Origin of the sequence: Pseudomonas sp. PvP089 (genome assembly GCF_017875165.1) — a bacterium.
GTDB classification, from domain to species: Bacteria; Pseudomonadota; Gammaproteobacteria; order Pseudomonadales; family Pseudomonadaceae; genus Aquipseudomonas; species Aquipseudomonas fortuita.
The window spans coordinates 1,249,588-1,306,630 of record NZ_JAGGME010000001.1; the positions used below are offsets into that span (position 1 = coordinate 1,249,588).

Annotated in this window: 48 protein-coding genes (2 of these 48 running past the window's edge); 23 read left to right on the top strand and 25 right to left on the bottom strand. The window is 62.1% G+C overall.

The genetic code is table 11. The features are described 5' to 3' along the window. Positions 1-180, top strand: partial view of a GNAT family N-acetyltransferase gene (locus tag J3A71_RS05760; protein ID WP_016488903.1) — the 3' end only. The gene continues 411 nt to the left of window position 1, outside the view; the window shows 180 of its 591 coding nt (coding positions 412-591); its start codon lies beyond the left edge, outside the window; it ends in the stop codon at positions 178-180. Between the two features lie 8 nt (positions 181-188). Here J3A71_RS05760 and J3A71_RS05765 read toward each other — a convergent pair whose 3' ends face one another. Together J3A71_RS05765 and J3A71_RS05770 are read right to left on the bottom strand one after the other, a co-directional pair. Continuing rightward, entirely contained in the window at positions 189-1,169 is a 981-nt protein-coding gene (locus tag J3A71_RS05765; RefSeq protein WP_096426714.1) for a hypothetical protein, read from the bottom strand. Positions 1,170-1,407: 238 nt separating this feature from the next. Then, positions 1,408-2,931, bottom strand: a complete 1,524-nt coding sequence (locus tag J3A71_RS05770; protein ID WP_016488901.1) for a fumarate hydratase — start codon at positions 2,929-2,931, stop codon at positions 1,408-1,410. 276 nt (positions 2,932-3,207) lie between these two features. On the opposite strand from J3A71_RS05770, the gene J3A71_RS05775 reads away from it, so the two are divergent. Further along, the gene (locus tag J3A71_RS05775; RefSeq protein WP_016488900.1) at positions 3,208-4,146 is read left to right on the top strand and encodes an iron-sulfur-binding ferredoxin reductase; all 939 of its coding nucleotides are present in this window, start codon (positions 3,208-3,210) and stop codon (positions 4,144-4,146) included. A 33-nt stretch (positions 4,147-4,179) separates the two neighbouring features. On the opposite strand, the gene J3A71_RS05780 is transcribed toward J3A71_RS05775, so the two are convergent. After that, a complete protein-coding gene (locus tag J3A71_RS05780) occupies positions 4,180-9,186 on the bottom strand; it encodes an RHS repeat-associated core domain-containing protein (RefSeq protein ID WP_096426713.1) in 5,007 nt (1,668 codons plus the stop codon). 161 nt (positions 9,187-9,347) lie between these two features. Then, on the bottom strand, positions 9,348-10,802 hold the full coding sequence (pyk, locus tag J3A71_RS05785; RefSeq protein WP_016488898.1) for a pyruvate kinase: 1,455 nt from the start codon (positions 10,800-10,802) through the stop codon (positions 9,348-9,350). Positions 10,803-10,981: 179 nt separating this feature from the next. Here pyk and J3A71_RS05790 point away from each other — a divergent pair, with 179 nt between their 5' ends. The 3 genes from J3A71_RS05790 (at position 10,982) to sbcB (ending at position 13,327) form a co-directional block, all read left to right on the top strand. Then, positions 10,982-11,368: a hypothetical protein gene (locus J3A71_RS05790; protein ID WP_016488897.1), complete on the top strand. Its 387-nt coding sequence runs from the start codon at positions 10,982-10,984 to the stop codon at positions 11,366-11,368. Between the two features lie 123 nt (positions 11,369-11,491). Continuing rightward, a complete protein-coding gene (locus J3A71_RS05795) occupies positions 11,492-11,851 on the top strand; it encodes a PilZ domain-containing protein (RefSeq protein WP_016488896.1) in 360 nt (119 codons plus the stop codon). A gap of 42 nt (positions 11,852-11,893) precedes the next feature. Then, positions 11,894-13,327: an exodeoxyribonuclease I gene (gene sbcB, locus J3A71_RS05800; RefSeq protein ID WP_096426712.1), complete on the top strand. Its 1,434-nt coding sequence runs from the start codon at positions 11,894-11,896 to the stop codon at positions 13,325-13,327. Positions 13,328-13,399: 72 nt separating this feature from the next. Here the strand turns inward: sbcB and mvaT are convergent, their stop codons facing one another. Next, complete coding sequence (gene mvaT, locus J3A71_RS05805) at positions 13,400-13,777, bottom strand: histone-like nucleoid-structuring protein MvaT (RefSeq protein ID WP_012273998.1); 378 nt, start codon at positions 13,775-13,777, stop codon at positions 13,400-13,402. A gap of 284 nt (positions 13,778-14,061) precedes the next feature. On the opposite strand from mvaT, the gene purU reads away from it, so the two are divergent. Together purU and J3A71_RS31295 are read left to right on the top strand one after the other, a co-directional pair. Further along, complete coding sequence (gene purU, locus J3A71_RS05810) at positions 14,062-14,913, top strand: formyltetrahydrofolate deformylase (RefSeq protein WP_016488894.1); 852 nt, start codon at positions 14,062-14,064, stop codon at positions 14,911-14,913. Between the two features lie 48 nt (positions 14,914-14,961). Further along, complete coding sequence (locus tag J3A71_RS31295; RefSeq protein ID WP_080641085.1) at positions 14,962-15,195, top strand: hypothetical protein; 234 nt, start codon at positions 14,962-14,964, stop codon at positions 15,193-15,195. On the opposite strand, the gene J3A71_RS05815 is transcribed toward J3A71_RS31295, so the two are convergent. From J3A71_RS05815 to J3A71_RS05830, 4 genes are all read right to left on the bottom strand, one after another. Continuing rightward, complete coding sequence (locus J3A71_RS05815; protein WP_096426711.1) at positions 15,101-16,093, bottom strand: lysylphosphatidylglycerol synthase transmembrane domain-containing protein; 993 nt, start codon at positions 16,091-16,093, stop codon at positions 15,101-15,103. The genes J3A71_RS31295 and J3A71_RS05815 overlap by 95 nt on opposite strands. After that, positions 16,090-16,854, bottom strand: a complete 765-nt coding sequence (locus tag J3A71_RS05820; RefSeq protein WP_096426710.1) for a DUF2334 domain-containing protein — start codon at positions 16,852-16,854, stop codon at positions 16,090-16,092. Before J3A71_RS05820 ends, J3A71_RS05815 begins: the two co-directional genes overlap by 4 nt. Next, positions 16,847-17,968, bottom strand: a complete 1,122-nt coding sequence (locus J3A71_RS05825) for a glycosyltransferase family 1 protein (protein WP_016488891.1) — start codon at positions 17,966-17,968, stop codon at positions 16,847-16,849. Before J3A71_RS05825 ends, J3A71_RS05820 begins: the two co-directional genes overlap by 8 nt. Before the next feature lie 213 nt (positions 17,969-18,181). Then, a complete protein-coding gene (locus tag J3A71_RS05830) occupies positions 18,182-20,056 on the bottom strand; it encodes a methyl-accepting chemotaxis protein (RefSeq protein ID WP_096426709.1) in 1,875 nt (624 codons plus the stop codon). Positions 20,057-20,226: 170 nt separating this feature from the next. Here J3A71_RS05830 and J3A71_RS05835 point away from each other — a divergent pair, with 170 nt between their 5' ends. Beyond that, on the top strand, positions 20,227-21,702 hold the full coding sequence (locus tag J3A71_RS05835; protein ID WP_096426708.1) for a helicase HerA-like domain-containing protein: 1,476 nt from the start codon (positions 20,227-20,229) through the stop codon (positions 21,700-21,702). An 87-nt stretch (positions 21,703-21,789) separates the two neighbouring features. Here the strand turns inward: J3A71_RS05835 and J3A71_RS05840 are convergent, their stop codons facing one another. After that, the gene (locus J3A71_RS05840; RefSeq protein WP_024717454.1) at positions 21,790-23,262 is read right to left on the bottom strand and encodes an inorganic phosphate transporter; all 1,473 of its coding nucleotides are present in this window, start codon (positions 23,260-23,262) and stop codon (positions 21,790-21,792) included. 311 nt (positions 23,263-23,573) lie between these two features. Then, a complete protein-coding gene (locus J3A71_RS05845; protein WP_016488886.1) occupies positions 23,574-23,774 on the bottom strand; it encodes a hypothetical protein in 201 nt (66 codons plus the stop codon). A gap of 475 nt (positions 23,775-24,249) precedes the next feature. Here J3A71_RS05845 and pcaR point away from each other — a divergent pair, with 475 nt between their 5' ends. The 7 genes from pcaR (at position 24,250) to pcaC (ending at position 32,246) form a co-directional block, all read left to right on the top strand. Next, the gene (gene pcaR, locus J3A71_RS05850) at positions 24,250-25,125 is read left to right on the top strand and encodes a pca regulon transcriptional regulator PcaR (RefSeq protein WP_016488885.1); all 876 of its coding nucleotides are present in this window, start codon (positions 24,250-24,252) and stop codon (positions 25,123-25,125) included. 327 nt (positions 25,126-25,452) lie between these two features. Further along, positions 25,453-26,799, top strand: a complete 1,347-nt coding sequence (locus tag J3A71_RS05855) for an MFS transporter (RefSeq protein ID WP_016488884.1) — start codon at positions 25,453-25,455, stop codon at positions 26,797-26,799. Between the two features lie 198 nt (positions 26,800-26,997). Then, positions 26,998-28,200: a 3-oxoadipyl-CoA thiolase gene (gene pcaF / locus J3A71_RS05860; protein WP_016488883.1), complete on the top strand. Its 1,203-nt coding sequence runs from the start codon at positions 26,998-27,000 to the stop codon at positions 28,198-28,200. Positions 28,201-28,385: 185 nt separating this feature from the next. Further along, positions 28,386-29,675, top strand: coding sequence for an MFS family transporter (locus J3A71_RS05865; RefSeq protein ID WP_016488882.1), 1,290 nt, complete (start codon positions 28,386-28,388; stop codon positions 29,673-29,675). A gap of 9 nt (positions 29,676-29,684) precedes the next feature. Further along, positions 29,685-31,037 carry a 3-carboxy-cis,cis-muconate cycloisomerase gene (locus J3A71_RS05870; RefSeq protein ID WP_060517513.1) on the top strand — a complete coding sequence of 451 codons (1,353 nt, stop codon included), beginning with the start codon at positions 29,685-29,687 and terminating at the stop codon, positions 31,035-31,037. 11 nt (positions 31,038-31,048) lie between these two features. Next, on the top strand, positions 31,049-31,840 hold the full coding sequence (gene pcaD, locus J3A71_RS05875; protein ID WP_095116010.1) for a 3-oxoadipate enol-lactonase: 792 nt from the start codon (positions 31,049-31,051) through the stop codon (positions 31,838-31,840). Positions 31,841-31,850: 10 nt separating this feature from the next. Continuing rightward, positions 31,851-32,246, top strand: coding sequence for a 4-carboxymuconolactone decarboxylase (gene pcaC, locus J3A71_RS05880; RefSeq protein WP_016488879.1), 396 nt, complete (start codon positions 31,851-31,853; stop codon positions 32,244-32,246). A gap of 131 nt (positions 32,247-32,377) precedes the next feature. Here the strand turns inward: pcaC and J3A71_RS05885 are convergent, their stop codons facing one another. The 6 genes from J3A71_RS05885 to ttgA all read right to left on the bottom strand — a co-directional run bounded on the left by J3A71_RS05885 (position 32,378) and on the right by ttgA (position 41,488). Then, positions 32,378-32,884, bottom strand: a complete 507-nt coding sequence (locus J3A71_RS05885; protein WP_016488878.1) for an Mpo1-like protein — start codon at positions 32,882-32,884, stop codon at positions 32,378-32,380. A 176-nt stretch (positions 32,885-33,060) separates the two neighbouring features. Continuing rightward, positions 33,061-33,984 (bottom strand): LysR family transcriptional regulator, encoded by a 924-nt coding sequence (locus tag J3A71_RS05890; protein ID WP_016488877.1) that lies wholly within the window; start codon positions 33,982-33,984, stop codon positions 33,061-33,063. A 202-nt stretch (positions 33,985-34,186) separates the two neighbouring features. Further along, positions 34,187-35,443, bottom strand: coding sequence for an OprD family porin (locus tag J3A71_RS05895; RefSeq protein WP_016488876.1), 1,257 nt, complete (start codon positions 35,441-35,443; stop codon positions 34,187-34,189). A gap of 283 nt (positions 35,444-35,726) precedes the next feature. Beyond that, positions 35,727-37,181, bottom strand: coding sequence for an AdeC/AdeK/OprM family multidrug efflux complex outer membrane factor (locus J3A71_RS05900; RefSeq protein ID WP_096426707.1), 1,455 nt, complete (start codon positions 37,179-37,181; stop codon positions 35,727-35,729). Beyond that, on the bottom strand, positions 37,178-40,330 hold the full coding sequence (ttgB, locus tag J3A71_RS05905) for a multidrug efflux RND transporter permease subunit TtgB (RefSeq protein WP_016488874.1): 3,153 nt from the start codon (positions 40,328-40,330) through the stop codon (positions 37,178-37,180). Before ttgB ends, J3A71_RS05900 begins: the two co-directional genes overlap by 4 nt. A gap of 3 nt (positions 40,331-40,333) precedes the next feature. Next, the gene (gene ttgA / locus J3A71_RS05910) at positions 40,334-41,488 is read right to left on the bottom strand and encodes a toluene efflux RND transporter periplasmic adaptor subunit TtgA (RefSeq protein WP_016488873.1); all 1,155 of its coding nucleotides are present in this window, start codon (positions 41,486-41,488) and stop codon (positions 40,334-40,336) included. Between the two features lie 258 nt (positions 41,489-41,746). Here ttgA and ttgR point away from each other — a divergent pair, with 258 nt between their 5' ends. Next, the gene (gene ttgR, locus J3A71_RS05915) at positions 41,747-42,379 is read left to right on the top strand and encodes an efflux transport transcriptional regulator TtgR (RefSeq protein WP_016488872.1); all 633 of its coding nucleotides are present in this window, start codon (positions 41,747-41,749) and stop codon (positions 42,377-42,379) included. 77 nt (positions 42,380-42,456) lie between these two features. Here the strand turns inward: ttgR and J3A71_RS05920 are convergent, their stop codons facing one another. After that, a complete protein-coding gene (locus tag J3A71_RS05920) occupies positions 42,457-43,908 on the bottom strand; it encodes an MDR family MFS transporter (protein ID WP_096426706.1) in 1,452 nt (483 codons plus the stop codon). 362 nt (positions 43,909-44,270) lie between these two features. On the opposite strand from J3A71_RS05920, the gene J3A71_RS05925 reads away from it, so the two are divergent. Next, the gene (locus J3A71_RS05925; RefSeq protein WP_016488870.1) at positions 44,271-45,140 is read left to right on the top strand and encodes an oxaloacetate decarboxylase; all 870 of its coding nucleotides are present in this window, start codon (positions 44,271-44,273) and stop codon (positions 45,138-45,140) included. Between the two features lie 252 nt (positions 45,141-45,392). Here J3A71_RS05925 and J3A71_RS05930 read toward each other — a convergent pair whose 3' ends face one another. Continuing rightward, positions 45,393-46,298: a LysR family transcriptional regulator gene (locus tag J3A71_RS05930; protein WP_060517521.1), complete on the bottom strand. Its 906-nt coding sequence runs from the start codon at positions 46,296-46,298 to the stop codon at positions 45,393-45,395. Between the two features lie 102 nt (positions 46,299-46,400). Here J3A71_RS05930 and J3A71_RS05935 point away from each other — a divergent pair, with 102 nt between their 5' ends. Beyond that, entirely contained in the window at positions 46,401-47,276 is an 876-nt protein-coding gene (locus J3A71_RS05935) for an MBL fold metallo-hydrolase (protein ID WP_016488868.1), read from the top strand. 28 nt (positions 47,277-47,304) lie between these two features. Next, positions 47,305-47,919, top strand: a complete 615-nt coding sequence (locus J3A71_RS05940; protein WP_016488867.1) for an NAD(P)-dependent oxidoreductase — start codon at positions 47,305-47,307, stop codon at positions 47,917-47,919. 98 nt (positions 47,920-48,017) lie between these two features. Here the strand turns inward: J3A71_RS05940 and J3A71_RS05945 are convergent, their stop codons facing one another. Beyond that, positions 48,018-48,893 (bottom strand): LysR substrate-binding domain-containing protein, encoded by an 876-nt coding sequence (locus tag J3A71_RS05945; RefSeq protein WP_096426705.1) that lies wholly within the window; start codon positions 48,891-48,893, stop codon positions 48,018-48,020. A gap of 114 nt (positions 48,894-49,007) precedes the next feature. Here J3A71_RS05945 and J3A71_RS05950 point away from each other — a divergent pair, with 114 nt between their 5' ends. Beyond that, positions 49,008-50,645 carry a 5-guanidino-2-oxopentanoate decarboxylase gene (locus J3A71_RS05950; RefSeq protein WP_096426704.1) on the top strand — a complete coding sequence of 546 codons (1,638 nt, stop codon included), beginning with the start codon at positions 49,008-49,010 and terminating at the stop codon, positions 50,643-50,645. A 133-nt stretch (positions 50,646-50,778) separates the two neighbouring features. Here J3A71_RS05950 and J3A71_RS05955 read toward each other — a convergent pair whose 3' ends face one another. After that, positions 50,779-51,699, bottom strand: a complete 921-nt coding sequence (locus J3A71_RS05955) for an AraC family transcriptional regulator (RefSeq protein WP_016488864.1) — start codon at positions 51,697-51,699, stop codon at positions 50,779-50,781. Positions 51,700-51,901: 202 nt separating this feature from the next. On the opposite strand from J3A71_RS05955, the gene J3A71_RS05960 reads away from it, so the two are divergent. Further along, positions 51,902-52,195 (top strand): antibiotic biosynthesis monooxygenase family protein, encoded by a 294-nt coding sequence (locus tag J3A71_RS05960; protein WP_016488863.1) that lies wholly within the window; start codon positions 51,902-51,904, stop codon positions 52,193-52,195. A 16-nt stretch (positions 52,196-52,211) separates the two neighbouring features. Then, positions 52,212-52,478, top strand: a complete 267-nt coding sequence (locus tag J3A71_RS05965) for a hypothetical protein (RefSeq protein ID WP_016488862.1) — start codon at positions 52,212-52,214, stop codon at positions 52,476-52,478. On the opposite strand, the gene J3A71_RS05970 is transcribed toward J3A71_RS05965, so the two are convergent. Together J3A71_RS05970 and J3A71_RS05975 are read right to left on the bottom strand one after the other, a co-directional pair. Then, positions 52,479-53,084, bottom strand: coding sequence for a flavin reductase family protein (locus J3A71_RS05970; RefSeq protein ID WP_016488861.1), 606 nt, complete (start codon positions 53,082-53,084; stop codon positions 52,479-52,481). Between the two features lie 118 nt (positions 53,085-53,202). After that, positions 53,203-53,529 (bottom strand): hypothetical protein, encoded by a 327-nt coding sequence (locus tag J3A71_RS05975; protein ID WP_023047320.1) that lies wholly within the window; start codon positions 53,527-53,529, stop codon positions 53,203-53,205. A gap of 341 nt (positions 53,530-53,870) precedes the next feature. Between J3A71_RS05975 and J3A71_RS05980 the strand changes: the two genes are divergently transcribed. Beyond that, positions 53,871-54,623 carry a membrane protein gene (locus tag J3A71_RS05980; RefSeq protein ID WP_023047319.1) on the top strand — a complete coding sequence of 251 codons (753 nt, stop codon included), beginning with the start codon at positions 53,871-53,873 and terminating at the stop codon, positions 54,621-54,623. Between the two features lie 163 nt (positions 54,624-54,786). Here J3A71_RS05980 and J3A71_RS05985 read toward each other — a convergent pair whose 3' ends face one another. Continuing rightward, positions 54,787-56,106: an MFS transporter gene (locus J3A71_RS05985; RefSeq protein ID WP_024717451.1), complete on the bottom strand. Its 1,320-nt coding sequence runs from the start codon at positions 56,104-56,106 to the stop codon at positions 54,787-54,789. Between the two features lie 230 nt (positions 56,107-56,336). Beyond that, positions 56,337-57,043, bottom strand: partial view of a sigma-54 dependent transcriptional regulator gene (locus J3A71_RS05990; protein ID WP_023047318.1) — the 3' portion only. Its footprint extends 628 nt past the window's final position; only the last 707 of its 1,335 coding nucleotides appear in the window; its start codon lies off the right edge, out of view; its stop codon occupies positions 56,337-56,339.

Here is a 57,043-nt window from a genome sequence, read left to right on the forward strand (position 1 = left end):
GAGCGCCCGGGCGTGCATCCAAGGCGCCCCGCCGGTTACAAACCCTTGCAGGGTTTCTGGCGCAACCGGGGTTTTTTGCACGAGCCGTCGTTACGCACCACATGTGCCTGGCGCGACCTGGGTGAGCAGGCCACTTCCGAGAAAATCATGTCGTTCTGGATGAAGGCACTGATGGCATGAACCTGTCGTCAGGGGCCAAGGTTCAGCTTGTTTTCGCTGACATGGTATTTCAGTGCGTGGCCGCCATTGCTGACGAGGAATTCGACGTGGTACGGGTTGCCGTGTTGGTCGCGTAGCAGCCACACACTGGGCGCTTCATTGAGCGAGTTGTAATGCTTTGCGTAAAAGCGTCTGTAGTAATGATGAAGTGTCATGTGGTTAGGGCGCTGTACATAGGCTTCGCCTGAATCAGGGGAGACTGCCTCGAACGCTTCTCCCACCCCCAGGGCTGTTACTGTTGACGCTTGGCTGTAGTCGTTAGTCAGCTGGAATGAGATAAGCGCGTGGTCATGATTGTGCCGCTCATAAAATGGCGTGTTCGAGGGCGTCACCAGTGCGGTGCTCTCTACCATGACGAGTTTGGGATCGGCAAAACCAAAATAGCTGACTGTCTCTTCGACTTCGTCGTCCCAATGGCTATTGGCATTGTTCGACTTGTATTTGAAGGGCGTGCCCGGCTCAAGGTGGAACACCTTGTCGTGCGGTGGCGGTGGCGTGATGGACTCAATGACCACCGATGACACGAAGGGGCTGGTGTTGGTTATGGCGTAGGTATTCTCATCTTTCAACATTAATGCGTAGATCTGGGTGAGCGTGCCGCCAGGGCGTTGGGACGTGACGTAGAAGATGCGGCGAATGCTGTTTGCGGTTTTTTCGGTGAGCGCGCTGGGGGCGCCTCCGTAGGCGGCATGATAAACAAACCGTTTATCGCGCGCCTTGGACGCAAACAGGTCGGGGTGATCCAGCAGGCGTGGTTCGCCGTCTTCATCAATTAACACCAGCGACAGGCTATTGAGGCTCTCTTCGCTAAGGGTTTCCCCTTTACGTGGCTCCAGGGTGACAGTCACTTCCACTTGCTGCCGACCATTGGCATAAAGGCGATTGGAGCTTGAGGTGATATCCAGGCGAAAGCGGGTGAGCCATTGGTTGTCGAGCTTGAACCCTTTCATTTTGAGACACTCGTTGAGGGGGGAGTGCCCAGTTAAAGCCATTCCAATCGCTACCGGATGGTACATAAATGAATCAGTTCAGCGTTTGCCCCCTGTTGCAGCAACACTGAAACGGCGATTTTTTGCCTATGCCCTGCACAAAAAAAACACCCTGCGAAAGCGTAGCCATCGCAGGGTGTTGGTTTCAATCGCGAGCAACCGACCTTCGAGAAACGGTTACTCAAGCCTCAAGGCTGCCTCACTTAACTTCTACTGCCAGGCTTTCGGCGATCTTGCTCTGCCACAGGGCAGGGCCTGTGATGTGCACCGATTCACCATTGCTGTCTACCGCGACGGTAACCGGCATGTCCTTGACCTCGAACTCGTAGATCGCTTCCATGCCCAGCTCGGCGAAGGCCAGGACCTTGGACTTGCGGATGGCCTGGGCCACCAGGTAGGCAGCGCCGCCAACGGCCATCAGGTACACGGCCTTGTTGTCCTTGATCGCTTCGATGGCGGTCGGGCCACGCTCGGACTTGCCGATCATGCCCAGCAGGCCGGTTTGCTCGAGGATCTGGCGGGTGAACTTGTCCATGCGGGTGGCGGTGGTCGGGCCTGCAGGGCCCACCACTTCGTCACCGACCGGGTCAACCGGGCCTACGTAGTAGATGAAGCGGCCTTTCAGGTCCACCGGCAGCGCTTCGCCACGGTTGAGCATTTCGACCATGCGCTTGTGTGCGGCGTCGCGGCCGGTGAGCATTTTGCCGTTGAGCAGAATGGTCTCGCCCGGTTTCCAGCTGGCGACTTCTTCAGGGGTGATGTCGTCGAGGTTGACGCGGCGGGCACTTGGGCCGGCTTCCCAGACGATTTCCGGGTAGGCGTCCAGCGACGGCGCTTCCAGCTCGGCCGGGCCGGAGCCATCGAGCACGAAGTGGGCGTGACGGGTGGCGGCGCAGTTGGGGATCATGCACACCGGCAGCGACGCGGCGTGGGTCGGGTAGTCCATGATCTTGACGTCGAGCACGGTGGTAAGGCCACCCAGGCCCTGGGCGCCGATGCCCAGTTGGTTGACCTTCTCGAACAGCTCCAGGCGGATTTCTTCCAGGCGGTTCTGCGGGCCACGCGCTTTCAGTTCGTGGATGTCGATGGATTCCATCAACACTTCCTTGGCCATGACGGCGGCCTTCTCGGCGGTACCGCCGATGCCGATGCCGAGCATGCCAGGCGGGCACCAGCCAGCGCCCATGGTCGGGACGGTCTTCAGCACCCAGTCGACGATCGAGTCGGACGGGTTGAGCATGGCCATCTTCGACTTGTTTTCCGAACCGCCACCTTTGGCTGCCACATCGACTTCGACTTTGTCGCCAGGGACGATCGAGTAGTGGATGACTGCCGGGGTGTTGTCCTTGGTGTTCTTGCGAGCACCGGCCGGGTCGGCCAGGATAGAGGCGCGCAAGACGTTTTCGGGCAGATTGTAGGCGCGGCGCACACCTTCGTTGATCATGTCGTCGACGCTCAGGGTGGCGCCATCCCAGCGAACGTCCATACCGACGCGCACGAACACGGTGACGATCCCGGTGTCCTGGCAGATCGGGCGGTGGCCGGTGGCGCACATGCGCGAGTTGATCAGGATCTGGGCGATGGAATCGCGCGCAGCAGGCGATTCTTCACGCAGATAGGCCTCGTGCATCGCCTGGATGAAATCGACGGGGTGGTAGTACGAGATGAATTGCAGGGCGTCGGCGACGCTCTGAATCAGGTCGTCTTGCTTGATCACGGTCATGCAGCGCGCTCCTCTTAAAGACGGGAACATTCATAAAGACGCTCGACGGTGCCGACCAGCATGTCGAAACGCCTTGCAAGGCGCCGGCAGGTCAGGCCGACGGAAAAAGGCGCGGCAGTATAGCGCGCATCCGTCCCGGGCACACCTTCGGCCGGTCTGGACGATGGTCGGCAGCGGGCAGGCACTGTTCTTGCTGTCTCGGTCGAGAGATAGGATGCTTGACGGGGGCCGCAAAGCGGGCCCGGCAAAATAAAGCGCCAGGAGAGAGAGCTGACAATGCCCGAAATTTGCGTGGGCGAGCGCCGCTGGGCGGTGCCCACTGGCAGCAACTTGCTCGATGCCTTGAACGAGGCCGGCCTGAATGTGCCCTACAGCTGCCGGGCCGGCAGTTGCCATGCTTGCCTGGTGCATTGCCTGGAGGGGCAACCGGCGGATGCCTTGCCTGAGGCACTGGCGCTGGATAAGCATGCACAAGGCTGGCGCCTGGCGTGCCAGTGCCGTGTAGTGGGGGACCTGCGCGTAGCGGTATTCGACCCTCTGCAGGACGGCATCCCCGCTCGGGTGAGTGCGCTGGACTGGTACGGTGATGTGTTGCGCCTACGCGTGCGTCCAGAGCGAGCGCTGCGTTATCAAGCCGGGCAGCATGTGCTTCTGTGGAACGGTTCGATCGCCCGGCCGTATTCACTGGCAAGCCTGCCGGGCGAAGACGACTTTCTCGAATTTCATATCGACTGCCAGCGGCCTGGTTTATTTTGCGACAAGGCTCGCAGCCTTGATGTTGGCGACGTACTGCGGTTGGGTGAGCTGCGGGGTGGGGCGCTGCATTATGAGCAGGACTGGCACGCGCGGCCGCTATGGTTGCTGGCGGCGGGTACCGGCCTCGCACCGTTATTGGGCATCCTGCGCGAGGCGCTGCGCCAAGGGCATCAGGGGGATATCCGGGTCATGCACGTGGCGGCGACGGCGCAGCAGCATTACCTGACTGCGCCCCTAGCCGCGTTGGCTGTGGAACACCCGAATGTGAGCGTAGAGTTTATCGTTGCCGAGCAGCTGCAAGCTTGGCTGCAAGGCTTGCGCCTGTCGTCGCGGCACACCGTGGCCTTGGCATGCGGTGCACCGGGGAGGATCGAGGAGTTTGCGCGGCGCTTGTTCATTGCCGGGTTGCCGCGAAACCAGTTGTTTGCCGATGCTTTCGTTGACCGCGCGCCACCGTGACGCCCGCCCGTGGGCGAAGCATGCTGCCGTAAGCTATTGAGGAAAATACAGCCTGCCGGTCGCCAGCTCTCTGTCGGGAGTCGCGGAAAACGGCCCGGTCTGGCCCATCAGTTGGCGCCATCTTGATATTTGCTGCCTGGGTAGATTGCTGGTCTGAGCTGTCACTTCAAGGGACTGCATGAAACCGGCACGATGTACCCAGATGGGTCTGTCATAGCCATGTACCGGCCGCTGCAGCACATTGGCGATGCGTTGTGCTGCTCCACTCTTGCCGCCATAACAGGCCAGCAAGACGATAGGTTGGTTGTCGGCCATGCCGGCGAGGCGCGGTGCGATTTCCCGCAGTGCAACACGTACGGCATCTTCCATCTGGCCTGCGCCGTTCATCAACTGGCCAGCCTTGCTGCCGTGGGTTTCGAAGGCACGGATACCTTGCCCCACGAAGTTGTAATGCATGGCAACGTCGTTGGCCATGCCGTCAGCCGAGTAGATCACGGCGGTGTTTTGTACCTGCCGGGGGGCGGGCGTCATCGGGTTGGCGAACGCACGCTTGGCATTAGCCCTGCCAGGTGAGCGGAGCGCTTTGCTGGCGACTTTGGTCGAGCCAGGCGCCATCCCGATTACGGCACTGGCCAAGCCAGTACCCAGTGATATCCAGCCCAGTACGTTGGCGGCTTTTTCGTCCGCGCCACTGGCTTGCATCGTCATGCTGGCGATACCGGTGCTCAGGGAGATAGCGTTCAGTGCGGCATTGCCGATTGCCAGCGCCGCACTGCCGGTCAGCGCACTGCCGCCATACAGGGCGACAATGGCGGGCACGGCGGCGCCCAACGTGCTGATTGCGGCCGCTGCGCCTATCGCCAGGCCTACGCCTGCGATCGTCCAGCCGACCCAGCTGTGGCCATCGGGGTCGATGCGGTTGACCGGATCACCGGCGCAGTACGCGTAGGCATTGAGCCCACCACGGTCGAACGGGCTGTCACTGTCGGGGCTGAGGAAGGTCATCAGGACAGGATCGTATGGCCGGTAGCCGGCAGGGATGTACCAGCCCGTCAGCGGTTCGCGGCGCAGCCCGGCAAAACCGAACGGAGCTTGCTGGTCGTTTTCGGGTTCGGCGCCATGCGGGCTGTAATGGCACTGGCGCAGTCGCTCGTCGACTTGCAACCGTACGGTGCCTTGGCCATCGCAGCCAAGCAGGCGGATGGTGGACTCCCCGCCATCCTTGCAGCTCACGGCAAACACTTCGGCGCCGTCACCAATCAGCCCCAGGCGCAGCTCACCGTGCTGTTCGTGGGTCAGTTGCCCGGCGCTGTAAAAACTGCGTACCCGGCCATGGTCCAGTTCACGTTCGCAGAGGTTACCGCTGGCGTCGTAGTGGTAATGGCAGCTAGAGCCACTGTGCTCGACCTGTACCAAACGGTCGGAGCTGTTCCAGGTCAAGGTGCGGCCCAAACTGTCGGCGATGAGCCGGCCACAGGCGTCGTACGTCAGTTCGATGCGGGCTGGCCAGCTTGGGTGGGAGTGGGTAACCGCGCTGAGCTGGGTCGGATCGTTCGCCGCGTAGCTGAACTCAGCCGCGTCCTGGCTACCGTCGGCAAAGGTGCTGACCACTCGCTGATAACCATCCAGCGGGTTGAAGGTATAGCGTTGTTCGACGATGGGATTGCCGAACGGGTCGAGTGGCGCGCCGTCGGCGCTGGAGCGGTAGCGTACCAAGCGGCCCCGCCGGTCGTAGTCGAAATACTCTTCGGCGCCGTTGATGCTGCGCTGGATCACTTGGTCGAGGGCTGAATAGGCCAGCGTCAGGGTGATGCTACGCTCCCCCTCGGTATCGCTCACGGTGTAGACGCTGCGCTGTTCTCGGCCCATGGTGTCGTAGCTGATCCGCCGGGTCAGGCTCCGCGCACGGGCAGGGTCGTGGGTGGTAATGCTCAGCGGGCGGGAGAGGGCGTCGTAGCTGAACTCGGTTTGTACGCCGTCTACCTCAAGGCGCTGCAGGCGCCCGAACCTGTCGAGATGGCGATGGTGTTCGGCTCCCGCAGCGTCGGTGAATCCCACTGGCAACCCGTTGAGCGAATGGCGCCAATGGGTGGTGTGCTCGACCTCGTCGAGGTTCCAGCTGTCGCGCAAGGGCAGCCCGGAAGGCGTGAGTTGCCAGCTGAGGCTGCCGAGCCCGCCGCGGGCGTTGGTCGGAATGCCGAGCGTGGCATGATAGGTCAGCTGCTGCTCGGCTTCGCCGTCGGCTGCGGTGCCTAGCAGGGCATTGCCCAACTGAGGCTCGTAGCGGTAGGTCACGTGCTTGCCATCGGCCAAGGTGTTGGCGACGGGCGGCAGCTGGCCTGGGCGGTAGTGATAGTGGGTGGTACGCCCGGCGACCTGCACCGAGCGCTGCCGGCCGAGCCCATCGAAGGTCTGGCGGCCGAGTATCCAGGCGGTTTCGCTCATTGCCTGCGCCTCACCGACGCTCGAGCTGACAGCAATGCTTTGCGGGTGATGGCCATCACTGTGCTCGGCGAAGGTCCAGGTCACCACTGTATTGTCCGGCAGGTGCTTTTCGATGATGCGTGAGTAGGCGTCATGGCGCAGGCGGGTGACGATGTCGGGTGAGCCTTCTACCTGGATGCGCTGCTCGATGACCCGGTCGAGGCCGTCGCGCAGCAGTAGCAGGGTGCGGGTGTGTCGCCCGCGGGTATCGTAATCCTGCTGTTCCACCGGGCTGCCGGCAGCGTTGTGCGAGATGACCTGGCGCGGCCCCTGTAACTTGCCTGCCGCTTGCCACTGTTCGCTGCGGCGGGTGATGGGGTCGTGGTGGAGGTGCTGTTCGATGCCTTCCAGGCTGGTCACCTGGCAGGCGTGGCCCCAGTCGTCGTAGCGGATTGTGCGGGTCAAGGTGAGCAGGTTGTCGGCCTTGAGCCAGTCCAGTGAGGTCTGGCTGACCAGGCGGCCGAGGGCATCGTACTGGTTGCGGCCTGTTTCGCGGAACACGCCCGGGCTGTTATCGAGGTCTTCAAGGTGAATGCTCACGACCCGGCCTTCGCCGTCGAGCCATTGGCGCTGTCGGCGGCCGGTGATATCGACCTGCTCGATCAATACCGGATTGTACTGGCCGTTCGGCCTGGCTTGCCTGGCGAACTCGTCGTTGAGGTGATAACGGGCCAGGCGCTGGGTCTGGTAAGGGCTGCCTGCTGCGGACCTGGTGCATACCACACGGCCTAATCGGTCATATTCATAACGGGTAATGGCACCGCTGTCGTGCCGCTCCCAGAGAGTCTGGCCGGTGAGCATCGATTGTGCATGAGCGGTGCTGGAGCGGTTTTCTTCATCGTTCTCAAAGCCCTGCAGGGTGACTTCGGTCACCAGTGCATCCGCGGTGGCACTGTAGCTGTAAAAGGTAGTTGTGCATTTGCCGTCGAGGGTGACGACGCTCTTTTCTTCCCGGCCATACGTGGTACCTGCAGTGGTCAGGTAGAACTGCCGGGTATGCTCGATCACCCGGTTCTCGGGGCCTTCGAGCTGCTCGCTGGCCACCAGTACGTGGGGCAACGCGCCTTCGATCAGCGAAGGTAGCGTCTGGTAGGTATAAGTAGTGGCCAGAACAGGGGCTGCGCCTTTGGCGATGACGGGGATAACGGTCTTTTTTTTCAGGAAACGTACCCGGCCGAGTGCGTCTGCGGGGCAGCCTTCGGCACCTTCTGCCGGGTAGTATTCGTAACATTCCTCGACGCCGCTGGGGAATAGCACGCGCAGAGGGTTGCCGAAGTCGTCATAGACATAGCGGGTGCTCTCGCTGCGGCTTTGGCCGGGCCGGGAATGATCCAGATAGGTGACCGATACTTCGTGGGGCAACTGGCACCAGGCCGGTTGCTCCTCCCAACTGAGTGCCGGATCGACGCCGTAGAGCGTTTGCTCGCGCGTTTCGCAGTGCCCCCGGCGGGTCACTTCACTTACCTGCAAGTGGAAACGGTCCCAGGTGCGTTCGACTGTAGCCAGAAGCCTGCCCTGGCCATCGGTCTGTTCTTCCACCATCTGGTATTGATAGTCGCTGTTGACCTGGTAGAGGTTGTCCCGCCCGCTATGCCATTCGAACGCCTGGTCGCTGCCATAGCCCAGGTGGTTGTGATCGCCGATCCACTGGTAGCTGCGTTGGAGCTCACTGCCCGGGCCAGCACTGGTATGGGTCCATCCCATGACGCGGGGCAGGAATGCCAGGGGGCCGCCTTCGGGCATGCGCAGGCCTTCACTGTCCTGGGACCAGTGGACGATGTCGCGGGCACCGAGAGGGCCGATAAAGCGACGTGGCAAGAGGAGCTGCGCCTGCCCCGGCACGTTCAGGGCGTCGTACTCGATTTCGAATGGCTGGTCGATGTCGGGGAGGTACAGCTGGCTCAAGCGCTCATTGCTCAGCAGCGCCCTCAGAGTAGCGGCGTGGGCCGTTTGTGGATTGAGCACGAAACGCAGTTCACTGGCTTCGGTTTCCAGGGCCAGCAATGTACGGGTTTCATCGCGGATCCTGGCCAGCGTCGATATACCGTCGGCGAAGGGCATCCAGTCGAAATACAGGCGGCGCCCTTCGGGTGAGCGCATCTCCTCAAGCAAGTAGCGGGTGCTGTCGTCCTGTTGGCGAAGAATCTCGCTTTCGCCGGTTTGCTTGTCGACCCGGAAATTGCCATCGGCTTGACGCGTGACTGTGAAGGTTGGCAGTTTCTGATCGAAAAATGCCAGCCGGCCATCACTGCACGGGTCGGAGTTGATCAGATCAATGGCGAACTGCTCGCCTGAAGACAGGCTCAGACGCGGGTTATCCTGATCAAGGTTGATTTCCGATAGCCCCAGGCTCCAGCCCAGGCCATAGCCACGGTTACAGGAAGAGGCCAGGGTGCTGAAAGCCAGTGTCACGCTCAGCGTTGGCCCGCACAGCTGGTTGGCGGGAGGCACGGGCAGGGCAATGGCCAAGCAGAACTGGCCTGTTCGGTTGTCGACAGCGGTCTTGAAGCAATCAAGAAAGTTGCCGGCTTGGGAGTGTAGTGGAGCGTCACGCATGATCAGGCTCTCGTCATCGAAGTGAAGAGGCCCAATTCAAGGACACGTGGCGAGCTGGCTGGCGCTAGATAAGTCTTTGAGAGGCGAGATGCGTGACGTTGAAAAAAGCCCCGACAGAAGCTGTACGGGGCTCTTGTAGCACGCGACCTGCGAGCAGCTGATCAGCCGACCAGAGGATCACCGACATGCAGGATCTTCATGCCGTTGGTGCCGCCGATGGTGTGGTAGCTGTCACCTTTGGTCAGGATCACCCAGTCACCCTGTTGCACCAGGCCACGCTTGAGCAGCTCGTCGACTGCCGCCTGGCTTACCTTGTCGGCCGGCAGCGAGGCCGGGTCGAAGGCGATCGGGTACACGCCGCGGAACATCGAGACGCGAGCCTGGGTCGCGCGGTGCGGCGACAGGGCGAAAATCGGCACGTGCGAACGCAGGCGCGACATGATCAGCGGGGTGTAGCCGCTTTCAGTCAGGGCGATGATCGCCTTCACGCCCGGGAAGTGGTTGGCGGTGTACATGGCCGCCAGGGCGATGCTTTCGTCGCAACGTTCGAAGGTGGTGTGCAGGCGGTGGCTGGACTTCTGGTTGGTCGGGTGCTTTTCGGCACCTTGGCAAATCCGCGCCATGGCCTGTACGGCTTCGATCGGGTAGGAACCGGCAGCACTTTCGGCCGACAGCATCACCGCATCGGTGTTGTCCAGCACGGCGTTGGCCACGTCGGACACTTCAGCGCGGGTCGGCATCGGGTTCTGGATCATCGACTCCATCATCTGGGTCGCCACGATCACCGCCTTGTTGTTGCGGCGGGCGTGCTGGATGATCTTTTTCTGGATGCCGATCAGCTCGGCGTCGCCGATTTCCACACCCAGGTCGCCACGGGCAACCATCACCGCGTCGGAGGCGGCGATCAGCTTGTCGAGGGTCTCGTCGTCGGCAACTGCTTCGGCCCGTTCGATCTTGGCCACCAGCCAGGCGCTGCCGCCGGCCTCGTCACGTAGCTTGCGTGCGTATTCCATGTCGCTGGCATCACGCGGGAAGGAAACGGCCAGGTAGTCCAGGTCCATTTCCGCGGCCAGCTTGATGTCGGCCTTGTCTTTTTCGGTCAGGGCCGGCGCGGTCAGGCCGCCACCTTTGCGGTTGATGCCTTTGTGGTCCGACAGCGGGCCACCGATGATCACCACGCAGTGCAGGGCGTCTGCAGTGGCGGTTTCGACGCGCATGACCACACGGCCATCGTCGAGCAGCAGTTCGTCACCGACGCCGCAGTCCTTGACCAGGTCGGGGTAGTCGATACCGACGATGTCCTGGTTGCCTTCGGTCAGCGGGTGGGCGGTGGAGAAGGTGAACTTGTCACCGATCTTCAATTCGATGCGCTTGTTGGCGAACTTGGCGATGCGGATCTTTGGACCCTGCAGGTCGCCCAGCAGCGCGACATGGCGGCCGTTCTTGGCGGCGATGTCACGGATCAGGCGAGCGCGGGCCTTGTGCTCGTCCGGGGTGCCGTGGGAGAAGTTCAGGCGTGCCACGTCCAGGCCGGCAAGGATCAATTGCTCGATCACTTCCGGCGAGTTGCTGGCGGGGCCAAGGGTGGCGACGATTTTGGTACGGCGGATGGTCATGCACAGACTCCTATAGTGAAGCGCAGCGAAAGGCTACTCCTGAATCTCGCTGTAGTCATTGTTCCGTTGCACTACCTGCGACCAAGACAGGGTGGCATTTGAACGGTCGGGGTATGCTTGCAAAAGCCTGTGAAGATTTGTTGGCGATGGCCGATACACAGGCATCAAAGGAGATCCCCATGCGAGCCCTGATCGTTTTAGCCCTGGCGGCCAGCGCCGTCGGCTGCACCCGCTGGTCCATGGACCACCACCTGAACAATGCCTACCGCGCCTACGACCGTGGCGACTGCGCACGGGTCATGCTGGAGCTGTCGCAGGTCGATCGCACCAGCCGTTCGCGGCCGTTCATCCACCCCGAGGTGTCGCTGCTGCGTGGCCAGTGCCTGGAGCGCCAGGCGCTGTACGTGGATGCCGCGCAGACTTATCAGTACCTGATCCAGAAATACCCGGGCAACGAGTACGCCTATCGTGCCCGGGCACGCCTGCAGACCCTTGAAAAACTCGGGCATGCCCGTAGCGGCGAAGCGGCTGTGGCCAACCCGGTGACCACCGCACCTTGGCGATAACACCAAGGTGTGGTTTATTTCACGGGATTTGCTGCGCGCCCTGCGCTAATCTGTAACTCAGCTGTTACAACAACCGCCAGTACCTTGTATTCCTGGCACCAGGTACGGAATACACACGCGATCATGTTCAACAAGCGCCACATCGAGCGTCATCAGCTGCCTTGTATCCTCAAGGTATTCAACCGTTTTACCGGTCAGGAGATCGGCCAGCTGGGTAATGCCTCCGAGGATGGGCTGATGGTCATCAGCCAGCTGCCTGTGCTGGTAGGGCCCGATTACGAACTGCAATTGCGCTTGCCGCTGGTTGGCGGCGGGCATCAGTTCGTCAACCTGACCGCCAGTTGCCTGTGGTGCCGCGAAGACCAGACGCCAGGCCACTACGATTCCGGCTTCATGCTGTTGCAGGCGCCTCGCGAATTCGACGAGTTCGTGCGCTCACTGCGTGATTATTTCAGTTTCCTGCCTGCCAACGCTTCTGTCTGAGGCTGCGCTAGAATCGGGTCGACCTTGATACAGGACGACCCCGTGACCTCAAGCATTTTCTGGCACGACTACGAAACCACCGGCATCAACCCGCGTTGCGACCGGCCGCTGCAGGTGGCCGGCGTGCGCACCGATTTCGACCTTAACGAAATCGATGAGCCGATCAGCCTTTATTGCCGGCCTTCCGATGACATCCTGCCACACCCGGCGGCTTGCCTGGTGACTGGCATTACCCCGCAGTTGCTGGCCGAGCAAGGCCTGTGCGAGGCCGAGTTCATGACCCGGGTGCATGCGCAACTGGCACACCCGGGCACCTGTGGTGCTGGCTACAACACCCTGCGTTTTGACGATGAAGTGACCCGCTACAGTTTGTACCGAAACTTTTTCGACCCCTATGCCCGGGAGTGGCAGGGCGGCAACAGCCGCTGGGACCTGATCGATATCGTGCGAACCGCCTACGCGTTGCGCCCTGACGGTATTCAATGGCCGCAACAGGATGGGCGCACCAGCCTGCGCCTGGAACTGTTGAGCAAAGCCAATGGCATTGACCATGGGCATGCCCACGAAGCGCTTTCCGACGTGCGGGCAACCATTGCGCTGGCCCGTCTGATTCGGCAGAAACAACCCAAGTTGTATGAGTGGCTCTTCCAGTTGCGCAGCAAGCATAAAGTGATGGAGCAGATCCGTTTGTTGCAGCCACTGGTGCACATATCCGGGCGCTTTTCGGCGGCGCGTAATTACCTGGGTGTCGTACTGCCATTAGCGTGGCACCCACGTAATCGCAATGCGCTGATCGTCTGCGACTTGCATCAGGAACCCCTACCGTTACTAAGGGAAAGTGCCGAGGTTCTACGCCAGCGCTTGTATACCCGTCATGAAGCACTGGCCGAGGGTGAATTACCGGTGCCGCTCAAACTGGTACAGATCAATCGCTGCCCGGTACTGGCGCCACTGTCGGTATTGCGCCCGGCCGACCAACAACGATTAGGCCTGGACTTGACGTTGTTACAATTGCGCGGCGAACAGTTGGCTAATCAACAGGCGCAATGGCAAGACAAGCTGGAGCACATCTACGGCAAGGAAGACTTCACCCCGACAGAAGACCCGGAACAACAGTTGTATGACGGATTTGTAGGGGACCGAGACCGCCGCTTATGTGAGCAAGTGCGTATGCTGGAACCCGCGCAGTTGGGCCGTGGGCAGTGGATGTTCGATGACCCGCGTTTACCGGAATTGCTGTTCCGCTATCGGGCGCGCAACTTCCCCGAAACCTTGACCAGCGAAGAGCGTCAGCGCTGGTATGGCTTTTGTCAGCAGCGCCTGAGCGACCCGCAGTGGGGGGCGCCCAATACGCTGGGCGACTTCGAACAGGCGCGTCAAAAAGCCTGGGAAGGCGCTAACGAGGCTGGGCGGCGTGTGCTGGAAGCTTGGCAACTGCACGCCCGGCAACTGCAGGAACAATTTGCAATTGGCTGACAGCGGGGCAACAAAAACGCCGGCAATGTGCCGGCGTTTTTGTTGCGACAAGCAAACGGCAAATGCGGACAATCAGTCCAGCAGGGTTGCCCAGCTCTCAACCACATCACCACCCCAAGTGGCTTTCCACTCTTTCAGGGTTTTGTGGTTGCCGCCTTTGGTTTCGATGACTTCACCGTTGTGCGGGTTTTTGTATTGCTTGACCTTGCGCGCACGTTTGGTGGCAGTAGTCTTGACCGCACCGCGAGGTGCCTTGCTCAGTTTCGACTCTGGGTCGAGCAGGGCAATCACGTCGCGCAGCGACTTGGAGTACTCGCCCATCAGAGTGCGCAGTTTGCCTTCGAACTCCAGTTCTTTTTTGAGCTTGTCATCCTGCGACAGGTTGGCCAGGCGGGCCTGAAGTTCCTTGATGGCTTCTTCGGTAGCGCGGTACTCGTTGATCAGGGACATGGAGTGTTCCTTAATGCGTGTTCAGAAATGTGTGGAGCAATAATAGACAGGCGATAGTCGCAAGTAAACATGATATTGGGCGATTAACTGTTAATTAAGCTGTGACAATATTTCTCTACGTGAACAAAAATTTACTTAAAAACCCTGTTTTTCCACGTGTCTGTCAGGCAATGCCTGCGCTGTGTATGGCGACCGGCATACGCCATCGTGGCTGCGATCAATACTGCGTTTTTTCTGGCGTGCCGCTAGAATAGGCGCCTTTGCGAAGTTCTGGAGTCTCATTCATGCGCACCTATCGTCTGGTGATCGCCTGCCCCGACCGTGTCGGCATCGTGGCGAAAGTCAGTAATTTCCTGGCCTTGTACAATGGCTGGATCAACGAAGCCAGTCACCACTCTGACGAGCAGAGCGGTTGGTTCTTCATGCGCCATGAAATCCGCGCTGAATCCCTGCCGTTCGGTATCGAAGCCTTCCGCGAGGCGTTTGCGCCGATCGCCGAAGAGTTCTCCATGACCTGGCGCATTACCGACTCGGCGCAGAAAAAGCGTGTGGTTCTGATGGCCAGCCGAGAGTCGCATTGCCTGGCCGACCTGCTGCACCGCTGGCACACTGATGAACTGGACTGCGAGATCCCTTGCGTGATTTCCAACCACGACGACCTGCGCAGCATGGTCGAGTGGCACGGCATTCCTTTCTTCCATGTGCCGGTTGACCCCAAGGACAAGGCCCCGGCCTTTGCCGAAGTGTCGCGCCTGGTTCAGGAGCACGCCGCCGATGTGGTGGTGCTGGCCCGTTACATGCAGATCCTGCCGCCGCAACTGTGCCGGGACTTTGCTGAAAAAGTGATCAACATCCACCACAGCTTCCTGCCGTCGTTCGTCGGTGCCAAGCCTTATCACCAAGCCGCCCTGCGTGGCGTGAAACTGATCGGCGCGACCTGCCACTACGTCACCGAAGAACTGGACGCCGGCCCGATCATCGAGCAGGACGTGGTGCGTGTCAGCCATGCCGACAGCATCGAGGACATGGTCCGCTTTGGCCGTGATGTAGAGAAGATGGTGCTGGCCCGCGGCCTGCGTTATCACCTGGAAGACCGGGTGCTGGTGCATGGCAACAAGACTGTCGTTTTCGATTGATGATGCAGGGGCTGCAAAGCAGCCCCTGCAATCTTGAAAGGAACACTGATGGCCACACAACGCAACACCCCCAATGCCTCACCACCTCCCACTCTTGGCGAAGGTTGCCTGGCCCGCTACGACCCCGAAGCCCTGGATGACACTGACGGCACCGACTTCCCCGGCGCTGCCGAACTCTGGCAACAGCTCAACCCGCCTGACGCCGCCAGCGCTCCAGCAACGGACGCGCCAGCAGGCACACGAACACCGGCCCACCCGCCAGCAGATAAAAGTAGTAGGTAACCGCCCGCCATATCAGGATGGCCGCGGCGGCGGTAGAGCCGCCCACCCATGGCGTCAGCAGGCTGGCCGAGGTCAGCTCGGCGGCACCGGCGCCGCCTGGCAGCAGGCTGAGCTGGCCGGCGCTGAGCGACAGCATCTGCACCAGAAAACTGGGGATCCAGGCCAGGTCCACCCCCAATCCCCTCAAGACAAGGTACAACACGCTGTAGCGCAGACCCCAGTGTGCACAGGTCAAGGTGAACACCAGGCTCAGTGTGCGCTTGGGCAGCTGCCAGGTTTGCGTCAGCGCTTGCACGAAGTGCACCAGCTTGCGCGCCCAGCGGCGTTTGCGCTGCTGGCTCATGCCCAGGCGCCGCAGCAGCCTGCCGTTCAAGCGCATGACCTGACGGCGATAGCGTAGCAGCCCGACCACCCCGGCCAGTGCTGTGCACAGTAGCAGCGCACTGCCCAGCAACATGCTTTCCTGGCTGCGGCCCAGGCTGTGGAACAGCGCGTAGCCAGCTATTGCCAGCATGGCGCAGAAGAAGAACACCAGATCGTTCAACTGGTCCATGGCGAATGCAGCGCCGCTGCGTGCCGCGCTGATGCGGTCACGTGCCAGGAGGGCCATCAGGGTCAAGGGCCCGCCGCTGCCACCGGGGGTGGTGCAGATGGCAAATTCGGTGGCCATTATCACGCCCAGGCTACGCAGGGGCCCAAGCCTGGCTCCCTGCTGGCCGAGCAACAGGCGCAAGCGAATGGCGTTGATGGCCCAGCACAGCAGAATCATGCCCAGCAGGGTGAGCATCAGCACAGGATCGAAGCGTTGTAGCCTCGGCAGCAGCTCGCTGCCACCGAGCAGGATCGGCACGAGCACCGCCGCCAGCAGTGTCAGGCCCAGCCAGGCCAGGCGGTTCATGCGCTGGCCTTGCGGTCCAGCCAGGCCGTCTTGGTCAGGGGCTCGCGGCCTTGAGCCAGCAAGCTGCGCAAGGTGTTCAGCCAGTAGTCCCGGGATGAACGGTGGCGCATGTCCACCGGGTGCAGGCCCAGGCGCAGGGTCTCGGCATTGCGCCACCGGTGGCATTGCCAGTCGCACAGCACCCTGGAAAGCCCTCGGCGCCACGCGCTGCGGGCACTCCACACCAGCCCCGGGGCTTCGATCGCGGTGAAGTCCGGCAAGCGGTACAGGTGCTGCGGCGTGCTGGTGTAGCGCAGGGGAAGGCGGCGCAGGGCCTGGCGGGTGCCTTCGCTCATCAGCCAGGCCGGCGCTACAAAGCCTGCTACAGGCCAGCCTTGCTGGTGGAACAGTGCCAGGCCGCGCTCCAGCCGTTGCAGGGCCTGCTGCTGGTCCAGGCCGTAGAATTCACCTTCGTGGGTGTAGATACGGCGCATGAAGTAGTCGCCGGGTGTGCGGGGCGGTGGGCTGTTGTCGGCATGGTAGTAGCCGTGCAAGGCCAGTTCATCGCCCTGGGCCAGGCGCCGGTCAAGGAGGCGGCAGAAGGTGGGCGAACGCAGCAGCAGGTTGCGCTGGTGAAAGTCTGGCACCACAAGCCAGGTCATGGGGACGCCGCCGAGGGTGTCGACGGCTTCGACGAAGGGTTGATAGTCTGGCCAGGTCTCGGGCGCGACGTCATGCAGCACCAGCATCAGGCTGCGCGACGCCGGCCATGCCTCAGCCATGGGCGCGCACCTGCAGTGGGTGGCCGAGCACCGCGTGGTAGTGCTGCAGGAGGCCGCACACCACGTTGTCCCATGAATAATGCTGCTCCACATGGCGGCGCGCCTGCGCCCCGAGTATACGTACGCCGGCCTCGAACGCCTCGCGCACGGCTGCCGCCATGGCGTGGCCATCATTGGGGCGGCACAGGCGGCCGCACTGTTCGTTGACGATTTCACTGAAGGCACCGGCGCGTACAGCCACCACCGGGATGGCGCTGGCCATCGCTTCAAGAATGACCAGGCCAAAGGTTTCCTGGTCCCCGGCGTGCACCAGCAAGTCGGCGCTGGCCAGCAGCCGGGCAACTTCCGGCGCGGGGCAGAAGTGGTCGATCACGCTGACGTTGCGCGGCACATTGGCCGGCATGTTCGAACCCACCAGCAGCAGGTGGTAGGGGCTACCCAGCTGCTGCATGCAGTCGAGCAGCACTGGCAGGTTCTTTTCCCGCGAGCCGCGGCCGGCATAGATCAGCAGGCGGCTGGTGTCAGCGATGCCCAGTTGCGCGCGCAGGTGCGGGTCGCGCTGGTCTGGGTTGAAGGTGGCCAGGTCCACCCCCAGGCGCTGCACATGCACATCGCGTACACCCAGGCGGCGCAGTTTGTCGGCCATGACCTGGCTGGGCGCCAGCACCCGGTCGAAATTGCCGTACAGCTTGCTGACGTAGGCCTCGACATTGGGCGTGAACCAGTTGCCCATGCGGTTGCTGACCAACAACGGCAGGTCTGAATGATAGAAGCCGATCACTGGCACATCGAGTTGACGCCGGGCCTCCAGCGCAGCCCAGGCGGTCAGATAGGGGTCGCCGACCTCGATCAGGTCGGGCTTGAGCCGTCGCAGTTCATTGCACCAGGGGGCCAGGCGCACCGGGAAGCGGTAACCCTTGCCGAATGGCAGAGGCGGGGCGGGCACCTGATAGATGCCATCGGCGTGCTGTGCACTGGCACCGGGTATCAGCAGGCTGTGGCGTACGCCGTGAATGGCGTCGAGGCGGCGGTGTTTGGCATCAAGATAGGTTCGTACGCCGCCGCTGGCCGGGGCATAGAACATGGTGATGTCGGCGATGTGCACGATCAGCATCCCTCCAGGATCATCTTCGGGCTTGTCATCCGGCGATGACGCGCCTACAGGTTGACCTGTGTGAAGGATAGTTTGTTCGATCGGGGTTTGGCGGCCCAGGGCTGAGGGGGGTGTTGGTTTCTTTGTGGGCACGCCCGCTGCCGCAGAGACTGCACAGACCTTGAGGTTTGTGTCAGCCGTTGCGGGAGCGGGCGTGCCCGCGAAATAGTGTCTTTAGATGCGGAAACTGCCCACCAGGTGCTTCAGGCGGCCGGCCTGCTGCTCAAGGTCCGAGCAGGCGCGCAAGGTGGCTTGCAGGTTCTCCACGCCTTCCTGGTTGAGCATGTTGATCTCGTTGATGTCCATGTTGATCGCCTCGACCACGGCGGTCTGCTCTTCGGTGGCGGTGGCCACCGACTGGTTCATGCCGTCGATCTCGCTGATGCGTACGGTAACGCTGTCCAGCCGCTCACCGGCCTGGTTGGCGATCTGCACACTGTCCTGGCTGTGGCGCTGGCTTTGGTCCATGGTCTCGACCGACGCGCGGGCGCCCACCTGCAGCTCTTCGATCATGGTCTGCACTTGCTGCGCCGATTCCTGGGTACGGTGCGCCAGGTTGCGCACTTCATCGGCCACCACGGCAAAACCACGGCCGGCTTCACCGGCGCGGGCCGCTTCGATGGCGGCGTTCAGCGCCAGCAGGTTGGTTTGCTGGGAAATGCTGGTGATCACTTCGAGGATCTGGCCAATGTTGACGGTCTTGTTGTTCAGCGTCTCGATGTGACCGCTGGAGCAGACGATCAGGTCGGACAGGCGGTTCATTGCCGCAATGTTGCGCTCGACCACCTGTTGACCCTCTTCAGCCAGCAAGCGAGCCGAGCTGGCGTGCTGCGACGCCTGAGCAGCGTTGCCGGCGATTTCCTGGGCGGCGGCGCCCAGTTCGTTGATGGCGGCGGCCACGCTGTTGGTACGGTTGGACTGTTCGTCAGAATTGGTCATCGACGAGTTCGAGGCGCTGATGACACGCAGGGCCACTTCGTTGACCTGCTCGGTGGCCGAGGACACTTCGGCGATGGAGCTGTGAATACGCTCGACGAAACGGTTGAAGGCGGTGCCCAGGATGCCGAACTCGTCGTGGTTGTGAATGCGCAGGCGTTTGGTCAGGTCGCCTTCACCCTCGGCGATGTCTTCCATGGCGCGGGTCATGGTATGCAGCGGCTGCATCAGCACGCTGATCAGCAGGCCAAGCAGGCCGATGATGATCACCACCGCCACCACCGTGGCGATCACCGCCGAGGTGCGGAAAGTGCTCAGCATCGAGAAGGCCTTGTCCTTGTCCACCGACAGGCCGATGTACCAGTTGGCCGAAGGCAGGCCGGTGATCGGGGTGAAGGTCAGCAGGCGGGTCTGGCCTTCGCTCTGCACTTCGGTCAGCTCACCGGTCAGCTTTGGCGTGTGCTGCGGGAACAGGTCCGACAGCGACTTCATCACCAGGTTTTGGTCAGGGTGCACCAGGATCTTGCCCTGGTCGTTCACCAGGAAGGCGTAGCCCATGCCGCCGAAGTTCAGCGAGTTGATGATCTGCACCAGGCCGTCCAGGGCCAGGTCGCCCCCGACCACGCCGACACTGCTGGAAACCTTGCTGAGGATGCCAATGACCATCTTGTTGGTGGTCATGTCGATGTACGGTTCGGTCAGTGTCGCGCCGGTGGCGTTCATGCCGTCCTTGTACCAGGGGCGGGTGCGCGGGTCGTAGCCATCGGGCATTTTTGCGTCCGGGCGCACGCTGAAGCCGCCGTCCACCTTGCCCAGGTAAACGGTGAGGAAGCTGGAAATCAACGCATTCTGGCCCATCAGGGTTTCGGCGTTGGTTGGGTTTTGGGCAATGTTCTGTGCCAGGTTTTCCACCAGCTTGATACGGCCATCGAACAGGTTGCGGATGTTGGTCGAAGTGGAGGCGCCCATTTCAGCGAGATAGTTTTCCAGGTCCGCGCGGATCGCATTACGCTGGAGGTAATCGTTGTAGAGCGTGAACAGGCTGAAGGCGAGTATCACGATCAATGATGCTGCCAAAAGAATCTTGTGGCTGAAACGAAGGCTTTTGTTCATGGCGTAATCGGTTCCGCTAAGGTGTTATATCAGGCGTTCGCACGGGTGGAGCCGCAAAGCAGTGCAACATCCCGAAAAGTCCCTTTTCGGTTGTTCCTCTCTAATTAAGGCGAATATCACCCAAAGGTATCGGCCGAATTAAGGCAAAGCTTGAGCAGAGGATTGCAGAGATGTCGGAAACTTCGACCATAGTTGTGGGTGCTGGCCCAGATGGCCAGCCAGTCGGGCAAGCGATGCGGCTGGCCAACCGCCATGGCCTGGTGGCGGGCGCGACGGGTACTGGCAAGACCGTGACCTTGCAGCACCTGGCAGAAGCGTTCAGTGACGCAGGGGTGGCCGTATTCGCGGCCGATGTCAAAGGTGACCTGTGTGGGCTGGGGGCTGCCGGCGCGCCGCAGGGCAAGGTGGCCGAACGCATCGCCGGCATGCCGTGGCTGGGGCACACGCCCCAGGCCTACCCGGTCAGCCTCTGGGACATCGCCGGGCAGTCCGGCCACCCGCTGCGCACTACCCTCAGTGAAATGGGGCCGTTGCTGCTGGGCAACCTGCTGGAACTGACCGACAGTCAGCAGGCGGCGCTGTATGCAGCCTTCAAGGTGGCCGACCGTGAGGGCCTGTTGCTGCTGGACCTCAAGGACCTCAAGGCGCTGCTCGCGCACCTGAAGGACAACCCACAATTGCTGGGGGAAGACAGTGCGCTGATGACCACGGCCTCGACCCAGGCGCTGTTGCGGCGCCTGGCGACCTTGGAGCAGCAGGGCGCCGAGGCGCTGTTCGGCGAGCCGGCATTGCAGCTCGAGGACCTGCTGCGGCCAGATTTGGATGGCCGTGGGCGCATCCACCTGCTCGACGCCAGCCGGCTGGTGCATGAGGCGCCCAAGGTGTACGCGACTTTCCTGCTGTGGCTGCTGGCCGAGCTGTTCGAGCAGTTGCCCGAGCGTGGAGATGCCGACAAGCCGGTGCTGGCCTTGTTCTTCGATGAAGCGCACTTGCTGTTCAACGGTACGCCAAAAGCGTTGCAGGACCGCCTGGAGCAGGTGGTGCGGCTGATCCGCTCCAAGGGTGTGGGGGTGTATTTCGTCACCCAGTCACCGGGTGACTTGCCGGATGCGGTGCTGGCCCAGTTGGGTTTGCGCATACAGCATGGCTTGCGGGCGTTTACCGCCAAGGAGCAGAAGTCGCTGAGGGCGGTGGCCGATGGCTTTCGCCCGAACCCGGCATTCGACACCCTGGCGGTGCTGACCGAGCTGGGGATTGGCGAGGCGTTGGTGGGTACCTTGGAGGAAAAGGGCACGCCTGCCATGGTGCAGCGGGTGCTGATTGCGCCGCCGCAGTCGCGTATCGGGCCACTGAGTGCGGCCGAGCGAGCTGCGCTGATTGCTGCTTCACCGCTGGTGGGGCGCTATGACAAGCCGGTGGACCGTGAGTCGGCCTATGAGAGGCTGACCCAGCGCAAGGGCGAGGCGTTGGAGCCGGCGCCGCAACCGAAGGTGGACGAGGAGAGCTTTGCCGACAAGGCCGGCGACTTCTTGCAAAGTGCGACGGGGCAGGCGATCAAGTCGGCAGTGCGCCAGGCGGCCAATCAGTTGGGGCGACAGCTGGTGCGAGGGCTGATGGGGTCGTTGCTGGGGGGCAAGAAAAGGTAGTTTGCCTGTACCGGCCCTATCGCCGGTACAGGAATGACTCCTGTGAAAAAGGCGCCCATGAGGCGCCTTTTTCTATTGCGGTGTCACTTAGCCAATGGCTTTGGATGCCAGCCAGAACAGGCCGGCGGCCAGGCCCATCGAAGCCGGCAGAGTCAGGACCCAGGCCAGCAGGATGGTCTTCACCGTGCCGCCTTGCAGGCCGCTCTTGTTGGCAACCATGGTGCCGGCTACACCGGACGACAGCACGTGTGTGGTCGATACCGGCAGGGCGAACACGTTGGCCATGCCGATGGCGCAGGCGGCAGTGATTTGTGCCGACATGCCTTGGGCATAGGTCATCCCCTGCTTGCCGATTTTTTCGCCAACGGTGAGTACCACACGCTTCCAGCCAACCATGGTGCCCAGGCCCAGGGCCAGGGCGACGGCCACGATCACCCAGAATGGTGCGTATTCGGTAGTGGCGGTAAGGTCTTTGCGGAGTTTTTCCAGGTCGGCCTTTTCACGGGCCTCGAGGCCCGGCAGCTTGCCGACCTTTTTCGCGGTGTCATCCAGGCACAGCAGGTAGCGGCGCACTTCAACACGTTTGTCGGCATCCAGGCTGTGGTAGTCGGTCACGCCCTGAAGCGAAGACTGCAGCGCGGCGATGGTCGGCTCGGTCTGCTGCGGGTTGCAGCTGAACTTCTCCGGCAGGTCGCTGGACTTGGCCTTGCCCAGTGCCAGGAATTCGCCCAGGGTGGCGGCGTTGCGCTGGTAGAACTGGCTCATGTGCAGGGTAGCGTCGCGGGTACGCTCGATCTGGTAGGTGGTGCTGTTCAGGTCGAGGACGAACTTGGCCGGGACAATACCGATCAGCACCAGCATGATCAGGCCGATGCCTTTCTGGCCGTCGTTGGAGCCGTGCACGAAGCTCACGCCCATGGCCGAAACCACCAGTACCATGCGGTTCCAGAATGGCGGGTGCTTCTTGTCGTCGAGTTTGCGACGCTGGTCGGGGGTTTTGTGCATCTTCGACAGCGGGCGCCACCACTTCAGGCCGATCAGCACCAGGGCCGCCACGGCAAAGCCGGCCATTGGCGAAACCACCAGCGACATGGCGATGTCGATCGCCTTCTGCCAGTTGACGCCATCACCCAACGGAATGTCGTTGATAAGGGCGTTGGCCAGGCCGACACCGAGAATGGAGCCGATCAGCGTGTGCGAACTCGAGGCCGGGATGCCAAAGTACCAGGTACCCAGGTTCCAGGTGATGGCCGCAGCCAGCAGCGAGAAGACCATGGCCAGGCCGTGTCCGGTGTTCACATTGATCAGCAGCTCTACCGGCAGCAGGTGCACGATGGCATAGGCCACCCCCACACCGCCGAGCAGAACGCCAAGGAAGTTGAACACACCGGAGAAGAACACGGCGAGGTGCGGCGGCATGGCTTTGGTGTAGATGACTGTAGCTACCGCATTGGCGGTGTCATGAAAGCCATTGATGAACTCGAAGGCGAGTACGAAGGTCAAGGCGAGCAGCAGGCTCACCAACACCCAGGCATCCAGTCCGCTGAATAAATCGATCATGAAGGTTGTCTGGCGGGTATAGGGGGGCGGGATTATGCCAGAAAACCTTGGCAATCGATGCACCTGCTACAGACCGATGGCAATCTTCATGGCGTGAGCATGGGATGCGAACTGGGGCAATCAGGCAGGAAAATGTCTGCTAAAAAGCGCAAAGCCTGGCGAAATCAGGCAAAAAAGCGAAGAAATGGCCGTTTCGTCATCATTCAAACGGTCGTATGAAATTTGTGAAAATCCATTTCATCTTCGGTCAGGCGGTAAAGATCGACCTCGCCCGGGCTGGCCGGGCGACGACGCGCTGGCGTGGTCCCGGGTCAGGGATTGTCGCTGCGCAGTTCCTTTTCAATGCGTTCAAGTTCCTGGTTGAACGCCTGGTCGCGCACGCTGGCACGTTTGCGCCAGGGTTTGCGTTCCGGATCCGGTTGTGCGGCGTAAGTGGTGACTTCACCACCGTAAACATCCTTGTAACGTTCAGCCTGGCGCTCGAGTTCTGCGCGCAGTTCATCTTTCGTCACATGCAGTACCTGAATTAAGTGTGATGACGTTTGTTATGCGATGTGCAGCGTGCACATGCCTGGCTGGCCGCAACGGCTACATACAGCGGAATAAGCCGCTGCCATGCTAGCGCCCGGGCCTGCGCAATGATTATAGCAACCGATAATTCACCGAACATCGTTATTTACCGAACCCTGACAGCACCTGACGCAACGAGTGGCAGGGGCGGAAACAGTTCGGACGCTTCGTACAAGTTTGAAAGGCATGACGGATAAAAGTTCGCCGCAATGCCAGGGCGACGCCAGAATGAAAAACGGCCTCGCCAAGAGGCGAGGCCGTTGCCTGGGGACTTCTACGGTGGGTACCTGACCAGTCTCTCCAAAGAAGCCACAAGTGGCATGAGAAAGGTATAAGCAAACGTGTCAGCGGTCAATTGCGATTATCGGCCGTTTGTTCGATAATCGAACGAGTGGGCGTTTTTTTTTGAGGTGTGCGATGAGTGACGAAACCCTGGTCAATGATTCGGTCAATCCAGAGCCGGCGCGACCCCCATCGGCCGCCATGGCCCCGCCGATCGTGGCTTCACCGGCCAAGCGCATCCAGGCGTTTACCGGCGATCCAGACTTCATGACCTCCCTGGCACGTGGCCTGGCCGTGATCCAGGCCTTTCAGGAACGCAAGCGCCACCTGACCATCGCCCAGATCAGCCACCGCACCGAAATCCCCCGAGCCGCGGTGCGCCGTTGCCTGCACACACTGATCAAGCTGGGTTACGCCACCTCCGACGGGCGTACCTATTCGCTGCTGCCCAAAGTGCTGACGCTGGGGCACGCCTACCTGTCGTCTACGCCACTGGCGATCTCTGCCCAGCCTTATCTCGACCGTATCAGTGACCAATTGCACGAAGCCGCCAACATGGCCACCCTTGAAGGCGACGACATTCTTTATATAGCCCGTTCGGCCACGGTGGAGCGGCTGATATCGGTCGACCTGTCGGTGGGCGGGCGCCTGCCGGCCTACTGCACATCCATGGGGCGCATCCTGCTGGCGGCCATGGACGACACCAGCCTGCGTGAATACCTGGAGCGTGCCGACCTGAAGGCGCGTACCAGCCGTACCTTGCATGACCCCGAGTCACTGTTCGCCTGCATCCAGCAGGTCCGCGCCCAAGGCTGGTGCGTGGTGGACCAGGAGCTGGAGCAGGGGCTGCGTTCGATTGCCGTGCCGATCTACGATGCATCGGGGCAAGTGTTGGCGGCGTTGAACGTGAGCACCCATGTGGGGCGGGTGACACGCAGTGAGCTGGAACAGCGCTTCCTGCCGATCCTGCTGGCGGCCAGCCGGGACCTTTGCCATCAGTTGTTTGGCTGAGATTGAAGGGGGCCGCGGAGCGCCCCCCTTTGACATTTAGAACAGGCAAAACGGTTTCTTGTGCGATAAACGCACAGTGTCGCTCCGGGCGAATTGCGCCACCGCCGCCCGCTGATTAATGTCTCTCGCAACGGTCGGCCATGCCGACCGAACAAAAAATACAAGAGGCACTTACCATGAATACTGTCCACTTGCTGCTGCGGCCGCACCCGCACGCAGTACCGTTGTATCCAGGCTGACGCAGGCCATATTCCCCCAATCATCGTCCTCTGTGCCGGTCGCCCGTGTGCAGTGGTCTGGCTGTGCCCAACATTCTGGACAACAACAATGAACCAAGCGCAAAACAACGTCGGCAAAAGCCTCGACGTTCAGTCGTTCATCAATCAGCAGCCGCTTTCCCGCTACCAGTGGCGGGTCGTGTTGCTGTGCTTCCTGATCGTCTTCCTCGATGGCCTGGACACTGCCGCCATGGGCTTCATCGCCCCGGCGCTGTCGCAGGAGTGGGGCATCGACCGGGCGAGCCTTGGCCCGGTGATGAGCGCCGCATTGATCGGTATGGTGTTCGGTGCCCTGGGCTCCGGGCCGTTGGCTGACCGCTTCGGCCGTAAAGGCGTGCTGGTGGGCGCGGTGCTGGTGTTTGGCGGTTTCAGCCTGGCCTCAGCCTATGCCACCAACGTCGACCAGTTGCTGGTACTGCGCTTCCTGACCGGCCTGGGTCTGGGCGCCGGTATGCCCAATGCAACCACACTGCTGTCCGAATACACCCCCGAGCGCCTCAAATCGCTGCTGGTGACCAGCATGTTCTGCGGCTTCAACCTGGGCATGGCCGGTGGTGGCTTCATTTCCGCCAAGATGATCCCGGCCTATGGCTGGCACAGCCTGCTGGTAATCGGCGGCGTGCTGCCACTGCTGCTGGCGCTGGTGTTGATGGTCTGGCTGCCGGAATCGGCGCGGTTCCTGGTGGTGCGCAACCGGGGTACCGACAAGATACGCAAGACCCTTTCGCCCATTGCGCCGCAGGTGGTGGCCGAGGCGGGCAGCTTCAGCGTGCCAGAGCAAAAGGCCGTAGCCGCCCGCAGCGTCTTTGCGCTGATCTTCTCCGGCACTTATGGCCTGGGCACCATGCTGCTGTGGCTGACCTACTTCATGGGCCTGGTGATCGTCTACCTGCTGACCAGCTGGTTGCCAACCCTGATGCGTGACAGCGGCGCGAGCATGGAGCAGGCCGCATTTATCGGCGCGCTGTTCCAGTTTGGCGGCGTGCTGAGTGCCGTGGGTGTGGGCTGGGCCATGGACCGCTACAACCCGCACAAGGTGATCGGCATTTTCTACCTGCTGGCCGGGGTGTTTGCATACGCCGTGGGGCAGAGCCTGGGCAACATCACCGTGTTGGCCACCTTGGTGCTGATTGCCGGTATGTGCGTGAACGGCGCGCAATCGGCAATGCCATCGTTGGCAGCACGCTTCTACCCGACCCAGGGCCGTGCCACGGGTGTATCGTGGATGCTGGGTATCGGCCGCTTTGGTGCAATTCTGGGGGCCTGGAGCGGCGCTACGCTGTTGGGCCTGGGCTGGAACTTCGAACAGGTACTGACGGCGTTGCTGGTGCCAGCGGCACTGGCGACCGTAGGTGTGATCGTGAAGGGGCTGGTAAGCCACGCCGACGCGACCTGAATAGCGAGGGGGCGCGTGCAGCGCTCCCAGCAGGTAGATAGGTAGCAGCGTAACAAATAGTTCGATAATCGCACGGATAGTCGATTATCGGATTGTAAGCCTACCGTCAGTCTCCTTAATCTGGGCTCATCGAAGCACCCTGACCAGTAGCCTCCACACGTACCGCCGCGGCCCATGGCCAGTGGCAGGAGAAGCCTAATGCGCGACGTATTTATCTGTGACGCCATCCGCACCCCCATCGGCCGCTTCGGCGGCGCGCTGGCGAGTGTGCGTGCCGACGACCTGGCCGCCGTGCCACTCAAAGCGCTGATCGAGCGCAACCCTGCCGTGCAGTGGGACCAGGTTGATGAAGTGTTCTTCGGCTGCGCCAACCAGGCCGGTGAAGACAACCGCAACGTGGCGCGTATGGCGCTGCTGCTGGCCGGCCTGCCGGAAAGCATCCCGGGTGTCACCCTGAACCGCCTGTGCGCGTCGGGCATGGATGCCATTGGTACCGCCTTCCGCGCTATTGCAAGCGGCGAAATGGAGCTGGTGATTGCTGGCGGTGTCGAGTCGATGTCGCGCGCACCGTTCGTCATGGGCAAGGCTGAAAGCGGCTATTCGCGCAACATGAAGCTTGAAGACACCACCATCGGCTGGCGTTTCATCAACCCTCTGATGAAGAGCCAGTACGGTGTGGACTCCATGCCGGAAACGGCCGATAACGTCGCCGACGACTACCAGGTTTCGCGCGCTGACCAGGACGCTTTCGCCCTGCGCAGCCAGCAGAAGGCTGCAGCGGCCCAGGCTGCTGGCTTCTTCGCCGAAGAGATCGTCCCGGTGCGCATTGCGCACAAGAAGGGCGAAACCATCGTGGAGCGTGACGAGCACCTGCGTCCGGAAACCACGCTGGAGGCGCTGACCAAGCTCAAGCCGGTCAATGGCCCGGACAAGACAGTCACCGCTGGCAACGCCTCGGGCGTGAACGACGGTGCTGCGGCGCTGATCCTGGCGTCGGCGGAAGCCGTGAAGAAGCACGGTCTGACCCCGCGCGCCCGCGTGCTGGGCATGGCCAGCGGCGGTGTTGCACCACGTGTGATGGGCATTGGCCCGGTGCCAGCGGTGCGTAAGCTGACCGAGCGCCTGGGGGTGGCGGTGAGTGATTTCGACGTGATCGAGCTCAACGAAGCCTTTGCCAGCCAAGGCCTGGCGGTGCTGCGTGAGCTGGGTGTGGCCGACGATGCACCGCAGGTGAACCCTAATGGCGGCGCGATCGCCCTGGGGCACCCGCTGGGCATGAGCGGTGCGCGCCTGGTGCTGACTGCGCTGCATCAGCTGGAGAAAAGTGGCGGGCGCAAGGGCCTGGCGACCATGTGTGTAGGTGTCGGCCAAGGTCTGGCGCTGGCCATCGAGCGGGTTTGACCTGTACCGGCCCTATCGCGGGCAAGCCCGCTCCTACAAGGAACCACGCTCTCCCTGTAGGAGCGGGCTTGCCCGCGATAGGGCCGGTAGCTTCGACATAAGGCCAATTGCCAGCCAGATAGCGGAACGAGTGTGTTACCAGGTATGTCTAGACTTACCTAGTACCCTCCAGGAGTAAACCCGTCATGACCTCAACCTATTACACCGGCGAAGAACGCAGCAAGCGCATCTTCGCTATCGTCGGTGCCTCATCAGGCAACCTGGTGGAATGGTTCGACTTCTACGTCTACGCCTTCTGCGCAATCTACTTCGCCCCGGCTTTTTTCCCCTCCGACGACCCGACCGTGCAGTTGTTGAACACGGCCGGCGTGTTCGCCGCAGGTTTTTTGATGCGCCCCATCGGTGGCTGGATCTTCGGCCGCCTCGCTGACCGACATGGTCGCAAGAATTCGCTGATGATCTCGGTGCTGATGATGTGCTTCGGCTCTTTGATGATCGCCTGCCTGCCCACCTATGGCAGCATTGGCACCTGGGCGCCAGCGTTGCTGTTGCTGGCCCGCCTGATCCAGGGCTTGTCGGTGGGGGGGGAATACGGCACCACCGCCACTTACATGAGTGAAGTGGCCCTTCGTGGCCAGCGCGGCTTTTTTGCTTCGTTCCAGTACGTCACCCTGATTGGCGGCCAGTTGCTGGCGGTGCTGGTGGTGGTCATCCTGCAACAGCTGCTGACCGAAGACGAACTGCGGGCCTGGGGCTGGCGCATTCCGTTCGTGGTGGGGGCCATTGCCGCTCTTATCTCGCTGATGTTGCGCCGTTCGCTGCACGAAACCAGCAGCGCCGAAACCCGCAATGACAAGGATGCGGGCTCGATCGGTGGCCTGTTCCGCAACCATGCAGCGGCCTTCATTACCGTGCTTGGCTACACCGCTGGTGGCTCGCTGATCTTCTACACCTTCACCACCTACATGCAGAAGTACTTGGTCAACACCGCTGGCATGACGGCGAAAAACGCCAGCTACGTGATGACCGGCGCGCTGTTCCTGTTCATGGTGCTGCAGCCGTTCTTCGGCATGCTGTCCGACCGCATCGGCCGGCGCAATTCGATGCTGCTGTTCGGCGCCCTCGGTACCCTGTGCACTGTACCGCTGCTGATGGCGCTGAAAACCGTCACCAGCCCGTTCATGGCCTTCGTACTGATCAGCCTGGCATTGTGTATCGTCAGCTTCTACACCTCGATCAGCGGCCTGGTGAAGGCGGAGATGTTCCCGCCACAGGTGCGTGCACTGGGTGTGGGCCTGGCCTATGCAGTCGCCAACGCGGCATTCGGCGGCTCTGCCGAGTACGTGGCCCTGGGCCTGAAGACCCTGGGTATGGAAAACACTTTCTACTGGTACGTGACGGCCATGATGGCAATTGCCTTCCTGTTCAGCCTGCGCCTGCCCAAGCAGGCCGCGTACCTGCACCACGATGACTAAGGACGTGGCATGACCAACCAACTGTTCGACGCCTACTTCACCGCGCCGGCCATGCGCGAGATTTTCTCCGACCGTGGCCGCCTGCAGGGCATGCTCGATTTCGAAGCCGCACTGGCCCGTGCCGAAGCCGCTGCCGGGCTGGTCCCGCACAGCGCCGTGGCTGCCATCGAAGCGGCATGCCAGGCCGAGCGCTATGACGTTGGTGCGCTAGCCAATGCCATCGCTACCGCTGGCAACTCGGCAATCCCGCTGGTGAAGGCGTTGGGCAAGGTGATTGCCAGTGGCGTGCCCGAGGCCGAGCGCTATGTGCACTTGGGCGCCACCAGCCAGGATGCGATGGACACCGGGTTGGTCCTGCAGTTGCGCGATGCCCTCGACCTGATCGAAGCCGACCTGGGTAAACTGGCCGATACCCTGTCGCAGCAGGCCTTGAAGCATGCTGATACGCCGTTGGTAGGTCGCACCTGGTTGCAACATGCCACCCCGGTGACCCTGGGCATGAAACTGGCCGGCGTGCTGGGTGCATTGACCCGTCACCGCCAGCGCCTGCGGGAACTGCGCCCGCGTTTGCTGGTGCTGCAGTTTGGCGGCGCGTCGGGCAGCCTGGCCGCCTTGGGCAGCAAGGCGATGCCGGTGGCCGAGGCCCTGGCCGAGCAGCTGAAGCTGACCCTGCCTGAGCAACCCTGGCACACCCAGCGTGATCGCCTGGTGGAGTTTGCCTCGGTGCTGGGCCTGGTGGCCGGCAGCCTTGGCAAGTTCGGCCGCGATATCAGCTTGCTGATGCAAACCGAGGCGGGGGAGCTGTTCGAGCCTTCTGCGCCGGGCAAGGGCGGCTCTTCGACCATGCCGCACAAGCGCAACCCGGTGGGCGCTGCGGTGCTGATTGGTGCGGCTACCCGTGTGCCGGGGCTGGTGTCGACGCTGTTCGCTGCCATGCCCCAAGAACATGAGCGCAGCCTGGGCCTGTGGCATGCAGAATGGGAAACCCTCCCGGATATCTGCTGCCTGGTCTCCGGCGCGCTGCGCCAGGCCCAGGTCATTGCCGAGGGCATGGAAGTGGACGCAGCGCGCATGCGCCGTAACCTCGACCTGACCCAAGGGCTGGTGCTGGCAGAAGCGGTGAGTATTGTGCTTGCCCAGCGCCTGGGCCGCGACCGTGCCCACCACCTGCTCGAACAATGCTGCCAGCGCGCGGTGGCCGAGCAGCGCCACTTGCGTGCTGTGCTGGGTGACGAACCGCAGGTCAGTGCCGAGCTGTCTGCCGAAGAACTTGATCGCCTGCTCGACCCTGCCCATTACCTGGGCCAGGCCCGCGTCTGGGTGGCGCGCGCCGTATCCGAACATCAACATTTCACTGCCTGAAGGAGACTGCTGTGGCGCATTTGCAACTGGCCGATGGCGTTTTGAACTACCAGATCGATGGCCCGGTAAACGCCCCGGTGCTGGTCCTGTCCAACTCGCTGGGCACCGACCTGGGCATGTGGGACACCCAGATTCCCTTGTGGAGCCAGCACTTTCGTGTACTGCGCTACGACACCCGTGGCCACGGTGCCTCGTTGGTCACGGAAGGCCCCTACAGCATCGAGCAATTGGGCCGTGACGTGCTGGCGCTGCTTGATGGCCTGGACATTCAGAAAGCGCACTTTGTCGGCCTGTCGATGGGTGGCCTGATTGGCCAGTGGCTGGGCATCAACGCCGGCCAGCGCCTGCACAGCCTGACCCTGTGCAACACCGCCGCCAAGATCGCCAGTGACGAGGTGTGGAACCCCCGTATCGACACCGTGCTCAAGGGTGGCCAGCAGGCCATGGTCGACCTGCGCGATGGCTCTATCGCCCGCTGGTTCACCCCAGGCTTTGTCCAGGCCCAGCCTGAGCAAGCCCAGCGCATTTGCCAGATGCTGGCGCAAACCAGCCCGCAAGGTTATGCCGCCAACTGCGCAGCGGTGCGTGATGCCGATTACCGTGAACAACTGGGCCGCATCCAGGTGCCCGCGCTGATCGTTGCCGGTACACAAGACGTGGTCACCACCCCTGAGCATGGCCGCTTCATGCAGGCCGGTATCCAAGGTGCCGAGTACGTAGACTTCCCGGCAGCGCACCTGTCCAACGTCGAAATCGGTGAGGCGTTCAGCCGCCGTGTGCTCGACTTCCTGCTGGCTCACTGAGGAAAACGCAATGGATGAGAAACAACGTTACGACGCCGGCATGCAAGTGCGCCGTGCGGTGCTTGGCGATGCCCACGTGGACCGCAGCCTGGAAAAGCTCAATGACTTCAATGGCGAGTTCCAGGAGATGATCACCCGCCACGCCTGGGGTGATATCTGGACCCGCCCGGGCCTGCCCCGTCACACCCGCAGCCTGATCACCATTGCCATGCTGATCGGCATGAACCGTAACGATGAGCTGAAACTGCACCTGCGCGCGGCGGCCAACAATGGCGTGACCCGTGACGAGATCAAGGAAGTGCTGATGCAGAGTGCCATCTATTGCGGCATTCCGGCAGCCAACGCCACGTTCCACCTGGCTGAGTCGGTGTGGGATGAACTGGGTGTCGAGTCTCGACAGCAGTAATACCTGCGCTGGCCCTATCGCCGGCAAGCCAGCTCCCACGGGGAATGCACTGCCCTCAGGCCTGATGCAATCCCTGTGGGAGCTGGCTTGCCGGCGATAGGGCCATCCAATGCTTACATAACCGTGTTCTTCTAACGCATGGCTACCGGGCCTGCGTTGTTTTCTACGGCCTGTTTCAGGTTCGGGCACAGGCCCAGCATGAACGCGGCTTCTGCCACCACGAACAGTGGCCCGATGATCAGGCCGCTGATATCGTCGACAAATGCAGGTTTGCGGCCTTCGTAGTAATGGCCGACGAACTGGATGATCCAACCCGCCACGAATGCCGCCAGGCCGGTGCTGAGCCACAGCGTAGTTGTCTGCACGGCCAGCACCTGGCCGACCCACAGGCACAGGCCCAGCAGCAACCCCATCACCAGGCCGAACCGCAGGTCCAGGCGCAGGTAGAACCACACCGAGGCCGCCGCTGCCAGCAGGGCAGGGGACAACCACATGCCAGCCACCTCCCCGCCAGGGCGTGACAGCAGGATGGTGACTGCCAGCACGATCAGCGGGATGCCGACGAAGTGGGTGGCAATGTTGCGTGGGTCGCGGTGGTAGCTGGCGTATTGGCTCAGGTGGTCGACGAGGGTTTTCATTGTTGTGCCTCCCTGGTGTGCCTGATCTAGGTGTATTGCCAGTGCCGGCCCTTTCGCGGGTGAACCCGCTCCCACAGGGATCCACGAAACCCTGTGGGAGCGGGTTCACCCGCGAAAGGGCCGGCATTGGCAACCCATATAGCTCAGGATAGCCCGCAGCCACCACTATCATCAGCTCAGCGAATGGCAGCAGCCCGCACTGGCGTATCCAGCCCCACCAGTGTCTCGATCATCGCCCGCGCCGCCGGCGACAACCGGTAACCGCTACGGCTGACCACCCCGCAACGCACGCTCAGTACCTCCAGCGCCGGCGGCAGGTTGCGCCAGTGCAGGCGCACCAGGGTGCCAGCCGCAAGGTCATCGGCCACGGCCTCCTCGCTGGCCGTGCCGATAGCGTTGCTGGCCTGCACCACGCTGCGCAGTATGGCCAGGTGCTCGGTTTGCAGGTGCGGGATGAAATCGCTGCGCCCACTCAGGTTGGCCAGGCGCTTGCGCACGCCGGGGGCGAGCAGGGCGCTGGCCAGTGGATAGCTGAACAGGTCGTTGGTCGAGAGGCTGTCCTTGGCCAGTAATGGGTGCCCCGGGCGGCAGAAAAACAGGCCGGGGCGTGGCGACAGGGGCTCGGTATGGAAGTTGGGGTCGGCTTCGAACGGTCGGATATCGTCGACGAAAAACTCGATCTGTTCGCGGCGCAGGGCCTGGCCCAGGCGTTCGGCATTGTCCACCAGCAGCGAGGTGCGGATGCCGGGGTGGTGCTCGATGAAGTGGCGCAAGGCGTCGGGAACCAGGCGTACCGCCAGCGCCGGGCCACTGCCGAAATGCAGCTCGCCGGCGTCAAGCTTGGTCATTTGCAGCACTTCGTTACTCAGTTGTGCTGCGCCCTGCACCAGGCGGCGGGCGTGTTGCAGCACCACCAGGCCCTCGGGCGTTGGCAGCAGCGCCTTGCTGGCGCGGTCTACCAGCGGGCAGCCAAACGTGTGTTCCAGGCTCTGGATGGCGCGGCTGAAGGCAGGTTGAGTGATGCCCATGGCCTCGGCGGCACGGACGAAACTGCGGTATTCGGTAAGGGCAATGAAGTAGCGCAGCTGGCGGAGGTCCATGTCACGGCTCTGGGGCGGGGATCAGGGCCCTATTCAAGCTGTTACAGCTTATGTCGTCCAAGAAGGTTTATGGATTTGATTATTTCTTTTGGTTATTTCAAAGGGCCTTTGGCGTCTTCGCGGGCACGCCCGCTCCCACAGGAGCAGCACAGCGTCTGAAAGCTGTGCCGGTCCTGTGGGAGCGGGCGTGCCCGCGAAGCATTCAAAGGAGATTCAGCGGGTAACTCACAATCAGCCGGTTCTCATCAAAGGCGTTGGTGCTGAAGTCCCGGCGCATGGTGGAGTTGCGCCATTTCACCGACAGGTCCTTGAAGCTGCCTGACTGCACCACATAGGCCAGTTCGGTCTCGCGAGCCCATTCCTTGCCGTCATCCACGCTGCCCACGGTGACGTTTTCACCCTTGATATAGCGGTTCATCAGGGTCAGCCCAGGCACGCCAACGGTTGCGAAGTTGAAGTCATGGCGCAGCTGCCAGGAGCGCTCCTTGGCGTTGTCGAAGCTGGAGTTGTAGCTATCGTTGGCCAGGGTGCCGCCACTGGTACCGTTGACCCGCATCCAGGCATCGTCGCCGCTGACCTTCTGCAGGCCCACGTAGAAGGTGTGGCCCTGGTAGCGCGCCGAAAGCATGGCGGAGGCGGTGCGGTTGTCCAGCTTGCCGGCGCGCTCTGCGCCGTCTTCCTTGCCGATGAAGTAGCCCAGGTTGGCGCCCAGGGTCCAGTCGCCGAGCGGCTGGCTGTGGGTCAGATTGAGGTATTGCTGGTGGTAGATGTCTTTGAGCTGGGCATCCCACAGGCCGATCATGGTGCGCTTGTCGTTGAAGGTGTACTCGCCGCCGCCGAAGTTGAAACGATCGGAGGTGAACGCACCTTTGCCGTTCATCGACATGTCTTCCATGCTGGCGTCGTTGCGCGGGCTATTGCCGCGGAACTGGCCGGCGTACAGCGTCAGGCCGGCTATTTCCTTGGAGGTCAGCTGGCCACCGCGGAAGGTCTGCGGCAGCGAGCGGCCATCGTCCGAGCGCAGGATGGGTAACACCGGCATCCATTCACCGACTTTCAGCTCGGTTTCGGACAGCTTGGCTTTCAGTGCCACACCCAGGCGGCCAAAGTCATCGGCCGGGCGGCCGTCGTCATGCACGGGCAGCAGTTGAGTGTTGGTGGTGCCTTTGCCGCCGTCGAGCTTCACCGAGTACAGGCCCAGCACGTCCACCCCGAACCCGACGGTGCCTTGGGTGAAGCCGGAGCGGGCGTCGAGAATGAAGCTTTGCGTCCATTCTTCGGCCTTGCCCTGCGGGTGGGCCGGGTCGACGAAGTTGCGGTTGATGTAGAAGTTGCGCAGGTTGAGGGTGGCCTTGGCGTCCTCCATGAAACCACCTTCGTTGGCGGCGAACACGGGGAGGGCGCAGGACATGGCCAACAGGCCGGGCAGCAGCTGGCGTGCGGGTTGCAAAGTGCTCATCTGTCGTGGATCTCTTGTTTTTATGGGGCGAGCCGGTGCACTGCTGGATCGAGCCTGCAGGTGCGGGTCTTTTCTTGATGAACTTGGGCAACGTTGCGTGAGGGGATGTTGCGGGGTCTTGCGGGGGTGAGGCAATTCGCCGCAAACGGAACGGGGCGATAATCGAACGGAATGTTCCAGTTGGTTAATTAATTTCCTGGTCCGAGCGCTTCGCGGCAGAACAGGCAGCGGATAACAAAAAAAGCCCACCGCGAAGGTGGGCTTGATTCAGCTAATGACGCAATCAGCCTTTCGGTGTTTCCACCGATGCCTGCTGGTTGGCCTGGCCGGTCTGCTCGTACCAGCCACCGCCGAGCGCCTTGTACAGGTTGACCTCGCTGGTCAGCTGCGACAGGCGGTCGGTAATCAGCGACTGCTGGGCGCTGAACAGGTTGCGCTGGGCGTCGAGGAAGGTCAGGTTACTGTCGATCCCGATGCGGTAGCGGCGTTCGGCCAGGCGGTAGTAGTCCTGGTTCGCCTGCACCAGGTCGCGCTGTGCCTGCAGCTGCTCTTCGAAGGTCTTGCGCGCGGCCAGGCCATCGGAGACTTCCTGGAAGGCGGTCTGGATGGTTTTTTCGTATTTGGCGACGTTGATGTCCTTCTGGATCTTCGAGTAATCCAGGCTGGCCTTCAGGCTGCCGGCGTTGAAGATCGGCAGATTGATCTGCGGCTGGAACAGCCAGGTGCCTTGGCCACCCGCGAACAGGTGCCCCATGTCGGGGCTCAGGCTGCCCGCGTTGGCGGTGAGGCTGATGCTGGGGAAGAACGCTGCACGGGCGGCACCAATGTTGGCATTGGCGGCCTTGAGCAGGTGCTCGGCTTCCTGGATGTCCGGGCGACGCTGGAGAATGTCTGACGGCAGGCCGGCCGGTACTTCGGCCAGCTGGTCGGCATTGAGCTCCAGGGGCTTGGCCAGGTCGGCAGGAATGCCGGTACCCAGCAGTACGGTCAGGCTGTTGACGTCCTGGGCGACCAGGCGCTGGTACTGCGAGTACTTGACCCGGGCGCCTTCCACGGCGGTGCGCGCCTGGCTGAGGTCGAGTGCCGAAGCCACGCCGACTTCATTGCTGCGACGGGTGAGGTTGTAGCTTTCCTCGTAGGTCTTCAGCGTTTCTTCGGTCAGCTTGAACAGGGCCTGATCGGCCTGCCAGGTGTAGTAGGCGTTGGCCACGCTGGCTACGAGGGCGATTTGCGTGGAGCGACGCGCCTGCTCGCTGGACAGGTAGGTTTCCAGCGCCTGCTCGGTCAGGCTGCGCACACGGCCGAACAGGTCCAGCTCATAAGCACTCACGCCCACCGTGGCCGAGTACTGGCTGGTGATGCCGGATTCGCCGGTTTGCGACATGTTTGCCGGGACCCGCTGACGGCTGCCGCTACCAGTGGCCGAAACCGCGGGGAACAGGTCGGCACGCTGAATGCGGTACTGCGCACGATAGGCGTCGATATTCAGCGCCGCGACGCGCAGGTCGCGGTTGTTGACCAGCGAAGTCTGGATCAGCTGTTGCAGCGCCGGGTCGTGGAAGAACTGGCGCCAGCCCTGTTCGGCGGCAGCAATGTCCGCCGATTGCGTCGGCGAGTACGCAGGGCCTTGCGGCCACTGCGCTGCCACCGGCGCTTCCGGGGTCTGGTAGTCAGGGATCAGCGAGCAGCCGCCAAGGATGAAAGCGGTTACTGCCAGGGACAACAAAGACTTGGTCATTGCCCAGCCTCATAACGTGGAGTTTCAGGGGTGGCGTCTTTTTCCGGCTCTTTGCTGCCGAACAGCGACGACACTGCGACGAAGAACAGTGGTACCCAGAAGATAGCCAGCACGGTCGCACTGATCATGCCGCCGATCACGCCAGTACCAATGGCGTGCTGGCTGCCGGCGCCGGCGCCGCTGGCGATGGTCAACGGTACCACGCCGAGGATGAACGCCAGCGAGGTCATGATGATCGGGCGCAGACGCATGCGGCACGCCTCGATCGCTGCGTCATACAGGCTGCGGCCTTGCTCGTGCAGTTCCTTGGCGAACTCGACGATCAGAATGGCGTTTTTCGCCGCCAGACCGATGGTGGTCAACAGGCCAACCAGGAAGTACGTGTCGTTGGACAGCCCGCGCAGGCTGGTGGCGATCAGTGCACCGATGATACCCAGCGGTACGACCAGCACGACGGCAATCGGGATCGACCAGCTTTCATACAGTGCAGCCAGGCACAGGAACACGAACAGCACAGAGAGGGCGAACAGTGCCGGCATCTGCGAGCCGGAGAGTTTTTCCTCGTAAGACATGCCGGTCCAGGAGAAGCCGATACCGTCCGGCAACTCGCCCGCGATGCGTTCCACCTCGGCCATGGCATCACCGGTACTGTAGCCCGGGGCCGGAGCACCCAGGATTTCCATTGCCTCGACGCCGTTGTAACGGGACAGCTTGGGCGAACCGTACGTCCACTCGCCCTTGGCGAAGGAGGAGAACGGGACCATTTCGCCTGCACCGTTGCGCACGTACCATTTCTGCAGGTCTTCCGGGCTCATCCGCGCGTTTGGTTCGCCCTGGATGTACACCTTCTTGACCCGGCCACGGTCGATGAAGTCGTTGACGTAGCTGGCACCCAAGGCAATCGACAGGGTGTTGTTGATGTCGGCAATGGTCACGCCCAAGGCGCTTGCACGTTCGTCATCGATAGTCAGCTGGTACTGCGGCTCATCGTTCAGGCCGTTCGGGCGCACGGCGCTGAGGATCTTGCTTTGTGCGGCCTTTGCCAGGAACTGGTTGCGCGCTTCCATGAGTTTGGCATGGCCGACACCGCCGCGGTCCTGCAGGAACACGTCGAAGCCGGTAGCGTTACCCAGTTCGAGCACCGCAGGCGGCGCGAAGGCGAACACCATCGCGTCGCGGAAGGTGAAGAAATGCTGCTGGGCACGCTCGGCCAGGGCGAACACACTGTTCTCCTTGGAGCGTTCGCCCCACGGCTTGAGCATGATGAACGCCATGCCCGAGCTCTGGCCGCGGCCGGCGAAGTTGAAGCCGTTGACGGTGAACACCGATGCCACGGTGTCGGCCTCTTCCTTCAACAGGTACTCACGCATCTGGTCAACCACAACCTGCGTGCGTTCGGCACTGGAGCCGGCCGGTGTCTGAACCTGGGCAAACAGTACGCCCTGGTCCTCCTCGGGCAGGAACGCCGTTGGAATGCGCGTGAACAGCCAGATCATGCCGACCACGATCAGCGCGTAGCCGAGCAGGAACGGTATTTTGTTGCGCAGGATAGTGCCCACGCTGCGCTCGTAGCCGTTTACGCTGCGGTCGAAGTTGCGGTTGAACCAGCCAAAGAACCCGCCTTTGGCGGTGTGGTGCTCACCTTTCTTCAGCGGCTTGAGCATGGTGGCGCACAGTGCCGGGGTAAAGATAAGCGCTACCAGCACCGAGAGGCCCATGGCCGACACGATGGTGATGGAGAACTGCCGGTAGATCACACCTGTGGAACCACCGAAGAACGCCATGGGCAGCAGTACCGCCGACAGTACCAGGGCGATACCCACCAGGGCGCCCTGGATCTGTTCCATCGAACGTTTGGTCGCCTCCTTGGGCGGTAACCCTTCTTCGGACATGACCCGTTCGACGTTCTCCACCACGACGATGGCGTCGTCCACCAGCAAGCCGATGGCCAGGACCATGGCGAACATGGTCAGGGTGTTGATGCTGAAGCCGGCGGCGGCAAGGATGCCGAACGTGCCCAACAACACCACCGGTACGGTCATGGTGGTGATGATGGTGGCGCGGAAGTTCTGCAGGAACAGGTACATCACCAGGAACACCAGGACCACGGCTTCGATCAAGGTGTGGATCACACCGCTGATGGATTCGGTGACCACCGGGGTGGTGTCATAAGGGAATACCGCTTTCACGCCAGGCGGGAAGAAAGGTTCCAGGCCTTTGATGGTTTCGCGCAGTGCCTTGGCGGTGTCCAGGGCGTTGGCGCCGGTTGCCAGTTTTACGGCCAGGCCGGAAGCCGGCTTGCCGTTGAACTGGGCGCTGACCGCGTAGTTTTCACCGCCCAGGCCCACTTGCGCGACGTCACCCAGCCGTACCTGGGAGCCGTCCTTGTTGACCTTGAGCAGGATCTTCTCGAACTGCTCGGCGGTCTGCAGGCGGGTCTTGCCGATGATGGTGGCGTTCAGCTGGGTACCAGGCAGGGCTGGCAGGCCGCCGAGCTGGCCGGACGACACCTGCACGTTTTGCGCCGCCACAGCGGTCTTGACGTCGACCGGAGTGAGCTGGAACTTGTTCAGCTTGGCAGGATCGAGCCAGATACGCATGGCGTACTGCGCACCGAACACCTGGAAGTCACCCACACCCGCAGTACGCGAGATCGGGTCCTGCATGTTTGAGACGATGTAGTTGGCCAAGTCGTCCTTGGTCATGCTGCCGTCTTCGGACACCAAGCCGATCACCAGCAGGAAGTTTTTCACTGCCTTGGTGACACGGATACCTTGCTGTTGCACTTCCTGCGGCAGCAGTGGTGTGGCCAGGTTCAGCTTGTTCTGTACCTGGACCTGCGCGGTGTCAGGGTTGGTGCCTTGCTCGAAGGTAGCGGTAATGGTCATGCTGCCGTCGGAGTTGCTTTCCGACGATACATAACGCAGGTTGTCGATACCGTTGAGCTGCTGCTCGATCACCTGTACCACGGTGTCCTGCACGGTCTGCGCCGAGGCGCCCGGGTAGGTCACGGCGATGGCGATGGCCGGCGGCGCGATGCTGGGGTACTGGTTGATAGGCAGCTTCAGGATCGACAAGGCGCCGACCAGCATGATCACCAAGGCGATCACCCAGGCGAAGATCGGGCGATCGATAAAGAACTTCGACATGGTTTACTCCGCTTTGGCGTCTGCTTTCGCCGCGTTGGCCTGATCAGGGCTGCCCGGCTTCTTGACGTTGGTGGCTTCGCTGACCTTGACCTCGACGCCCGGGCGCACGTACTGCAACCCTTCGGTGATCAGGCGGTCGCCTGGGTTGAGGCCTTCCTCGATCAGCCAATCGCTGCCCAAGGTACGGCTGGCCTTGAGCTGGCGCAGTTCGACCTTGTTCTCCTGGTTGACCACCAAGGCGGTTGGCGAGCCTTTGAGGTCACGGGTCACGCCCTGTTGCGGTGCCAGAATGGCGTTGGCGTTAACCCCGGCGTTCAGCCGCGCATGCACGAACATGCCTGGGAGCAGGGTGTGATCGGGGTTAGGGAACAGGGCACGCAGGGTGACCGAGCCCGTGGTTTCGTCAACCGAAACTTCCGAGAACTCCAGGCGGCCTTCCTGCTTGAACAGGCTGCCGTCTTCGAGCACCAATTGCACCGAGGCTGCATTTTCGCCAGCCTTCTTCAGCTGGCCGCTCGCCAGGTCACGGCGCAACTTGAGCAGCTCGGCGGTGGACTGGGTGACGTCGACATAGATCGGATCGAGTTGCTGGATGGTCGCCATGGCGTTGGTCTGGCCATTGCTTACCAGGGCACCTTCGGTAAACGTAGAACGGCCGATACGGCCGCTGATCGGTGCCAGGACCTTGGTGTAGCGCAGGTCGATCTGTGCGCTCTTGAGCGAAGCCTCGGCCTGCAATCGTTTGGCATTGGCGTCGTCGTACTCCTGCTTGGAGACGGCCTGTTCGTCAATCAGCTGCTTGTAGCGCTCGGCCAGCGAGCGGGTAGCCTGCAGGTTGGCCTGAGCATTGCCCAGGTTGGCTTCGTACACGGCAGGGTCGATCTGGTACAGCTGCTGGCCTTCCTTGACATCGCTGCCTTCCTTGAACAGGCGCTTGAGGATGATGCCATTGACCTGTGGGCGCACTTCGGCGACGCGGTAGGCAGTGGTGCGCCCCGGCAATTCCGAGGTCAGGGTGAAGGCTTGCGGCTGGATGGTCACGACGCCGACCTGAGGAGCCTGCGCCGCGGGCGCTGCTTCTTCTTTCTTACAGCCACTGAGCAGGGTTGCCAGGGCGACGGCGGAAACCAGAGCGGTAACGGCTGGCTTGAATTGCATGAGGATCCTCGGGTCGCTGGAGCAGGGAGACGCTCAAGAGTAATGGAAGAGTTCTTGATCTGGAAAAATTGCTATCCGGTGGATAAATAGCTTGCTAAGGAATATACTTACATTCATGGTTGTTTGTAAATACCGCTGGGTTGTACTCAGGTACTGCCACAGCTCTTGATTAGCTTATCCGTGAGGCTCCCTGCAGAGGTGCCCCCGAAGCGTCCCCCGTACGCGCCGCGCGTTCGGGCCAGATGAGGTTGTACTGCCATGGTCCGTCGAACCAAAGAAGAAGCCCAGGAAACCCGCGCCCAGATCATTGAGGCGGCGGAAAAGGCCTTCTACAAGCGCGGGGTTGCGCGAACCACCCTGGCCGACATCGCCGAGCTGGCGGGAGTCACGCGCGGGGCGATCTACTGGCACTTCAACAACAAGGCGGAGCTGGTACAGGCGCTGCTCGACAGCTTGCACGAAACCCATGACCACTTGGCACGGGCGAGCGAAAGCGAGGACGAAGTCGACCCGCTCGGCTGCATGCGCAAGCTGCTGTTGCAAGTGTTCAACGAGCTGGTGCTCGATGCCCGAACCCGGCGTATCAATGAAATCCTGCATCACAAGTGCGAGTTCACCGATGACATGTGTGAAATTCGCCAGCAGCGCCAGGGGGCGGTGCTGGATTGCCACAAGGGCATTGCCCTGGCGTTGGCCAACGCCGTTCGCCGGGGCCAGTTGCCTGGCGAGCTGGATGTCGAGCGCGCGGCGGTGGCCATGTTTGCCTATGTCGATGGCCTGATCGGGCGCTGGCTGTTGCTGCCTGACAGTGTCGATCTGTTGGGTGATGTCGAAAAATGGGTCGACACCGGGCTGGATATGCTGCGCTTGAGCCCGGCTCTGCGCAAATGACACTTTGTTAAGGATTGTGAGGGATTGTTTCCCTTATGTATTAGCAGAGTATTAAGCGCAGGGTGCGGGAGCTGCCTCTAGCGTCCGCGCAGTTGCCGATCCGGCAGCGCCACTGCGGCAATCAGCCCGAGCAGTGCAACCAGCCCACTTCCCATCAGCAACTGCCGGAATGTTTCCGTCAACCGCGCCTGCGTAACCAGGTCCACCTCCCCTGCCTTCAGACTCCCAAGCAACGGGTTGCCCAGCATTTCGAACCCGCCCTGGTGCAGCAGTGCCAGCAGCAGACTGGACATGCAGGCCACGCCCATGGCCCCGCCCAGCGAACGGAACAGGTTGGTGGTGCTGGTGGCCACCCCAATGTCCTTGCTGTCCACAGCACTTTGCGTACCTACCAGCGATGTAGGGAACTGCAACCCGCAGGCAATGCCGGTCAGCAGCATGAACAATGCACTGAACCACCCAGACTGTGGCGGGGTCAGCGCCATGGCAAAAATGGCCACTGGCATCAGCAGGGCACCGGCCAGAATCTGCGGCTTGTAGCGCCCGGTGCGGCTGGTCATACGCCCGCCGGTGAAGGCACCCAGGGGCAGCCCCATCGCCAGTGGCAGCAGGTGCAGGGCGGCGCTGTCGGCACCGGCGCCGGTGATGCCCTGATAGCGCAACGGCATCAGCATGGTCAGGGAAATGGACTGGAAACTGGCGAAAAAGATCACGCCCCAGCACCAAACCGCGACACGGTTGCCGAACAGGCCCAAGGGCAGCAGCGGCTCCGGGCAGCGGCGCTCATGAGCGATGAACAGCGCAAGGCCCAGCACGGCGCAGGCGAACAGGGCCAGTACGGCCGGGTCGGCCCAAGGGTGGCCCTGGCCGACCAAGGTGATGCCCAGTAACAGACTGCCCAGGCCGAGGATCAGCAGCACGGCGCCGAGGTAGTCAACCTGCGCCTCGCGGCGTTGCGCCGGCATGCCGCCCAGGGCCCGGTGGATCGCCCACAAGGCAACCAGCCCCAGCGGCAGGTTGATCCAGAATACCCAGCGCCATGACAGGTACTCGGTCAACCATCCACCCAGCACTGGCCCGGCGACACTCGCCACTGCATACATGCTGCTGAAATAGCCCTGATAGCGGCCGCGTTCGCGGGGTGGCACAAAGTCGCCGATAATTGCCTGGCTGACCGAAACCATGCCACCCGCACCAATGCCCTGCAGTACCCGCGCCAGCACCAGTTGCTGCATGTCCTGGGCCAAGGCGCAGGCGATCGAAGCCAGGGTGAACAGACTGATGCCGGTCAGGATCATCCGCCGCCGCCCGTACAGGTCACCCAGCTTGCCGTAGATCGGCACGGCCACGGTCATCGCCACCATGTAGCCGGAAATGATCCACGCTAGCAGGCCGACATCGTTGAACTGGGCCGAGATCGCGGGCAGTGAGACGGCGACGATGGTCTGGTCCAGTGCGCCGAGGAAGATCGCCAGCATCAGGGCGGTGAGCACGTTGCGCAGGGTGGTGGGGGGCAGGGCGGCGGTCACGGGAATACCTTGATTGAGTGTGGCGGCCTCTTCGCGGGCAAGTCGGATTGTAACCTGAGTTAGGTAGCTTCCTATGTACTATCTGCATCCCCTATGCCGAATCGGCATTGGCGCATTCATTCAGTGATGCATGGCTGCGTGATATCGTTGGTATGCCACAGGGGCTGAAAACCGGGGCTTGCACCAGCTTGGTGCAGCAATATGCCGCAGGTTTTTCAGCCCGCTGTCTCCCACACCTTTTATTCCTCTGCCTGCATGTCGAGCATGACCGCCCAGATGGCGACGGTTGGAACAGGTCAGGTAGACCCGATTACAGGGGTCGGTAGTTACCGTTCAAATTTCAACTTATTTGCGGAGTGATCATGCCCAAGGCTTCCCATCAAGATCTGCGTTTTGCCTTCCGCGAACTGCTCGCTTCAGGTTCCTGTTACCACACTGCATCGGTGTTCGACCCGATGTCGGCACGCATTGCCGCAGACCTGGGCTTCGAGGTCGGCATCCTGGGCGGTTCTGTCGCTTCGTTGCAGGTACTGGCTGCGCCGGACTTCGCCCTGATCACCCTCAGTGAATTTGTCGAGCAGGCCACCCGAATTGGCCGGGTAGCGCAATTGCCCGTGCTGGCTGATGCCGACCACGGCTACGGCAACGCGCTGAACGTGATGCGCACGGTTATCGAACTGGAGCGCGCCGGCGTGGCCGGGCTGACCATCGAAGACACCCTGCTGCCCGCCCAATTCGGGCGCAAGTCCACCGACCTGATCCCGGTTGAGGAAGGCGTCGGCAAGATTCGTGCGGCCCTGGAGGCGCGTGTCGACTCGTCATTGTCGATCATTGCCCGTACCAATGCTGGTGTGCTCACCACCGAAGAAATCATCGTGCGCACCCAGAGCTACCAGAAGGCCGGTGCCGATGGTATCTGTATGGTAGGCGTGAAGGACTTCGAACACCTCGAGCAGATTGCCGAGCACCTGACAGTGCCGCTGATGCTGGTCACCTATGGCAACCCCAACCTGCATGACGATGAACGCCTGGCGAGCCTGGGCGTGCGTATCGCAGTCGATGGCCATGGCGCCTACTTTGCTGCGATCAAGGCCACTTACGATTGCTTGCGCTTGCAGCGTGGCCAGCAGAACAAGTCGCAGAACCTGAGCGCCACCGAACTCTCGCACACCTACACCCAGCCCGAGGATTACATCCGCTGGGCCAAGGAATACATGAGCGTCGAAGAGTGACCGGCAGGGCGCCGTCAACTCAACGGACGGCGCTCAAGGTTGCAGTGTGAGGCACGCAATGTGCCTGCTCGCAGCTGGCTGCGGCGCTGGGCTGACTGCGTAGCAGCTCGGCGCGCCAGCACGCTGAACCATACAGCCCTGCGACCGCAGTCAGGGCCATGACAAGGGCGACTCTTCTGGATTTGATGCCCATGGTGCTCACCTCCTGTTACAGCAATAGGTGATACCTTCCAGCGTAGGCCAATTTCAGCGTTACAGATCCCGATCCCACTCCGGCTCGTCCTTGAACCGCTGCACCAGGAAATCCAACATGCTGCGCAAGGTCGCCGGCATGTGCTTGCGTGACGTGTACACCGCATTCAGGTTCAGTTCACGTGGCTGCGCTTCGGGCAGCAGGCGTACCAGTTCGCCCCTGCGCAGGGCGTCGGCGGCCTGGTAGGTTGGCAGCATGGCGATTCCTGCGCTGGCCAGGGCTGCCTTTTGCAATGTCATGGCTTCGTTGGCGCTGATGTTTCCCGCCACCGGTACGGCGACCTGCTGGCCGGCCACCTCGAAATGCCACAGGCTGTGGCCGAAATAGGCATGGGTCAGGCAGTTGTGCCGGCTCAGGTCCTCGACCCGTTGCGGTACGCCGTGCTCGCTCAGGTAGGCCGGGGCTGCGCACACCACCGAGCGGCACACGCTCAGGCGCCGGGCGATCAGGTTGGGGTCCAGCTCGTTGCTGGTGCGGATGGCCAGGTCGATGCGCTCATCCACCAGGTTGACGGTGCGATCGAGCATTTGCAGTTCCACCTTCACCCCAGGATAGCGCCGCACATAGGCAGCCACCGCGTCCACCAGCTGCGCCTGGCCGAAAGAGGTGCTGACGCTGATGCGCAGCGCGCCTTTCGGCGCGTCATCCGGCTGCTGCACCGCGGCCTGCAGGTCGCCGGCCAGTTCCAGCAGTTGCCGGCAGCGGGGCAGGGTTTCCTGGCCGGCCGCGGTGAGGCTGAGCTTGCGAGTGGTGCGCTGCATTAGCCTCGCGCCAACCCAGTCCTCCAGCTCTGCCAGGTAACGCGACACCACGGGGCGAGAAAGCTGCAGGTGGTCTGCCGCTGCCGACTGGCTGCCCAGGTCGACGACGGTAACGAAAACGCGCATGGCGTTGAGACGGTCCATGATTTGCCCGTTTTTAAAAACAAACTATGTTCAAGCATGGCATTTTTTGTCACGGATCGGGCAACTAAGCTGTTAGGCATTGTTCAACTGAAGGCCTTGCCCATGTCCCTGTTCACCCCCCTGCGAGGCCTGCTACTGGCCTGCGTGACCCTAGCCGGCCCTGCGCTAGCCGCCGAACCGCTGCAACTGGAGGTCTACAACCCTGGGCACGAGGCCATTTTTCCGGTCAGTTCGGTGATTGTCAGTGGCGAGCACGATGCCGTGCTGGTCGACGCCCAGTTTGGCAAAGCCCAGGCTGAGCAACTGGTAAAGCGCCTGCAGGCTGGCGGCAAACACTTGACCACCATCTACATCAGCCACGGCGACCCGGACTATTACTTTGGCCTGGACACCCTGACCCAGGCCTTCCCCAACGCCAAGGTGCTGGCCTCTGCCGCCACGGTTGCACATATCCGCCAGACCAGGGATGCCAAGCTGGCGTACTGGGGGCCGCAGATGGGGGCAGACAAACCGCAGCGGCTGGTGCTGCCGCAAGTGCTCGAAGGGCAGCGCCTGACGCTGGAGGGGCAGGCCTTGGACGTGGTCGGCCTGGACGGCCCGCAACCAGACCGCAGTTTTGTGTGGATCCCTTCGATCAAGGCGGTGGTCGGTGGCGTGGTGGTGTCCGAAAACATTCATGTGTGGATGGCCGACACTCAATCGGCCAAGTCCCATGCCGATTGGCTTGGCACCTTGGCGCACATCGAGGCGCTGGGGCCACGCACGGTCATCCCCGGGCATTACCTGGGAGACAGCAGCCGTTCACTGCAGGCCGTGCGCTTCACGGCAAACTACATTCGTGGGTTTGACGCTGAAACCGCCAAGGCGAAAGACGCCAATGCGTTGATCCAGGCCATGAAGCAGCGTTACCCGGGCCTGGCCGATGAAAGCTCGCTGGAACTCGGTGCCAAGGTCGCCAAGGGCGAGATGAAGTGGTAATTCCGTTCAATCAATGGAGAGTGTTCCCATGAGCAAGATCGCAATTATCGGTGCCACTGGCCGCGCTGGCAGCCAGTTGCTGGAGGAGGCCCTGCGCCGTGGCCACAGTGTGTTGGCCATCGCCCGCGACCCTTCGCGATTGCAGGGCCGTGAAGGGGTGACCGTCAAGGCGCTGGATGCCAAGGACAGTGCGGCCCTGCAAGCGGCGGTAACAGGCGTGGACGCCGTGTTGAGCGCGGCGCATTTCTCGACGATCGAGCCGCATGCCATCATCGAGCCGGTCAAGCGTGCCGGGGTCAAGCGCCTGTTGGTGGTGGGTGGCGCCGGCAGCTTGCTGCTGCCGTCGGGGCATCGGGTAATCGACAGCCCGGACTTCCCGGAGGCCTACAAGGCCGAGGCCACTGCCGGGGTGCGTTTTCTGGAAGCGTTGCAGCGCGACCCAGACCTGGACTGGACATTCCTCTCGCCGTCGGCGGAGTTTGTTGAAGGTGAGCGCAGCGGGCGCTACAAAGTGGGCAAGGATCATCTGCTGATCGGTGCGGATGGCAAAAGCTGGATCACCTTTGCCGACTATGCCATCGCCATGCTCGACGAGCTGGAAAAGCCGGCGCATTCGCGGCAGCGGTTTACAGTGGGCTACTGAGTCGCCTGCTTCGCGGGCATGCCCGCTCCCACAGCTACAGCACAGTTCCCAAGGCCCATGCTGTACCTGTGGGAGCGGGCGCGCCCGCGAAGAGGCACTTATTGGCTAGCCTGGCTCTCCAGCCAGTCCAGTAACTCCATCAACCCTGGCGGCAAGCTTCTGGCCTGGCTTACCAGGTAATACCCTTTCCCGGTCACTACCTTCAGCGCAAACGGCATGCACAGCCGCCCCCCGCGCAAGTCATCGCCAATCAGCGACCAGTCGCCGATGGCCACACCCGTCCCCTGCGAGGCCATGGCCATCGCCATGTCCAGTGTCTCGAAATGCTGCTTCGGCCCAAGAGTGGCCAACGTCACCCCCGCTGCCTGCAGCCACAACTGCCAGTCATGTTCATCCCGCGACGGGTGGAGCAGCATGTGCCGCGCCAGGTCTTCCACCTGCTGCAACGGTATCGGCCCCTCACGCAACGAGGGGGCGCACACGGGCGTAAGTTGTTCATCGAACAGCTTGCGCACATGCAGCCCGTGGTTTGGCGCATCGCCATAAACCACCGCTGCATCGAAGCCCTCGCGACGAAAATCCACGCCATGCTGCACCGTGGTGGTCAGCTCCACCGGTACGTCCGGGCGCAGTGCCTGCCATTCCATCAGGCGCGGCAACAGCCAGCGCATCACGCAGGTTGGGGCCTTGAGCTGCAAGGTAGTGCTGCGTCCACCGACCTCACGCACGCCTTCCTCAATCAGCGCGAATACCTGCTGTACACGAGGCAGCCAGTCCTGGCCTTCGCGGGTCAGGCTCAGCCCGCGGGCCTGGCGCTGGAAAAGCGCATAACCCAGGTGCGCTTCGAGGGCAGCGATCTGCCGGCTGACGGCGCCTTGGGTGATGTGCAGCTGTTGCCCTGCACGGGTGAAGTTGCAGTGCTGGGCGGTGACCAGAAAGGTGTGCAGGGCGGGCAGGGGCGGGAAGCGTTTCATCGTGCTGAGCCATGATGACAGGACATGGCTAGTATGTGTTTTTTTGCATTGTGGCGGTAGCCGTGGCTTGGGTCCAATAAGGGCATAATCCAACAATATTCAGGGTGAAAACCGATGGCAACCTGCGGCGAAGTACTGGTCAATCTCCTTGAAGGCTATGGCGTCGACCATGTCTTCGGCATTCCCGGTGTACATACCGTGGAGCTCTATCGTGGTCTGGCAGGCTCGTCCATTCGCCACATCACCCCGCGCCACGAGCAGGGTGCCGGGTTCATGGCTGATGGCTATGCGCGCACCCGTGGCAAACCTGGGGTGTGCTTCATTATTACCGGCCCGGGCATGACCAACATCACCACTGCCATGGGCCAGGCGTATGCCGACTCGATCCCGATGCTGGTGATTTCCAGCGTGCAGTCCCGTGACCAGCTGGGCGGTGGCCGCGGCAAGCTGCACGAGCTGCCCAACCAGGCGGCACTGGTGTCGGGTGTGGCCGCGTTTTCTCACACCTTGATGACGGCTGCAGACCTGCCGCAGGTGCTGGCGCGGGCATTTGCCGTGTTCGAGAGCGCCCGGCCGCGCCCGGTGCATATCGAAATCCCGCTCGACGTGCTGGTCGAACCGGCCGACTTCCTGCTGCCGGGCCGCCCGGTGCGTGGCAGCCGGGCAGGGGCAGCGCCGCAGGCCGTGGCGCAGATGGCCGAGCGCCTGGCAGGTGCAAGGCGGCCCTTGATCCTGGCGGGCGGTGGTGCGTTGGCCGCGGGGGCTGCGCTGGCGCGTCTGGCCGAACACCTTCAGGCCCCGGTGGCGCTGACCATCAATGCCAAAGGTTTGTTGCCGGCCAGCCACCCGCTGCAGATTGGTTCGACCCAGTCGCTGCCGGCTACACGCGCGCTGGTGGCTGAGGCCGATGTGGTGCTGGCGATCGGCACCGAATTGGCCGAAACCGATTATGACGTGACCTTCAAGGGTGGTTTCGAGATCCCGGGCAGCCTGCTGCGCATCGACATCGACCCGGACCAGACCGTGCGCAATTACTTGCCCGAGCTTGCGCTGGTGGCCGATGCCGGACTGGCTGCTGATGCATTGCTCGGTGCCTTGCAGGCCCTGCCGCAACCCGTGCGTGAAAGCACTTGGGGTGTGGCTCGCGTAGCCTACCTGCGCCAGGCTCTGGCGGCAGGTTGGGACCAGCCAACCCTGAGCCAGACGCGCTTGCTGAGCGCGATTCTCGAACGACTGCCCAATGCCGTCCTGGTGGGCGATTCGACCCAGCCCGTGTACACCGGCAACCTGACCCTGGACATGGACCAGCCACGCCGTTGGTTCAATGCCTCCACCGGGTACGGCACCCTGGGTTACGCCCTGCCTGCGGCCATGGGCGCCTGGCTGGGGAGTGCGGAGCAAATCGGCCAGCGCGCGCCTGCGGTGTGCCTGATTGGTGACGGCGGTTTGCAGTTCACCCTGCCAGAACTGGCCAGCGCGGTGGAGGCGCAGGTGCCGTTGATCGTGCTGCTGTGGAATAACCAAGGGTACGAGGAGATCAAGAAGTACATGGTCAACCGGGCGATCGAGCCGGTCGGGGTCGATATCCATACCCCGGACTTCCTCGGCGTGGCGCGGGCGTTGGGGGCTGCGGCGGAGCATGTGACGGACGTGAAGCAGCTGCAAGCGGCGCTGGGGCAGGCGGTGGAGCGCATCGGGCCGACCTTGATTCAGGTTGACCAGAATCAGTGGCAGGAAACCGTGGCGGGTTGAAGTCAAGCTATTGCCTGTACTGGCCCTTTCGCGGGCTTGCCCGCTCCCACAGGTGCTGCACATACTCTGAAGTTGTGCTGTACCTGTGGGAGCGGGCAAGCCCGCGAAGAGGCCGGTACAGGAAAAACAGGACTCAGCCAGCAGTAGCCCGCAACCGCGCCACATCCCGAATCGGTGGTGCGCCGTACAGCCGGCTGTACTCACGGCTGAACTGCGACGGGCTTTCATACCCTACCCTATAGGCGGCCACCGCCGCCTCTAGCCCGTCGTTGAGCATCAACCGCCGCGCCTCCTGCAGGCGCAGCTGCTTCTGGTACTGCAACGGGCTCATCGACGTCACGGCCTTGAAGCGATGGTGCAAGGTCGAGGTACTGAGGTTGACCTCCCGCGCCAGATCCTCGATGCGCAGCGGCAACTGATAGTTGTTGTTCAGCCAGGTAATGGCCTGGCAAACCCGGTGAGTCTGGCTGTTGGCCAAGGCAATTTCATACAGCCGGGAACCCTGCGGCCCCCGCAGCAGGCGATAGAGAATCTCGCGGCGGAACAGCGGCGCGAGCATGGCGATGTCGCGCGGGGTGTCCAGCAGGCGCAGCAGCCGCAGCAAGGCGTCGAGCAATGCGGCATCGGTCCTTTCCACATACAGGCCACGGCCTGAGGGCCGGTTGGGTACCAGCATCGGCCCGCTTTCGGCGATCAGCTGGCTGATCTCGGCCGGGTCCAGGTCCATGCGCAGGCCAAGGCTTGGGTTCTCCGGGCTGGCGTCGAGCCTCACGCCACTCAGCGGCAAGGTCACCGAGACAACCATGTAGTGCAGTGGGTCATAAGCGTATTGCTCGTCCCCGAGGAACAGGGTTTTGCTGCCTTGGGCAAGGATGCACAGTGCGGGTTGTGCCAAGGTCGGCACCGAGCGCACGTTCTCGGTGTAGCGCACCAGGTACAGGTCATCGATGGCGGATGCCGGGCCATGAGGGTCGCCGGCGTGGCGGCGGATCAGCTCGGCCAGTTCCAGGCGCTGCAGTTCCAGGGGCGGGTCGATGGACGTGGCGGTGGTCATGATGGCTTTCCTCTACTGACCGACGCAGCATAGGTTTGGGCAAAGACGGGCGCTAGTCGAAAGCTGCACGTCGATTGCCTGATCCTGCCGCGCTGCAGGATCAGGCAATCGGCGAGCAGTATTGGCCTAACGCGCCGCGCGGGTGAGCCCCTAACCTTGGCAACCTGGCTTTTCCGTCCGCCTGCTTCAAGGAGATTGTGCAATGACCCTAAAACAACCGGTCACCCATCTTGCTTTCATCCGTGCCAGCAGCGGGCGCTCGGCAGAGCTGGGCGCGCGCCTGCGCGACCTGCTCGAGCCCTCGCGGCGTGCGCCGGGTTGCCTGAGTTTCACGGTGCAGCGCTCCCAGGCCGATGCCGACCTGTGGTTGCTCAGTGGCAGCTGGCAGGATCAGCAGGCGATGAGTGGCTACTTTGCTTCGCCGACCCTGGACGTGTTTGGCGAGCTGGTGCAGGCGCAAGTGGTCAGCAGCCTGGACTTGCATACCTTCGATTGAGGGTGGATGAGGTAAAGTGACGCCCTTGTTCAACCAAGCGGATAGCAACATGGCACGTAGGGAATTCACTCATTTCGAAGCGGTATCGGCGATGGTGCCGGTGGAAGGTGGCGGCTACAGCGCCGCCATTGCGGTCAAGGCCTTGAGCATGGGCGGCGCGCCGCGCTTTCACAAGGTCCTCGACGGGCAGGTATTCAAAGGCGCCGTGGCTGCCGACGAAGCGGCCACGGCCGAGCTGCAACGCCTGCAAGGCGTCAGCGAAGAGGGCGAACTGATCTGGTGATCAGGCCGGCGGGCGGGCCATCTTGAACAGGTTGCCCAATTCGAAATAGTCCGCCGGGCCACCACCACGCAGAATCGGTTCGGCAGCAGCGGTATCGTAGATGCCGTTTTTCAGCAGGTGCTCGGCAATATGCACCGCCACCACTTCGCCAAGGATCAGCCAGCTGGGCACCAGCTCCTGGTCGGCCCGCTTGAGCTGGACGATCTGGCTGACCTTGCATTCGAACGCCACCGGGGTTTCGCCTACACGCGGCACGCTGACGATGCGCGAGGGCGTGGCGGTGAGGCCGCTCAATTCGAACTCGCTTACCTCGGCAGCAACCGGCGCGCAGCTCTGGTTCATCTGCTCGGCCAGGGGGCGGGTGGCCAGGTTCCAGACGAATTCGCCGGTCTGCTCGATGTTGTTCAGGCTGTCTTTGCGCCCGACACTGCAGAAACCGATGATCGGCGGGATGTAGTTGAAGGCGTTGAAGAAGCTGTAGGGCGCCAGGTTCAGGCGGCCTTCGCGGTCGTGCGAGGAAATCCAGCCGATAGGGCGGGGGCCGACGATGGCGTTGAACGGGTCGTGGGGCAGGCCGTGGCCTTTGGCAGGTTCGTAGTAATACATCTGTGCTGGGCTTGTTGGCCCTACCTCCTGATGGACAAGGTGCCTAGTGTGCCAAGCCTGTGCTCGCCTGCAAATGATCAAGCCCGGCCAAAGCCGGGCTGGTTGCTCGCATCAGGTATCAGCTGATGCGGTGGGCGTTGGTGCGGTCAAAGCCGTCTTCGGCGAAGCGTTGGCCACCGGTGCGGTCAAAGCCGTCTTCGGCAAAGCGTTGGCCACCGGTGCGGTCGAAGCCGTCTTCGGCGAAACGCTGGCCACCGGTGCGGTCGAAGCCGTCTTCGGCAAAGCGTTGGCCGCCAGTGCGGTCAAAGCCATCTTCAGCGTAGCTAGCGGACTGTGTTTGAGCCGCGGCAAAGGTGTGAGCGCTGGTACGGTCGAAGCCATCTTCGGCGAAGGCGCCAGCTGCGAAAACCGAAAGGGCCAGGGTGAGGATCAGTTTGTTTTTCATGGTCGGTGCTCCATCTGTGCGAGAGGTTGTTTGTTTCTATGGGTTTCATCCTACGCTGATTAATTTGATTAAAAAGCGCAAATAACAGCGTATAAAAATCGAATATATCGATGTGTCAGGGCGCACTTCGCGTGAGTCAGGTAGCGGTGTCGATCACTCGCCGTAAGCTCTCGCGTATCGTTTCATCAGCCCTTGCAGCTTGAGGGGCGGGAATTAATGGGGCGTTAAGAACGAAATGTCTTGTTTCAAAGTTCAATCAACGCTTTTTTCATACATCACCAACCGATTTTTCAGACGCTGCTCAGCACCATCGCCGCACCTCAAACTGGAGCGGCACAACAATGAACAAACTCCCGCAAATCACCTTGGCCTTCTGGGTCATGAAGATCTGCGCTACCACCCTTGGCGAAACCGCCGGCGACTTGCTGTCGATGACGCTGAACATCGGCTATGCACTCAGCTCGTTGATGCTGATCAGCGTGTTCCTGCTAACCTTGGTCGGCCAGCTCTACTCCCGCCGCTACCATCCGATGCTGTACTGGCTGGTGATCCTCTCCACCAGCACTGCTGGCACTACCATGTCCGATTTCATGGACCGCACCCTGGGTCTGGGTTATGCCACGGGTTCGGCCCTGCTCATCGGGATCCTGCTGCTGACCTTCCTGGTCTGGCGCCTGAGCGGCAACCCACTGGACGTCACCCGCATCAAGAATCGTTCGGGCGAGCTGTTCTACTGGGTAGCGATCCTGTTTTCCAACACGCTTGGCACTGCCCTTGGCGATTACCTGGCCGATGATTCGGGGCTTGGTTTTGCCGGCGGCGCGCTGCTGATCGGCAGTGCCATCGCATTGGTGGTAGTGGCCCGTTACTGGACGCGCATCCCCGGCGTGGTGTTGTTCTGGGTGGCGTTCGTGCTCACACGCCCATTCGGCGCCACCTTGGGCGACTTCCTCACCAAACCTCATGAAAAGGGCGGCCTGGACTTCGGCACAATCGGTTCGTCGGCCGTGCTGGGCGGGGTGCTGCTAGTGCTGGTGCTGATGGCAACCTGGTACCAGCGTCGGGAACCGCGCCAGGTGTTGGAGATGTCCTGAACAGGCTCTGAGGCACGAGTGCGCCGATTAACTGAGCTATTCGGCTCACAGGATGAGCCGAATAGGATGTTTAATCGGCTCACAGCGAGATGAGTGTTGATCGAACAAATGAAAAGGGCGCACCTGGAACGGTGCGCCCTTCTTCATTTCAGCAGCTTCACATTCACTCGGTAGTAATCCGCGAGTGTTGCTTGGTGTCCTTCATGGTCGCGTAAACCAGCAGCGAACAGGCGATACAGGCGGTGACGTACCAGTAGAAGCCGCTTTCCATGCCAGCGCTCTTGAACCACAAGGCCACGTACTCGGCGGTGCCGCCGAAGATCGACACAGTCAGGGCGTACGGCAGGCCCACGCCCAGGGCGCGGATTTCCGTTGGGAACAGCTCTGCCTTGACCACGGCGTTGATCGAGGTGTAGCCGCTGACGATGATCAGTGCTGCCATGATCAGGAAGAACGCGCCCCACCAGGTCTGGATGGTGTGCAGGGTGCTGAGGATCGGCACGGTGAACAGGGTGCCTAGCACACCGAAGGCGATCAGGATCGGACGTCGGCCGATCTTGTCGGACAGGCCACCGATCACCGGCTGCAGGCACATGAACAGGAACAGTGTGGCGGCCGAGATGGTGGTCGAGTCGCTGATGCTCATGCCCACGGTGTTGACCAGGTACTTCTGCATGTAGGTGGTGTAGGTATAGAACGCCAGGGTGCCGCCCATGGTCAGGCCGACCACGGTCATCAGCTCCTTGGGGTGGCGCAGCAGGGTGCGCATCAGGCTTTCCTTGGCCTTTTCCTTTTTGGTGAACGAGGCGGTTTCTTCCATGCCGCGACGCAGGTACAGGGCAACCACTGCGCACAGCGCACCGATCACGAACGGCACGCGCCAGCCCCAGGCATACAGCTGCTCTGTGGTCAGAGTCTGTTGCAGGACAATCAGTACCGCCAGGGCGATGAGCTGGCCGGAGATCAGGGTCACGTACTGGAAACTGGAGAAGAAGCCACGGCGCTCCTTGCTGGCCATTTCGCTGAGGTAGGTGGCCGAGGTGCCGTACTCGCCACCCACCGACAAGCCTTGCAGCAGGCGTGCGATGACAAGCAGGATCGGTGCGGCGACGCCGATGGTTTCGTAGCCCGGGGTCAGGGCGATGACCAGCGAGCCGGCGCACATCAGCAGTACCGAGGCCATCAGCGCGGCCTTGCGGCCTTTGCGGTCGGCGTACAGGCCCATCAGCCAGCCACCGATTGGGCGCATGAGGAAGCCCACGGCGAAGATCGCGGCGGTGTTGAGCAATTGTGCGGTGGAGTCACCGGCCGGGAAAAAGGCCTTGGCGAAGTACAGCGAGAATGCGGCGTAGACGTACCAGTCGTACCATTCGACCATGTTGCCGATGGACCCGCTGAAAATCGACTTCAGGCGGCTGGCGGTGGTTTTTTCCGCGGCGGGCGCAGTGGCCGCCCCGGCGGGCAGGGAGGTGGCGTTATCCATCAGGGATACCTTCTCGTTGTTTTTGTGGAGCGCGCCGTGGCGCAGCTTGCCAGGGCAATTGCAGAAGGTGTGCCAAATGGGGGCGGGGTGATTCATTTGAGTGCAGGACCTTGTGGTACCTGGCCTGTAGGAGCGACCTTGCGTCGCGATGGGCTGCAAAGCAGCCCCAGGATCGCTCAGAGATAAGCGGATTTTTGCCTATCAACGATTGCAGGTAAGCGGAAATCCGCTCATTCGCGCCCGACAAAGTCCTCGCGCACCAGCCCATGCCGCTGCATTTTTTCGTTAAGCGTACGCCGGGGTAGCTGCAACGCCTCCATCACCGACTTGATCTCGCCCCCATGCAGTCGCAAGGCTGCGCGCAGGCATTGCGCCTCGAACGCTTCCATCTGCTCGCCCAGCGAAGGCCCGGCAGGTGTCACTTCAATGTTTGGCGAACCCAGCCCCAACGCATGCCGCTCCGCCGCGTTGGCCAGCTCACGCACGTTGCCTGGCCAGTCATGCGATAGCAGCTGCGCCAGCTGTGGACCCGTTAACGGCAAGGCATTACGACCAAGCTTTTCACCTGCGGCACGGGCAAAGTGCTCGAACAGCAGCGGAATGTCTTCGCGCCGCTCCCGCAGCGGCGCCAGGTGCAACTCGGCCACATTCAGGCGATAGGCAAGGTCTTCGCGAAAGCGCCCGGCGCGAGCTTCCTCGAGCAAATCTGGCTTGGTCGCGGCAATGACACGCAAGTCGACGCTGATGCTCTGGTTGGCACCCAGACGCTCCAGCTTCTGCTCCTGGATCACGCGCAACAGCTTGGCCTGTTGCGCCAGTGGCATGCTTTCGATTTCATCGAGAAACACCGTGCCCCCGTTGGCGTACTCCAGCTTGCCGATGCGCTTCCCCTGGGCGCCGGTGAAGGCGCCGCTCTCATGGCCGAACAGCTCGGCCT

What these genes read in the sequence shown, in the direction of transcription:
- J3A71_RS05765 (WP_096426714.1), bottom strand. Translation starts at nt 1,169, where the DNA reads ATGAAAGGGTTCAAGCTCGACAACCAATGGCTCACCCGCTTTCGCCTG.
- J3A71_RS05770 (WP_016488901.1), bottom strand. Translation starts at nt 2,931, where the DNA reads ATGACCGTGATCAAGCAAGACGACCTGATTCAGAGCGTCGCCGACGCC.
- J3A71_RS05775 (WP_016488900.1), top strand. Translation starts at nt 3,208, where the DNA reads ATGCCCGAAATTTGCGTGGGCGAGCGCCGCTGGGCGGTGCCCACTGGC.
- J3A71_RS05780 (WP_096426713.1), bottom strand. Translation starts at nt 9,186, where the DNA reads ATGCGTGACGCTCCACTACACTCCCAAGCCGGCAACTTTCTTGATTGC.
- pyk (WP_016488898.1), bottom strand. Translation starts at nt 10,802, where the DNA reads ATGACCATCCGCCGTACCAAAATCGTCGCCACCCTTGGCCCCGCCAGC.
- J3A71_RS05790 (WP_016488897.1), top strand. Translation starts at nt 10,982, where the DNA reads ATGCGAGCCCTGATCGTTTTAGCCCTGGCGGCCAGCGCCGTCGGCTGC.
- J3A71_RS05795 (WP_016488896.1), top strand. Translation starts at nt 11,492, where the DNA reads ATGTTCAACAAGCGCCACATCGAGCGTCATCAGCTGCCTTGTATCCTC.
- mvaT (WP_012273998.1), bottom strand. Translation starts at nt 13,777, where the DNA reads ATGTCCCTGATCAACGAGTACCGCGCTACCGAAGAAGCCATCAAGGAA.
- purU (WP_016488894.1), top strand. Translation starts at nt 14,062, where the DNA reads ATGCGCACCTATCGTCTGGTGATCGCCTGCCCCGACCGTGTCGGCATC.
- J3A71_RS31295 (WP_080641085.1), top strand. Translation starts at nt 14,962, where the DNA reads ATGGCCACACAACGCAACACCCCCAATGCCTCACCACCTCCCACTCTT.
- J3A71_RS05815 (WP_096426711.1), bottom strand. Translation starts at nt 16,093, where the DNA reads ATGAACCGCCTGGCCTGGCTGGGCCTGACACTGCTGGCGGCGGTGCTC.
- J3A71_RS05820 (WP_096426710.1), bottom strand. Translation starts at nt 16,854, where the DNA reads ATGGCTGAGGCATGGCCGGCGTCGCGCAGCCTGATGCTGGTGCTGCAT.
- J3A71_RS05825 (WP_016488891.1), bottom strand. Translation starts at nt 17,968, where the DNA reads ATGCTGATCGTGCACATCGCCGACATCACCATGTTCTATGCCCCGGCC.
- J3A71_RS05830 (WP_096426709.1), bottom strand. Translation starts at nt 20,056, where the DNA reads ATGAACAAAAGCCTTCGTTTCAGCCACAAGATTCTTTTGGCAGCATCA.
- J3A71_RS05835 (WP_096426708.1), top strand. Translation starts at nt 20,227, where the DNA reads ATGTCGGAAACTTCGACCATAGTTGTGGGTGCTGGCCCAGATGGCCAG.
- J3A71_RS05840 (WP_024717454.1), bottom strand. Translation starts at nt 23,262, where the DNA reads ATGATCGATTTATTCAGCGGACTGGATGCCTGGGTGTTGGTGAGCCTG.
- pcaR (WP_016488885.1), top strand. Translation starts at nt 24,250, where the DNA reads ATGAGTGACGAAACCCTGGTCAATGATTCGGTCAATCCAGAGCCGGCG.
- J3A71_RS05855 (WP_016488884.1), top strand. Translation starts at nt 25,453, where the DNA reads ATGAACCAAGCGCAAAACAACGTCGGCAAAAGCCTCGACGTTCAGTCG.
- pcaF (WP_016488883.1), top strand. Translation starts at nt 26,998, where the DNA reads ATGCGCGACGTATTTATCTGTGACGCCATCCGCACCCCCATCGGCCGC.
- J3A71_RS05865 (WP_016488882.1), top strand. Translation starts at nt 28,386, where the DNA reads ATGACCTCAACCTATTACACCGGCGAAGAACGCAGCAAGCGCATCTTC.
- J3A71_RS05870 (WP_060517513.1), top strand. Translation starts at nt 29,685, where the DNA reads ATGACCAACCAACTGTTCGACGCCTACTTCACCGCGCCGGCCATGCGC.
- pcaC (WP_016488879.1), top strand. Translation starts at nt 31,851, where the DNA reads ATGGATGAGAAACAACGTTACGACGCCGGCATGCAAGTGCGCCGTGCG.
- J3A71_RS05885 (WP_016488878.1), bottom strand. Translation starts at nt 32,884, where the DNA reads ATGAAAACCCTCGTCGACCACCTGAGCCAATACGCCAGCTACCACCGC.
- J3A71_RS05890 (WP_016488877.1), bottom strand. Translation starts at nt 33,984, where the DNA reads ATGGACCTCCGCCAGCTGCGCTACTTCATTGCCCTTACCGAATACCGC.
- J3A71_RS05895 (WP_016488876.1), bottom strand. Translation starts at nt 35,443, where the DNA reads ATGAGCACTTTGCAACCCGCACGCCAGCTGCTGCCCGGCCTGTTGGCC.
- J3A71_RS05900 (WP_096426707.1), bottom strand. Translation starts at nt 37,181, where the DNA reads ATGACCAAGTCTTTGTTGTCCCTGGCAGTAACCGCTTTCATCCTTGGC.
- ttgB (WP_016488874.1), bottom strand. Translation starts at nt 40,330, where the DNA reads ATGTCGAAGTTCTTTATCGATCGCCCGATCTTCGCCTGGGTGATCGCC.
- ttgA (WP_016488873.1), bottom strand. Translation starts at nt 41,488, where the DNA reads ATGCAATTCAAGCCAGCCGTTACCGCTCTGGTTTCCGCCGTCGCCCTG.
- ttgR (WP_016488872.1), top strand. Translation starts at nt 41,747, where the DNA reads ATGGTCCGTCGAACCAAAGAAGAAGCCCAGGAAACCCGCGCCCAGATC.
- J3A71_RS05925 (WP_016488870.1), top strand. Translation starts at nt 44,271, where the DNA reads ATGCCCAAGGCTTCCCATCAAGATCTGCGTTTTGCCTTCCGCGAACTG.
- J3A71_RS05930 (WP_060517521.1), bottom strand. Translation starts at nt 46,298, where the DNA reads ATGGACCGTCTCAACGCCATGCGCGTTTTCGTTACCGTCGTCGACCTG.
- J3A71_RS05935 (WP_016488868.1), top strand. Translation starts at nt 46,401, where the DNA reads ATGTCCCTGTTCACCCCCCTGCGAGGCCTGCTACTGGCCTGCGTGACC.
- J3A71_RS05940 (WP_016488867.1), top strand. Translation starts at nt 47,305, where the DNA reads ATGAGCAAGATCGCAATTATCGGTGCCACTGGCCGCGCTGGCAGCCAG.
- J3A71_RS05945 (WP_096426705.1), bottom strand. Translation starts at nt 48,893, where the DNA reads ATGAAACGCTTCCCGCCCCTGCCCGCCCTGCACACCTTTCTGGTCACC.
- J3A71_RS05950 (WP_096426704.1), top strand. Translation starts at nt 49,008, where the DNA reads ATGGCAACCTGCGGCGAAGTACTGGTCAATCTCCTTGAAGGCTATGGC.
- J3A71_RS05955 (WP_016488864.1), bottom strand. Translation starts at nt 51,699, where the DNA reads ATGACCACCGCCACGTCCATCGACCCGCCCCTGGAACTGCAGCGCCTG.
- J3A71_RS05960 (WP_016488863.1), top strand. Translation starts at nt 51,902, where the DNA reads ATGACCCTAAAACAACCGGTCACCCATCTTGCTTTCATCCGTGCCAGC.
- J3A71_RS05970 (WP_016488861.1), bottom strand. Translation starts at nt 53,084, where the DNA reads ATGTATTACTACGAACCTGCCAAAGGCCACGGCCTGCCCCACGACCCG.
- J3A71_RS05975 (WP_023047320.1), bottom strand. Translation starts at nt 53,529, where the DNA reads ATGAAAAACAAACTGATCCTCACCCTGGCCCTTTCGGTTTTCGCAGCT.
- J3A71_RS05980 (WP_023047319.1), top strand. Translation starts at nt 53,871, where the DNA reads ATGAACAAACTCCCGCAAATCACCTTGGCCTTCTGGGTCATGAAGATC.
- J3A71_RS05985 (WP_024717451.1), bottom strand. Translation starts at nt 56,106, where the DNA reads ATGGATAACGCCACCTCCCTGCCCGCCGGGGCGGCCACTGCGCCCGCC.